General features: G+C 37.4%; 48 protein-coding genes, 1 other RNA gene and 6 pseudogenes (2 of these 55 cut by a window edge). 5 read left to right on the top strand and 50 right to left on the bottom strand.

The window, feature by feature from the left end:
* The 12 genes and pseudogenes from AT575_RS01530 to AT575_RS01475 all read right to left on the bottom strand — a co-directional run.
* Positions 1 to 563 carry the 5' portion of a bifunctional Cof-type HAD-IIB family hydrolase/peptidylprolyl isomerase gene (locus AT575_RS01530; protein ID WP_102776848.1) on the bottom strand. 838 nt of this gene lie to the left of the window's left edge, so 563 of the gene's 1,401 nt are visible here — the first part of the coding sequence; the start codon lies at positions 561 to 563; the stop codon falls past the left edge of the window.
* Positions 564 to 596: 33 nt separating this feature from the next.
* On the bottom strand, positions 597 to 1,238 hold the full coding sequence (locus AT575_RS01525) for a response regulator transcription factor (RefSeq protein WP_102776847.1): 642 nt from the start codon (positions 1,236 to 1,238) through the stop codon (positions 597 to 599).
* Entirely contained in the window at positions 1,231 to 2,235 is a 1,005-nt protein-coding gene (locus AT575_RS01520) for an envelope stress sensor histidine kinase LiaS (protein WP_102776846.1), read from the bottom strand. Before AT575_RS01520 ends, AT575_RS01525 begins: the two co-directional genes overlap by 8 nt.
* On the bottom strand, positions 2,232 to 2,927 hold the full coding sequence (liaF, locus tag AT575_RS01515) for a cell wall-active antibiotics response protein LiaF (protein ID WP_102776845.1): 696 nt from the start codon (positions 2,925 to 2,927) through the stop codon (positions 2,232 to 2,234). The genes AT575_RS01520 and liaF overlap by 4 nt, the downstream gene beginning before the upstream one ends.
* A 109-nt stretch (positions 2,928 to 3,036) precedes the next feature.
* On the bottom strand, positions 3,037 to 4,968 hold the full coding sequence (pknB, locus tag AT575_RS01510) for a Stk1 family PASTA domain-containing Ser/Thr kinase (protein ID WP_102776844.1): 1,932 nt from the start codon (positions 4,966 to 4,968) through the stop codon (positions 3,037 to 3,039).
* On the bottom strand, positions 4,965 to 5,705 hold the full coding sequence (locus tag AT575_RS01505; RefSeq protein ID WP_102776843.1) for a Stp1/IreP family PP2C-type Ser/Thr phosphatase: 741 nt from the start codon (positions 5,703 to 5,705) through the stop codon (positions 4,965 to 4,967). Before AT575_RS01505 ends, pknB begins: the two co-directional genes overlap by 4 nt.
* A 36-nt stretch (positions 5,706 to 5,741) precedes the next feature.
* Positions 5,742 to 7,064: a 16S rRNA (cytosine(967)-C(5))-methyltransferase RsmB gene (rsmB, locus tag AT575_RS01500; RefSeq protein ID WP_102776842.1), complete on the bottom strand. Its 1,323-nt coding sequence runs from the start codon at positions 7,062 to 7,064 to the stop codon at positions 5,742 to 5,744.
* The gene (gene fmt, locus AT575_RS01495; protein ID WP_102776841.1) at positions 7,054 to 7,989 is read right to left on the bottom strand and encodes a methionyl-tRNA formyltransferase; all 936 of its coding nucleotides are present in this window, start codon (positions 7,987 to 7,989) and stop codon (positions 7,054 to 7,056) included. The genes rsmB and fmt overlap by 11 nt, the downstream gene beginning before the upstream one ends.
* Positions 7,990 to 8,054: 65 nt before the next feature.
* Positions 8,055 to 10,448 (bottom strand): primosomal protein N', encoded by a 2,394-nt coding sequence (locus tag AT575_RS01490; RefSeq protein WP_102776840.1) that lies wholly within the window; start codon positions 10,446 to 10,448, stop codon positions 8,055 to 8,057.
* A gap of 69 nt (positions 10,449 to 10,517) precedes the next feature.
* Complete coding sequence (gene rpoZ / locus AT575_RS01485; RefSeq protein ID WP_046390986.1) at positions 10,518 to 10,835, bottom strand: DNA-directed RNA polymerase subunit omega; 318 nt, start codon at positions 10,833 to 10,835, stop codon at positions 10,518 to 10,520.
* Positions 10,836 to 10,856: 21 nt separating this feature from the next.
* Positions 10,857 to 11,483 carry a guanylate kinase gene (gmk, locus tag AT575_RS01480; protein ID WP_071793750.1) on the bottom strand — a complete coding sequence of 209 codons (627 nt, stop codon included), beginning with the start codon at positions 11,481 to 11,483 and terminating at the stop codon, positions 10,857 to 10,859.
* A 112-nt stretch (positions 11,484 to 11,595) separates the two neighbouring features.
* Positions 11,596 to 13,202: pseudogene (locus AT575_RS01475) on the bottom strand (ribonuclease Y).
* A gap of 155 nt (positions 13,203 to 13,357) precedes the next feature.
* Here AT575_RS01475 and AT575_RS01470 point away from each other — a divergent pair.
* Positions 13,358 to 13,840 (top strand): S-ribosylhomocysteine lyase, encoded by a 483-nt coding sequence (locus AT575_RS01470; RefSeq protein ID WP_102776839.1) that lies wholly within the window; start codon positions 13,358 to 13,360, stop codon positions 13,838 to 13,840.
* Positions 13,841 to 13,890: 50 nt separating this feature from the next.
* On the opposite strand, the gene AT575_RS01465 is transcribed toward AT575_RS01470, so the two are convergent.
* From AT575_RS01465 to AT575_RS01435, 7 genes are all read right to left on the bottom strand, one after another.
* The gene (locus tag AT575_RS01465) at positions 13,891 to 14,220 is read right to left on the bottom strand and encodes a hypothetical protein (RefSeq protein WP_102776838.1); all 330 of its coding nucleotides are present in this window, start codon (positions 14,218 to 14,220) and stop codon (positions 13,891 to 13,893) included.
* 27 nt (positions 14,221 to 14,247) lie between these two features.
* Complete coding sequence (locus AT575_RS01460) at positions 14,248 to 14,448, bottom strand: bacteriocin (RefSeq protein ID WP_102776837.1); 201 nt, start codon at positions 14,446 to 14,448, stop codon at positions 14,248 to 14,250.
* 226 nt (positions 14,449 to 14,674) lie between these two features.
* Positions 14,675 to 16,186 carry a cell division site-positioning protein MapZ family protein gene (locus AT575_RS01455; protein ID WP_102776836.1) on the bottom strand — a complete coding sequence of 504 codons (1,512 nt, stop codon included), beginning with the start codon at positions 16,184 to 16,186 and terminating at the stop codon, positions 14,675 to 14,677.
* 5 nt (positions 16,187 to 16,191) lie between these two features.
* Positions 16,192 to 17,352, bottom strand: a complete 1,161-nt coding sequence (locus AT575_RS01450; RefSeq protein WP_102776835.1) for a THUMP domain-containing class I SAM-dependent RNA methyltransferase — start codon at positions 17,350 to 17,352, stop codon at positions 16,192 to 16,194.
* Positions 17,353 to 17,415: 63 nt separating this feature from the next.
* Positions 17,416 to 17,778: RNase P RNA component class B (gene rnpB / locus AT575_RS01445), an RNA gene on the bottom strand.
* 14 nt (positions 17,779 to 17,792) lie between these two features.
* Positions 17,793 to 18,119, bottom strand: a complete 327-nt coding sequence (gpsB, locus tag AT575_RS01440; RefSeq protein WP_102776834.1) for a cell division regulator GpsB — start codon at positions 18,117 to 18,119, stop codon at positions 17,793 to 17,795.
* A 118-nt stretch (positions 18,120 to 18,237) separates the two neighbouring features.
* Positions 18,238 to 18,753, bottom strand: a complete 516-nt coding sequence (locus AT575_RS01435; RefSeq protein WP_102776833.1) for an SLOG family protein — start codon at positions 18,751 to 18,753, stop codon at positions 18,238 to 18,240.
* Positions 18,754 to 18,830: 77 nt separating this feature from the next.
* Here AT575_RS01435 and recU point away from each other — a divergent pair, with 77 nt between their 5' ends.
* Both recU and pbp1a read left to right on the top strand, forming a co-directional pair.
* On the top strand, positions 18,831 to 19,433 hold the full coding sequence (gene recU, locus AT575_RS01430; RefSeq protein ID WP_102776832.1) for a Holliday junction resolvase RecU: 603 nt from the start codon (positions 18,831 to 18,833) through the stop codon (positions 19,431 to 19,433).
* Positions 19,426 to 21,639 carry a penicillin-binding protein PBP1A gene (gene pbp1a, locus AT575_RS01425; protein ID WP_102776831.1) on the top strand — a complete coding sequence of 738 codons (2,214 nt, stop codon included), beginning with the start codon at positions 19,426 to 19,428 and terminating at the stop codon, positions 21,637 to 21,639. Before recU ends, pbp1a begins: the two co-directional genes overlap by 8 nt.
* A 40-nt stretch (positions 21,640 to 21,679) precedes the next feature.
* Here the strand turns inward: pbp1a and pepC are convergent.
* The 28 genes and pseudogenes from pepC to nagA all read right to left on the bottom strand — a co-directional run bounded on the left by pepC (position 21,680) and on the right by nagA (position 53,311).
* Positions 21,680 to 23,013 (bottom strand): annotated as a pseudogene (pepC, locus tag AT575_RS01420) (aminopeptidase C).
* A gap of 116 nt (positions 23,014 to 23,129) precedes the next feature.
* Positions 23,130 to 23,953 (bottom strand): annotated as a pseudogene (gene nadE, locus AT575_RS01415) (ammonia-dependent NAD(+) synthetase).
* The gene (locus AT575_RS01410) at positions 23,953 to 25,410 is read right to left on the bottom strand and encodes a nicotinate phosphoribosyltransferase (RefSeq protein WP_102776829.1); all 1,458 of its coding nucleotides are present in this window, start codon (positions 25,408 to 25,410) and stop codon (positions 23,953 to 23,955) included. The pseudogene nadE and the gene AT575_RS01410 overlap by 1 nt, the downstream one beginning before the upstream one ends.
* A 146-nt stretch (positions 25,411 to 25,556) precedes the next feature.
* Positions 25,557 to 26,939, bottom strand: a complete 1,383-nt coding sequence (locus tag AT575_RS01405; RefSeq protein ID WP_415746639.1) for an amino acid permease — start codon at positions 26,937 to 26,939, stop codon at positions 25,557 to 25,559.
* A 132-nt stretch (positions 26,940 to 27,071) separates the two neighbouring features.
* A complete protein-coding gene (trxB, locus tag AT575_RS01400; protein ID WP_102776827.1) occupies positions 27,072 to 27,986 on the bottom strand; it encodes a thioredoxin-disulfide reductase in 915 nt (304 codons plus the stop codon).
* 59 nt (positions 27,987 to 28,045) lie between these two features.
* Positions 28,046 to 28,270, bottom strand: coding sequence for a DUF4059 family protein (locus AT575_RS01395; protein WP_102776826.1), 225 nt, complete (start codon positions 28,268 to 28,270; stop codon positions 28,046 to 28,048).
* Positions 28,271 to 28,375: 105 nt separating this feature from the next.
* Positions 28,376 to 29,119: an amino acid ABC transporter ATP-binding protein gene (locus tag AT575_RS01390; RefSeq protein ID WP_102776825.1), complete on the bottom strand. Its 744-nt coding sequence runs from the start codon at positions 29,117 to 29,119 to the stop codon at positions 28,376 to 28,378.
* Positions 29,119 to 29,922 (bottom strand): amino acid ABC transporter permease, encoded by an 804-nt coding sequence (locus AT575_RS01385; protein WP_102776824.1) that lies wholly within the window; start codon positions 29,920 to 29,922, stop codon positions 29,119 to 29,121. The genes AT575_RS01390 and AT575_RS01385 overlap by 1 nt, the downstream gene beginning before the upstream one ends.
* Positions 29,923 to 30,065: 143 nt before the next feature.
* Complete coding sequence (locus AT575_RS01380; protein ID WP_245871418.1) at positions 30,066 to 30,833, bottom strand: transporter substrate-binding domain-containing protein; 768 nt, start codon at positions 30,831 to 30,833, stop codon at positions 30,066 to 30,068.
* A 197-nt stretch (positions 30,834 to 31,030) separates the two neighbouring features.
* The gene (locus AT575_RS01375) at positions 31,031 to 32,374 is read right to left on the bottom strand and encodes a DEAD/DEAH box helicase (protein WP_102776822.1); all 1,344 of its coding nucleotides are present in this window, start codon (positions 32,372 to 32,374) and stop codon (positions 31,031 to 31,033) included.
* Between the two features lie 142 nt (positions 32,375 to 32,516).
* Complete coding sequence (gene mraY / locus AT575_RS01370) at positions 32,517 to 33,524, bottom strand: phospho-N-acetylmuramoyl-pentapeptide-transferase (protein ID WP_102776821.1); 1,008 nt, start codon at positions 33,522 to 33,524, stop codon at positions 32,517 to 32,519.
* Between the two features lies 1 nt (position 33,525).
* A complete protein-coding gene (gene pbp2x, locus AT575_RS01365; protein ID WP_102776820.1) occupies positions 33,526 to 35,778 on the bottom strand; it encodes a penicillin-binding protein PBP2X in 2,253 nt (750 codons plus the stop codon).
* Positions 35,779 to 35,781: 3 nt separating this feature from the next.
* Complete coding sequence (ftsL, locus tag AT575_RS01360) at positions 35,782 to 36,105, bottom strand: cell division protein FtsL (protein ID WP_071793771.1); 324 nt, start codon at positions 36,103 to 36,105, stop codon at positions 35,782 to 35,784.
* 5 nt (positions 36,106 to 36,110) lie between these two features.
* Positions 36,111 to 37,061, bottom strand: coding sequence for a 16S rRNA (cytosine(1402)-N(4))-methyltransferase RsmH (rsmH, locus tag AT575_RS01355; RefSeq protein ID WP_102776819.1), 951 nt, complete (start codon positions 37,059 to 37,061; stop codon positions 36,111 to 36,113).
* A 79-nt stretch (positions 37,062 to 37,140) separates the two neighbouring features.
* Positions 37,141 to 38,391: a glutamate-5-semialdehyde dehydrogenase gene (locus AT575_RS01350; RefSeq protein WP_102776818.1), complete on the bottom strand. Its 1,251-nt coding sequence runs from the start codon at positions 38,389 to 38,391 to the stop codon at positions 37,141 to 37,143.
* 1 nt (position 38,392) lies between these two features.
* Complete coding sequence (gene proB / locus AT575_RS01345; RefSeq protein ID WP_102776817.1) at positions 38,393 to 39,205, bottom strand: glutamate 5-kinase; 813 nt, start codon at positions 39,203 to 39,205, stop codon at positions 38,393 to 38,395.
* Positions 39,206 to 39,276: 71 nt separating this feature from the next.
* Positions 39,277 to 40,909 (bottom strand): annotated as a pseudogene (locus AT575_RS01340) (ABC transporter permease).
* Positions 40,910 to 41,647: an ABC transporter ATP-binding protein gene (locus tag AT575_RS01335; RefSeq protein ID WP_102776816.1), complete on the bottom strand. Its 738-nt coding sequence runs from the start codon at positions 41,645 to 41,647 to the stop codon at positions 40,910 to 40,912.
* A gap of 20 nt (positions 41,648 to 41,667) precedes the next feature.
* Positions 41,668 to 41,919 (bottom strand): bacteriocin immunity protein, encoded by a 252-nt coding sequence (locus AT575_RS01330; RefSeq protein WP_102776815.1) that lies wholly within the window; start codon positions 41,917 to 41,919, stop codon positions 41,668 to 41,670.
* Between the two features lie 147 nt (positions 41,920 to 42,066).
* Positions 42,067 to 44,051: pseudogene (gene tkt / locus AT575_RS01325) on the bottom strand (transketolase).
* 160 nt (positions 44,052 to 44,211) lie between these two features.
* On the bottom strand, positions 44,212 to 44,856 hold the full coding sequence (fsa, locus tag AT575_RS01320; protein ID WP_102776814.1) for a fructose-6-phosphate aldolase: 645 nt from the start codon (positions 44,854 to 44,856) through the stop codon (positions 44,212 to 44,214).
* A 144-nt stretch (positions 44,857 to 45,000) separates the two neighbouring features.
* Positions 45,001 to 46,506, bottom strand: coding sequence for a glycerol kinase GlpK (glpK, locus tag AT575_RS01315; protein WP_102776813.1), 1,506 nt, complete (start codon positions 46,504 to 46,506; stop codon positions 45,001 to 45,003).
* A 129-nt stretch (positions 46,507 to 46,635) separates the two neighbouring features.
* Positions 46,636 to 46,893: a DUF896 family protein gene (locus AT575_RS01310; RefSeq protein WP_102776812.1), complete on the bottom strand. Its 258-nt coding sequence runs from the start codon at positions 46,891 to 46,893 to the stop codon at positions 46,636 to 46,638.
* Between the two features lie 31 nt (positions 46,894 to 46,924).
* Entirely contained in the window at positions 46,925 to 48,964 is a 2,040-nt protein-coding gene (gene glyS / locus AT575_RS01305) for a glycine--tRNA ligase subunit beta (protein ID WP_102776811.1), read from the bottom strand.
* Positions 48,964 to 49,880 (bottom strand): annotated as a pseudogene (gene glyQ, locus AT575_RS01300) (glycine--tRNA ligase subunit alpha). The gene glyS and the pseudogene glyQ overlap by 1 nt, the downstream one beginning before the upstream one ends.
* 653 nt (positions 49,881 to 50,533) lie before the next feature.
* Entirely contained in the window at positions 50,534 to 51,070 is a 537-nt protein-coding gene (locus tag AT575_RS01295) for an isoprenylcysteine carboxyl methyltransferase family protein (RefSeq protein WP_102776810.1), read from the bottom strand.
* Positions 51,071 to 51,182: 112 nt separating this feature from the next.
* The gene (locus AT575_RS01290) at positions 51,183 to 52,022 is read right to left on the bottom strand and encodes an aldo/keto reductase (RefSeq protein ID WP_102776856.1); all 840 of its coding nucleotides are present in this window, start codon (positions 52,020 to 52,022) and stop codon (positions 51,183 to 51,185) included.
* 140 nt (positions 52,023 to 52,162) lie between these two features.
* Complete coding sequence (nagA, locus tag AT575_RS01285; protein WP_102776809.1) at positions 52,163 to 53,311, bottom strand: N-acetylglucosamine-6-phosphate deacetylase; 1,149 nt, start codon at positions 53,309 to 53,311, stop codon at positions 52,163 to 52,165.
* A 176-nt stretch (positions 53,312 to 53,487) separates the two neighbouring features.
* Between nagA and AT575_RS01280 the strand changes: the two genes are divergently transcribed.
* Positions 53,488 to 54,180, top strand: a complete 693-nt coding sequence (locus AT575_RS01280; protein WP_102776808.1) for a fibrinogen-binding protein — start codon at positions 53,488 to 53,490, stop codon at positions 54,178 to 54,180.
* 153 nt (positions 54,181 to 54,333) lie between these two features.
* Here AT575_RS01280 and AT575_RS01275 read toward each other — a convergent pair whose 3' ends face one another.
* The gene (locus tag AT575_RS01275; RefSeq protein ID WP_102776807.1) at positions 54,334 to 55,179 is read right to left on the bottom strand and encodes a DegV family protein; all 846 of its coding nucleotides are present in this window, start codon (positions 55,177 to 55,179) and stop codon (positions 54,334 to 54,336) included.
* Positions 55,180 to 55,311: 132 nt separating this feature from the next.
* Here AT575_RS01275 and AT575_RS01270 point away from each other — a divergent pair, with 132 nt between their 5' ends.
* Positions 55,312 to 55,872: a TetR/AcrR family transcriptional regulator gene (locus AT575_RS01270; RefSeq protein WP_102776806.1), complete on the top strand. Its 561-nt coding sequence runs from the start codon at positions 55,312 to 55,314 to the stop codon at positions 55,870 to 55,872.
* A gap of 85 nt (positions 55,873 to 55,957) precedes the next feature.
* Here AT575_RS01270 and AT575_RS01265 read toward each other — a convergent pair whose 3' ends face one another.
* The gene (locus AT575_RS01265) at positions 55,958 to 56,773 is read right to left on the bottom strand and encodes a Cof-type HAD-IIB family hydrolase (protein WP_102776805.1); all 816 of its coding nucleotides are present in this window, start codon (positions 56,771 to 56,773) and stop codon (positions 55,958 to 55,960) included.
* A 127-nt stretch (positions 56,774 to 56,900) separates the two neighbouring features.
* Positions 56,901 to 57,671 carry the 3' portion of a 6-phospho-beta-galactosidase gene (lacG, locus tag AT575_RS01260; RefSeq protein ID WP_102776804.1) on the bottom strand. 633 nt of this gene lie beyond the right edge of the window, so only the last 771 of its 1,404 coding nucleotides appear in the window; its start codon lies beyond the right edge, outside the window — the gene reads right to left on this strand; its stop codon occupies positions 56,901 to 56,903.

The following is a 57,671-nucleotide window of genomic DNA, read 5'->3' as shown; positions in this document are numbered from 1 at the left end:
ACAACATCAGAAGAATTATCATGCCATCTAACCAGACGTAAATGTTCTGCTAAATCTTCTGGTAATTGTAAAACATCTCCTTGATCTTCAAAAGTCCACATTTGGTATACATCATGCTTCTCATTGAAATCAGGGTCTACTTCTAAGTCAGCATAAACATGGTCAATGGTATTGCTAACTAAGTCATTTCTTACTGATAATACCGCTTGGTGGCGTCCAGCCATTCCGTAGTGAATACCGACAGCGTCAGCCCATTCCTTATAACGTTTAACGAATTCATCCGGAATTGGTGCTTGGAAGATAATATTTTTATCATCGTCCTTTGCGTAAGCTCCATTCAACTTAACACAGTAGTCAGCATGCAAATTCTGCACATCTTCAGGAACACCATAGCGTGCCCGTCCAGAAGCAATCCCTGTCAGAATACCTTTAGCTTTCAATTCTTTAAAAACTTTTTGAATTGACTTAGGCATGTAACCCGTATCTTTAACTCGCAAAGTATCATCGATATCAAAGAAAACCATCTTGATTTTCTTAGCTTTATATTTTAATTTTGCGTCCATTATAATCCTCCGTTAACTCCTATCATTATACCACTAATTGTCGTCTTGTGGCACTAAGTGGTGCCGGAAAGCATAGACAACAGCCTGGGTACGATCATCAACTTCTAATTTTGCCAAAATATTAGAAACGTGAGTTTTAACGGTTTTTAAGGAAATAAAAAGTTCATCGGCAATGGTTTGGTTATCATAACCTTTGGCCAGCAAATAGAGAATATCGTATTCACGCGCCGTTAACTCTTCATGCAAATCAGGATGCTGGTCGTGGGCTTTGATTTTTTTGTCGACTTCCGTCTCAATGGCCAATTGGCCCTTAGACACTTTTCGTATAGCATTGAGGATTTCAGCAGCACTATTTGTTTTGAGCATGTAGCCCTTTGCACCAGCTTCGATCACGGGGTAAATTTTTTCATTATCTAAATAAGAAGTTAAGACCAGAATCTTGGCCTCTGGCCATTTCTGTAAAATTTCTAAAGTCGCTTCGACACCGCCTAGTTCAGGCATAACTAAGTCCATAACCACCACATCTGGTTTCAGTTCAAGAGCCATATCAACACCTTGACGGCCCGTTGCAGCTTCTGCGATGACACTGATGTCCTTTTGCATATTTAAAAAACTTTTCAAACCAAGTCGAACCATCTCATGGTCGTCGACTAATATTACTGTGATATTATCCATTTTTCTCCTCCGTCACCAAGGGTAGACGAATATCCATTGATACGCCCTTGCCACGTTCACTAATAAGATTTAAGGAACCAGCAAGATCATCAATCCGATCTTCAATATTTTTCAAACCGTAGCTGAGGTTTCGCACCTCATCCATATCAAAACCAACACCATTATCAACCATTTTTAGTTGGACTTCATTAGGTGTTTGATTGAGATAGAGTTCAATGCGACTAGCATTGGCATGTTTAAGGGTATTACTGATAAACTCTTGAGCAATCCTAAAAAGATTATCCTCAACAGCTTTAGGGAGACTCTTAATATTCTCTTTATAAACAATCTCAATATCACTTTTATCGGTTAATTCTTTGAGAATCATCCGGATACCTTCGGTTAAGGTACGGTTAGCTAATTCTGTCGGTCTTAAGTGTAATAAGAGAACCCGCAAGTCCTTCTGAGCATTTTGCAACATGGCTTCGACTGTTTGAATTTGCGTATTTAATTCTTCTTTTTCCAAATCATCTATACTCATGGAAATTCCCGAAAGAATCATGGAAGAGGCAAAGAGTTCCTGACTAACGGTATCGTGTAAGTCACGGGCAATCCGTTTCCGTTCCCTTTGAACAATCTTTTGACTATCTAAAATATAGGCACTTTCTTTCTTCTGCAAGCTATTGGTCATGTGAAACATCTTTTTAGATAAACGAATCAAATTTATATTGGTTTCTGATGTTTCTTCTAGTTTGATTGGGCGATTATCAATGATGCGACGGAGATTTTGGTTGATTGTGCGTTTACTGATATCATCAAGAGTAATCCAAAGCAAGAGTAACAGCAAGGTCACTGAAACAATTAACAAGAGGATTGAGAAAAATAGCTTTTCTGCCCGCCAAACATTGAGTCTGAGATAATCCAGATTTAAACCCAAATTATCCATAACGACAAAAACTATTGTCAAAATCGTAATGGTTGAATAGAGCCAAACTAATAAATAATAATGTCTTTTCATCGTCTGATCACCTCAACATTTCCAGCAATCGTATTGACGATTATTTTAACCTTTTTGATAGCATCTTGAGACTGGTCACAACCTAATTTGATGGACTCATTCCTCAGGTCATATTCTTCGGTTTTTAAAAATGAGATAGTCGCATAGATTGAAGCAACTTCAAGAGTGACCGCAACATCAATTGGAATCACAATTTTGGTATTACCAAAAACTTTGCGAATCATAATCATATTATCCTGCCCTGATACGATGACATGGGTTAAGTCAATGGTGTCATTTCCACTAACCCGAACAATATTGATATCATCAAAAGCATAGTAATCACTTTCATAAGTAGCCGCTCCCACCCATTGGTGTTTGGTCTGCTTAACAGCAATTCCTTCTTCCTTAAAGCGAATCAAAGCATATCGATTTTTCTTTTTGACTTGGGAAAAATGGTTGATAAAGACATAAATGATGCCGAAGAGGACCGCTAGAATAATATAGGGGTTGAGCATGAAAATGAGGAAAAGTAATAATAAACTTATCGTAAGGATAAAATTATTCCGACTATCTTGATTGTAAAAGCGCAGGGCCATCAAAATAATAACGACAATAAAAATAAAACTAGCCACATCATTGGCCAGAATGGTCATAATGCCCATGGCTAAAAGGATACATTCTACTAATAAAAAGAATTGAAATTTTTTCATTGTTCTCCTTCCACTACTAGTCATTTTATCAAAAAACATGGAGAATTTCATTAATAGCCTTTAAAGATGACAAAAGACTTGATAAATAACCTTATCAAGTCTTTTTTTGTTATTGTGCTTGCGTAGCAGCTGGGTCTGTATTTGAAGCAGTTCCAGAAGTTGCTGGCGTTGTCTCACTAGTACTTGTATCGCTTGTACCAGTACTAGAATCTGTCGTATCTGTTTTTTCTTCTGAAGACGATTCACTTGTTTGCGCAGAAGAACTTTCAGCCGTACTACTTGTCCCTGTATCACCACTGATATAAAGATTAACATCAGAATTATCAGTTAGGGAAAGTTGTCCATTCAGTAATGGGTCTTGGTAGGTTATGACAGTATTCGCAGATGGTTTTTCAATTAAGGCGGTTGTTCCATCAGCATTCAGTTGATAAACCTTAATACGGTCTCCGTCAACGCCACTTTCTTCCAAGAGCAGTTTAGCATCTTGATAGGACATACCTATTAACTGTGGCATTGCAATTGGATCAGTTGTCGCTACTGTTAAGGTAAATTTCTTCTTACCATTAGGGTTGAAGTGACCACCTTTAGCTACTGATTGACTGACAACAAGGTCTTGTTTGTCATAATCCGTTGTAATTTTACGCTTAACTTTAATTTGACTGCGGTTCAAACCATAATCATTCATTAGTTCATTTATAACACTTTGGTAATCCTTACCTTTATAGTTTTTAACTTTAAAGCCGGCACTGCCTTTTGAAACAAAGATATTGACTTTAGAACCTTCACGTTTGGCAGTTCCCGCCACTGGATCAGTTTCAACAACAGAACCCTCAGCAACTTCGTCACTTTGAATATCCGTCACTTGGCCCACTTTAAAGCCAAGCGTCTTCAATTCCGCTTTTGCAGTTTGCAAATCGCTTCCGCTTAAATTAGGAACCTTGACATTTGCAGGTCTCGTCAGGATAAGGAAAGTGAAAATAGCTACGCCTACAACAAAGAAGGCAAATAATATTTTGAATAATGTCCCTAAGAATCGACCACGTTTCTTTTCCTTTTTAGGAGCTTTACTAGCTTCAACAGCTGTTGGCCCACTTGCTTTATTAGTAGCAGGACTAGGATTTGGTTTTGGAGTCGTATTGGGAACAGGCGTTACTTTTGGTAATGGTTTGGTGTTTTCTCCATCATCAAAGACAAGTTTTTTCTCACGACTACGGTTATAAGAAAGTGCTGTCATCAAGTCCCTACTCATGTCAAAAGTCGTCGCATAACGATCACTTAATTTTTTAGCAGTCGCTTTAATAACAACATTTTCAAGAGCTTGTGGCACTTGTGGATTTTCATCTAAGATAGAAGGTAGAGGTTTTTGGAAATGCTGCAAAGCAATGGTTACGGCACTATCACCATCATATGGAATATGACCCGTTAACATTTCATAGAGCATAATCCCCATAGCATAAATATCACTTTGAATAGTCGCTTTTGAACCACGCGCCTGCTCAGGTGACAAATAATGAACACTACCTAACATCGAGTTGGTTTGTGTTAGGGAAGTTTCAGCAAAAGCCACGGCAATACCGAAGTCAGTTACCTTAACCACACCTGCCTTAGTTAAGAGGATATTTTGGGGTTTCAAGTCACGATGGACAATGCCTTTTTGGTGGGCTAAAGTCATCGCTGACAAGACTTCTTCCATAATCCGAACAACTTGATTATTGGTAAGTGGAGCATTGTCTTGAATGAATTTCTTAAGGTCTGCTCCGTCAACATATTCCATAACTAAGAATTGCTGTCCGTCTTCTTCGCCTATATCTCTAATGGCTACGATGTTTGGATGATTTAATTCTGCCATGGCTCTTGCTTCCCGTTGGAAACGGGCAACTGCTACCTGGTCAGTTTGATAATTGGTCCGCAATACTTTAATTGCAACATCTTCATTATCTAAAATTAAATCATTGGCTAAATAAACATCTGCCATGCCTCCACGGCCAATAGATTTCAATATGCGATAGCGACCAGCAAATAATTTGCCAATCTGTATCATTTCCCATCCTCACTTTCGTTATGAACCAAAGCGATTGTAATATTATCTAATCCCCCACGGAGGTTAGCTAATGAGACCAATTCTTGATTTTTTTCATCAAGACTGATATCTCTGGAAAGTATTTCTACAATTTCAGCATTTGTCACCATGTTGGTTAAACCATCAGAATTAATGACGAGATAGTCATCTTTTTCTAAGACTTTCAAACCTAAATCAGTTTCCACTGGAGAAGCTTGACCAATGGATTGGGTGATAATATTCTTTTGTGGATGACCTGTTGCTTCTTCTTCTGTAATCTGACCAGCTTTAACCAGCTCATTTACTAAAGAATGGTCACTGGTTAGCAAATGATATTCGCCATTTTTAACTAAACCAATACGGGAATCACCGACATGGGCAAAGATAGCATTGTTTTCTACTAAAACTACGGCCTCAACCGTCGTTCCCATACCTTTATAATCTTCCCCTTGACCCATCTGGTAAACACGTTTATTTTCGGATTCAATGGTTTCAAGCAACCATTCCTTGATCTGACTTAATTCCGTCAACTCAGTTTGAACCCACTCTTTGCCAAGATCTGTCACAGTCATTTCGCTAGCAATATTTCCGGCTCTGTGACCGCCCATACCATCAGCTAAAACGACCAGGGTAATCCCCTTTTTGTTATCAAATTTATTGATAAAATCTTGATTATTTGAGCGTTTTTGCCCAATATCTGTTATTAATGAAATCTTCATATGTCTTTTCTGACTAAGTCAGTCTCCTCCTAAATACTACAAGACTCTTCGGAATTGGCTGATAAAGAAACCGTCCGTCTGGTATTGTTCTGGTGTAATCAATAGACAACCATTTTTAACAATATCCGCTTGTGTATGTTTTAGTTCTACTTGTTCAAAATTAGAATGACTTTCAAGAAATTTTTCTACTACTTGAAAATTTTCTTCATCAAAAATAGTGCAAGTGCTATAGGTTATTATACCACCTTTGCGTATCGTTTGACAAACGCTAGCCAATATCTCCAACTGGACAGCCTGTAAGGATTCTAAATCTTGAATATCTTTTGTATATTTAATATCTGGTTTTCGTCTGATTAAACCAATACCTGAACAAGGGGCATCAACCAGGATTTTATCAAAAGTATCTTCTGCAAAATGGTTATGAACTTCTCTAGCATCTAAAGCTTTTGTTTCAATTTTATCAGAGACGCCTAAACGTTCTGCATTTTCCTCTACCAAAGCTAACTTATGCTCATGAATATCGAGAGCAACAACCTTACCACTCGTTAAATAAGAAGCCATGTGACAGGTTTTGCCTCCAGGTGCACTACAAGCATCCAGAATCAATTCATCACCTTGAATAGCCAAGGTCGGAGCGACTAACTGACTAGTCTCGTCTTGAATGGTGATTTGGCCATTCTGGAAGTACTGATTATTGGCAAAATAACCACTGTCTTTTGTTAGGGCTGTTGGCGCCACTGGCGATGGCAGAGCATCTAAGGCTTCTTTTATGGTATCAAATTCTTGTGGGTTGACCACTCGTACACTGGCTTTGCTATGGAGCGAAAGGCTCTCCATAATAGCAAGCGCCCGTTCGTTACCAAATTGTTCAATCAGTTTAGTGACCAACCAAGTTGGTATAGAGTAGGTAACTGAGAGGCGTTTACTTTTACGCTTGATGCTGTCAAAAGAAGGCAGTTCGCCATCTATCAATTGGCGAAGAATGGCGTTGACAAATTTCTCAGCTCCTCGCTTATTGCCACGGTTTTTGGCAATGGCAACAGCATCATTAACGATAGCATGACTAGGCACCTTGTCCAAATAGTGAATCTGGTATAGGCTAATCATCAATAAGTAATAAACCCATTTATCTAATTTATCGCGATCTTTAATAACATGTGACAGATACCATTCCAAGCTAATCTTTTTTGCAATAGTCCCATAGACTATTTCTGTAATCAAGCCCTTGTCCTTATCTTGAACAGAGCTGTTTGACAATTGATTATTAAGGGCAATGTTTGAATAGGCACCATTATCAAAAATATCTTCAATAGCTAGGAGTGCCTTACCTCTAGCTGATTTTTTCCAATTATTGGCCAAAGTAATCTCCTACTTGTAAGTCGCGTCCGACACCATTTAGAAAATCAGTGATGGACATTTTAGGTTTGCCGGCAGGTTGCACTGTTTGCAAGGAAATAGCACCTTGTCCAGTAGCAATGACCAATCTCTTCTTGGATTTTTCAATGATTTGACCTGCTTGTCCCTGACCATCAACAACTTGGACTTCATAAACTTTAAAGCGTTGGCCATGTAATAGGGTATGAGCAACAGGCCAAGGGTTCATACCACGAACTTGATTAAAGACTTGAAGAGCACTTTGACTTAAGTCTATTTTTTCTTGTTCTGAACTGATATTTGGTGAGAAGGTTGCCTGACGATGGTCTTGTGGAACTGGTTTTAAATCACCTGAGAGATAGGCTGGTAATACTCTTAATAAGAGGTCACGCCCGATGACAGCCAATTTTTCAAACATGGTTCCCACATTATCACTTTCCAATATCGGAGTGCTATCTTTGGCAACCATATCGCCAGCATCCATTTCTTTAACCATTTCCATAATGGTGACACCAGCTTCTTTTTCACCATTGATAATGGCGTAATGAATGGGTGCTCCACCTCGGTATTTTGGTAGTAAAGAAGCATGGACATTTAAAGCAAAATCAACAGCGTTTAAGAGTTTGCTTGGTAGGAATTGACCAAATGCTGCCGTGATAATACCATCTGCTCCTAAGGCCATAATCTCTTCTAACTCTTCTGAGCCTGATAATTTTTCAGGTTGGTAAATGGTCAAGCCGTGTTTAAGGGCCACTTCTTTGACGGGTGTCATTTTAATTTCTTTTTTGCGGCCAACGGCACGATCTGGTTGTGTTACGACTGCTAAGACCTCATAGTTGCCTTCAGCCAGAATGCCCTCTAAAACAGTTGCTGAAAATTGGGGAGTTCCCATAAATAGTATTTTTGTCATTTGAAACCTCGATATGTCTTTCTCACCATTATATCATATTTAAGGGCTTGCCCCTAAAATCCAGATTACATGAAGTTTTGCGGTTCATGGTCAATGACCATTTTTAATTCTCGCTGTTCCTTGTCTTGTGTCCAGTCTAAAATGGCATTCAAAGTGTCTTGCAAGTGCTCCTCAAAGCGATATTTAAGGATAATTTGATAATGAAAAAGGTTATGCGTCCTTGCAATCGGTTTTGGTGTTGGTCCTAAAATCTTAATTTGAGCTGATAGTCCCTCTTTGAGCATAGCCATGACTTCATAAGCTTTTCGAATTAAGATTTGTTCGTCTTTGTGAGACATGGTCAAACCAACTGTAAAATAATAAGGGGGATAAGCCATCCGTTGGCGCATCTTCATTTCATGGTTATAGAAAGCTTCATAGTCCTGCGCTTTGGCTAACTGGATAGCATAATGGTTAGGATTATAAGTTTGAATCAATACTTGTCCGGCTTTTTCTGCTCGACCTGCCCGACCTGCGACCTGTGTTAATAATTGAAAGGTCTTTTCTGAGGAGCGAAAATCTGGCAGGTTGAGGGAGGTATCGGCGTTAAGCACACCGACCAAAGTGACATTAGGAAAATCCAAACCTTTGGCAATCATCTGAGTTCCCAGTAAAATGTCAGCTTCCTGGCGCCCAAAGGTAGCTAAGAGTTTTTCATGACTGCCTTTTTTTCGAGTGGTATCGACATCCATTCTCAAAATGCGTGCTTCTGGGATTGCTTGCATTAATTCGTCATAAGCCTTCTGTGTCCCTGTTCCGTAATAGCGGATACTTGAACTCTGGCAATTTGGACAGCTCCGTGGAATAGCTTTTTGGTGTCCACAATAGTGACAATTCATGGTCTTTGTATCCATATGCAGGGTCAAAGAAATATCACAGTTAGGACAGTTATCAACATAACCACAATCGCGACACATGATAAAACTAGAATAGCCACGACGATTGAGCATGAGAACAACTTGTTCCTTTTTAGCCAATCTTTCCTGAATATGTTCAATCAAATAAGGGGTATAGTTGCTGAGCTCCTGTTGACCGATATAATCTCTAAAATCCAGAATTTGGACCTCAGGAATTTGTGCCTGTGGATTAGCTCTCTGACTAAGTTGGAGAAAATGATAAACATCTTTACTTGCTCTTGCACGACTTTCAATACTAGGGGTTGCCGAACCTAAAACCAAAACTGCTTTATGGTGTTTAGCTCGCAAAAGGGCCACATCTCGAGCATGATATCTTGGATTTGACTCTTGTTTATAAGTTGATTCATGCTCCTCATCAATGATGATAGCACCAATATTTTCCAAGGGGGCAAAAATAGCTGAACGGGCACCGACGACGACCTTAGCTTGACCATTTTTTATCTTTTGCCACTCATCAAATTTTTCCCCATCTGAAAGGCCTGAATGCATGATGGCGACAAGTTTCCCAAAACGCGAAATAAAGCGATTAGTCATCTGCGGTGTTAAGGAAATTTCTGGCACTAACACAATAGCTGTTTTCCCTTGTTTTAAGACTCTATCAATCAAGTGTAAATAAACTTCAGTCTTCCCTGAACCAGTGATTCCTTCCAAAAGAAAAGGCTTATTGTCTTGTCCGATAGCTGCACTTATGGTTTCCACGGACTTTTCTTGTTCAGGATTTAAGCTTAAAAAATGACTAGATTCAACAGCTTCAAAATAGGCATCGCTGCGGTTGACTTGAACCTCATAGGTTTTTAAGAATTGATGGTCAACAAAGTAAGCCACAACATCCCGAGAAAAGCGTTTTTGTAAATCTGCTAGTTTGCCATCTTCCGGATGCTCTTTTAAGTATGTTTTAAGTGCCTGACGTTTTTTAGCGCGGTTAGAAATATCATGTTTCTGCAAAGCTTCTAAATCGAGCTTATAATATTTTTCCGTTTTAATTTTTTTGCGATCATTGGCTAAATAGGAAATGGTAATTTTCCCTGATTTTATCAGCTTTAGACTTGCTTTTTCCTGCTGCTCAGTCAGCAGCGAAGCCAAGACACTTTCCTTTTCTCCGAAAATAAAGTTACGATCTGTTGCTGACAGGCTCTCTGTAGGAAACAATTCTTTATCATAATGAGAATTTAAAAGATTAGGAATCATGGCCTTGAGGAGACTGATTTTAAATGAAAAAACGGTTTGCCGCATAGCATCAGCTAACTGCAACTGTTCAGCATTTAGAACCGGTTGAACATCTAATAGACTGACAATTTCTTTTAAGTCAGCTTCTTCAATATCTTCCTCTTTGGAAAAACCGACAACAAATCCCTGAAGTAAGCGGCTGCCACGACCAAAGGGAACATGGACCCGTGAGCCAAGTTCTATCAACCCTTGTAAATCATTGGGAATTCGATAAGTAAATGGTTTGTCCGTTTGCATAAGCGGCACGTCAACGATAATCTGCGCTAATTGTGACATTCACTTGGCCTTTCTACATTTTTTTGCCATTCCGTATGAAAAAATGGAAAAAATCTAAGATTTTCAACCTTAGATTTTTTCTCCTTCTTCTTCTTTTTCTTTCGCAATTTGTTCTTTAATCTTGCGTTCTTCTTCTTCTTTAGCTAAGCGATCAGCTTCAATTTTAGCTCTAACTGCTGCTCTTTTTGCTGATGGATCTGGATGGATAACAACATTGCCAGATTCAATTTCTTCAAGTGCTTGTAAGGTTGATTTCACAGATTTAAAAGATTGTGTTGCTTTAGCTCCCGCTTCTAATTCATGTGCTCTTTTAGCTTGTAATATAACAAGTGAGTATTTTGAAGGAACTTTATCTAATAAGGTATCAATGGAAGGTTTTAACATCATGGCTTTATTCTCTTTTCTTTTCTAGCGTACAACTTTAGTTTCTTTGATCATTTTATCGTAGCGACCAATGACCCGTTCAACTCGAAAATGCTCAGTTTCAATAATGCGTTTAACACGCTCAGCTGCTAATGGAACAAAATCATTAACAACTGCATAATCATATTCACGCATTAAAGAAATTTCTTCTTTTGCTTTTTCAATCCGTTGGGCAATGACTTCTTGACTATCTGTTCCACGTCCAACTAAACGTTCTTGCAATTCAGCTAAATCCGGAGGTGTTAGGAAAATAAAGACGCCATCTGGTACTTTATTCTTAACTTGAAGAGCTCCTTGGACTTCAATTTCAAGGAAGACATCAATTCCTTTATCCAAGGTTTCATTAACATAGGTCAATGGAGTTCCATAATAGTTACCCACATATTCAGCATATTCTAGCATCTGGCCTTTTTTAATCAATTCTTCAAATTCTTCACGTGTGCGGAAGAAATAATCAACGCCATCAACTTCACCAGGTCTTTGCGGACGAGTTGTCATTGAAACCGAATATTCAAATTTATGATCGGGTGTCGAGAAAATCTCCTGTCTAACCGTCCCCTTACCTACACCAGATGGTCCTGAAAAGACGATTAACAAACCACGTTCAGACATTCTATTCTCCTTAATTATTGCTTTTTAATAGTTTAACAAAATAGGACCCTTTTTTCAAGATAATTCTCAGTTATCGGCCTATAAAAACAAAAAGAGGACGAATCCTCTTTTCTTATTTAGCGTAATCAATTGCTCGCATTTCGCGAATAACGGTTACTTTAATATTTCCTGGATAATCCAAGTTATTTTCAATCTTTTCTCTTACTTTATGAGATAAAATAACCACTTGATCATCTGAAATTTTTTCTGGTTGAACCATAATTCTAATTTCACGTCCTGCTTGTAAAGCAAAACTATTTTGAACACCATCAAAGCTTGTCGCAATTTCTTCTAAATCGCGCAGACGTTTAATGTAGTTTTCCATAGATTCATTTCGAGCACCAGGACGAGCTGAACTCAAGGCATCCGCAGCAGCAACAATGACTGCAATAACTGATTCTGGTTCGACATCCCCATGGTGACTTGCAATGGTATTAACAACAACAGGATGCTCTTTATATTTGCGAGCAAATTCCATACCGATTTCCACGTGACTACCTTCAACCTCACGGTCGATAGCTTTGCCCATATCGTGGAGGAAACCAGCACGACGAGCCAAGGCAACATTTTCCCCTAACTCACCAGCTAAAATACCAGCCAATTTACCTACTTCAACAGAGTGACGAAGGACATTTTGGCCATAAGAAGTTCTAAACTGTAAGCGACCCATGATTTTAATAAGGTCAGGATGCAGGTTAGGAGCTCCAATTCATAAGCAGCTGCTTCACCGTATTCACGGATGCGATTATCCATTTCAAGACGATTCTTTTCAACTAATTCCTCAATTCTTGCTGGATGAATACGACCATCGGAAATCAAAGATTCTAATGTCATTCGGGCAATCTCACGACGAATTGGATCAAATCCTGAAAGAACAACAACTTCTGGCGTATCATCGATAATGACATCAATACCAGTCAAGCTTTCAAGGGTTCTAATATTACGACCTTCACGACCAATAATCCGACCCTTCATATTGTCATCTGGTAAATGAACACTTGTAATCGTTTGTTCAGTGACATACTCACCAGCCATACGTTGCATTGCTTGAGCCAGTAAATCTTTAGCTGTCTTATCAGTTCTATCTTTGATATCACGTTCTGCTTCACGAATGCGTGTAGCAATTTCTTGAGACAGATTATTTTCTGTTTCCATCAAGATAACTTCACGCGCTTCAGCGATGGTCATCGCTCCCACACGTTGTAATTCAGCTTTTTTCTCTTCTTCTAACTTTTCAACTTCTGCTTGGCGCTCATCAATATGTTTTGATTTATCGGTCAGACTTTGTTCTTTACTATCAAGAACCTTTTCTTTACTTGATAAATTATCATCTTTTCGGTCAAGAGAAAAGGCACGCTCAGTAAGTCGTGTTTCTAACTGTTTTAACTCTTGTCTTTCAGATTTAAATTCTTGCTCAATTTCTTCACGATATTTTCTTGCCTCTTCTTTAGCTTCCAAAAGCAATTCTTTACGATTCGCTTTACTTTCACGTTCAGCTGATTTTCTAATATGGTCGGCTTCTGCTTCAGCCTTCCCTCTAATATTTACAGCATCTTGTTCAGCATTCAAAAGAGTCAAGTCCGCATTTTCTTTCGCCGTTTTTAATTTCATTGAAATTAATGCGTAACCTATTATCAAACCAATGAGGGCACAAACAATTAATACGATAATATTAACCATTTTTATACCTCAATTTTTATTAGTTTTCATTTATAGAAAGCCATATTTAATTTTATCATAAAAAGCGCTTTTATACAATTTAAATAAGACTGAAAACTTTATTAAGATGATAAAAAATATGGTATGATATTATAAAAATACTTTAGGAGAATACTATGAAAAAAGACGTCGTAGTTGAAAGTTTTGAACTGGACCACACCATCGTAAAAGCACCTTATGTACGCTTAATTTCTGAAGAAAAAGGACCAATAGGTGATATTATTACCAATTTTGATATACGTCTTGTTCAACCTAACACGAACTCAATTGAGACCGCCGGTCTACATACCATCGAACATTTACTAGCAAAACTGATTCGTCAACGGATTGATGGCATGATTGACTGTTCACCATTTGGTTGCAGGACCGGATTCCACTTAATCATGTGGGGACAACCAACAGCAAACGAAATTGCTAAAGTTATTAAATCTAGTTTGGAAGAAATTGCTGAAGGGATTAGTTGGGATGATGTTCCTGGAACAACCATTGAATCTTGTGGCAATTATAAGGACCATAGTTTATTTGCTGCCAAAGAATGGGCAAAATTAATCCTATCTCAAGGTATTTCTGATCAAGCTTTCGAACGAAATCTTGTTTAACAAACGAATAAAGAAGTTGGTGACACCAACTTCTTTTTTGCATCACAAATTTATGATTTATCGTCAGTTACTAGTCGGTAATTTTTGGCAAACTGTTTTTTCGAAACTATTTTGTAATTAGTTGCATCAATGTAGTCACCTAAATAGGCATTTTGATACATGTGATAACCGGCAAAACCGCCGCCAGCTGCTGAACCAACTAAGCCAATTTTGATATTTCTTTCAAGACTGGGATTAAAAGCAACCATTAATACCCGAACATGGTTATCAATCCATTGAAAATAATTTTTTTCAAAAGCAGACTTGACCCAGCCAGGTTCACTACCTTCTTTAGACACTTGCCAAACCTCAACCATTTGATTCTTACAGATTGCTTTCATACGATGCTCCCATCCATTGCAAATTTCTTAACATGCATTTGGTGTTCCACCTGTCCCATAAGGAGAGCATGATCTCGGCTTAGGTAACTTAACACCATTTAGTTGCTCTAAAGAAGGAGAATTTGTAAACCCACCAAAAAGACCTTGTAGAGCTGCTCCAATATTTCCACCTCCTATAATTACAGACAAATCTTTCTCATTCATTTTTTTAAACTTTGAGAATTGCATAATAGCTACTCCTTTCAAAAAAATATTTTGTGATTGCACATAAATATTAACAAATAATTGGATACTTTTTTTATTCTTCCCTAAAATGATAAAATAGTTCCTAAACGGTATCTCCTAACCAAGTTAAATGACATTTTTTGTTCAATTAGAAAAATTCACATCAGTATTACAAAAAAGGTATACAGTTTAAACTGTATACCTTCTCTTTTGTTATAAGTTTAAAATTTTAGTAATCTAGACCATCAGCATGGCCTTTGGCATTACCAACGAAGTAACCTGTTTTACAGTTAATTGAGAACAAGTAAGTTCCATCTGGCTTAAACAAGTTATAGTAGCCATTGCCGTTAACAATATTAACAGGTTCTAAATAATAGTTATTACCAGCAATATAACCGCGAGCTTGAGCTGTTCCGATAACTTTCTCTAGGATACCTGGATTAAAGAGCCAAGCTGGATTAGTAGAATCAGCAATGGCTGCGTCATTGTATGGAACGCGTGAAAGGTTTCTTTGGATACCATTGGCGTTGGTTAAGCCTGATCCAGAACCAGAAATTGTCGGAGCTTGAGCAGGAGCTGTTTGTGCTGGTGCTGTTTGACTCGCAGCAGCTCCACCTTGAGTAGCTGCTTGACCCGCATCTGCTTGTGCTGAATCAGTTGATTCTGCCGCTTTATTTTCAGCTTCTTTGGCAGCTTTTTCTTTTTCAGCCTTGGCTTTGTCATCAATTTGTTTACGACCATCAGCGATTGCTGATTGTAATAGTTTATCTAAAGAGGCATTGCCAGTTTTCAAAACATCAGCCTTAATATCATCAAAATTAGCACCAGACTTGATGGTTGCAGAAACTTTTTCACCATCTTTGATTGCTTCTGTAGCAAATTTTGCATTGACCGCCTTAACTGCGTCGATTTGTTTTTTCAAAAGATCAAATTTACTTTTAGCATCTTCATAATAAGATGTATTTTTTAATTTGTCTAAACTTTTAGCCAAATCTTCAATCTTGTCAAATTGACTATTTTTAAGTTTTGTCATCTCAGCATCTGTATAGAAGGCTTTCAAATCACTACTAAAGGCTTTGAGATTGGCCTTAGCCTTTTTAGTTGCATTCGTTTTTGAAGAGTCTTTTGTTGATTGCTGAGCAGATGAGGCAGTTTTATCTTTGTTGTTGTCTTGTCCTCTAAAGGCATTTACCGCGAAGAACAAGCCTGAAACTAGGACGAGCAGAGCTAGCAGAATTCCTACAAGCTTTTTCTTAGAGCCTTTTTGTTGGACTTCTTTATCATTAAAGTGATCCGGATTCTCAAAAGCATTTGTTTGAGTTGCTTTTACATTTGGCTCTGAAACAGCTGCTGCAATTGGAGATGACTCTTCTACAGCTGTTTGATTATTTGCTAATTCTTGACTAGCCGTTTTTTCATCGGCTTCTGCAAGCGTTTCAGCACCTTCCGAAGCAAGGATACCTGAAGCCGCAAGTTCTTCTCTTTGTTTTTTGATGAAGTTATCTAAAGTTGCCGTATCTAATGTGTCAGCTTCCATCACTTTAGTATCAAATTTTTGTGATGCTACTTGATCACGGTGTTGCTTAATATACTTATCAAGAACACTATCTTCTTCTGTAACACCAGCTTTAAGTTCAGAGTCTTTTCTGACTGCTTCACCAATAGTCATATTTTTCGCTTGGTCAATGTCCAGGCTTTGACCTTCTTCATTCATACCAACTGTATTTTTTTCGTCTGACACTTTCCTTACCTCTCAATTTGACTTCTTTTAATGCGCTGACCAAAAAATTGATAAAGTTCAACTTTCATAGTCCCATTGTATAGTTTACGCTTTTTATCTGCTTGTTGACCATATTTCTTTTCAAATCCTTCATCACTTGTCAAAATAAATTTGCTCCAAGTGCTTAATGAACTGAAGGTTTGACCCATTTCATTATACAAAATGTCAACTGCTTTGTCATCAAGCAACCGTTCACCATATGGTGGATTAGAAATGATAACACCATTCACTTTATCCGTTTTAAAATCTTGAAGGCGCATCTGTTTAAAGGTGATGACATCTGATAAACCTGCCTCTTCAGCATTTTGCTTAGCAATGTCAATCATCCGACCATCGATATCAAAGCCTGAAATATCAAGTTTTGCATCGTAATTGGCAGCTTCTTCAGCCTCATTTCGAACCGTTTCAATAATTGATTTATCAACCCATGACCAATCTTCAAAGGCAAAGTTGCGATTAAAACCTGGTGCGATATTCATACCGATTAAAGCAGCTTCAATACAAAATGTTCCTGAACCGCATGTTGGATCCACTAATGGTTTGTCTGGATACCAATTACTCAATTCCAAAATCGCAGCTGCCATGTTTTCTTTGATAGGTGCTCCACCTTTTTGAATCCGGTAGCCACGTTTAAAGAGACTAGTGCCACTTGTATCAATCATGATTGTCGCCACGTCTTTTAAGATAGAAACTTCAATTTTAAATTCAGAACCGATTTCTTGCAAAGGGACTCCCTCTGGTCGGTGATAAATTTTTTGTAATTTCTTAACGACTGCTTTTTTGGTGATTGCTTGAACACTTGGTTCATTGTGTAGTTTCGAACGAACACATTTAGCTTTGGAGATTGGGAACTTAGCACCTAATGGTAAATAGTTTTCCCAATCTAAACCATTGACCCCTTGAAATAATTCTTCAAAGGTTCTCGCTGGAAATTGTCCAACAATAATTTTGATGCGATCAGCTGCACGTAACCAAAGGTTACTCTTTGCAATAGCTGCCATATCACCTTCAAAGTAAACTTTTCCGTTATCAACCTTACAATCAAAGCCTAGGGCTTTAATTTCTTTGCCAACAACTGATTCAAAGCCTGCAGCAACTGTTGCAACCAATTTAAAATGTTCTTTCATAATAATCTTTCTCTTTAATGAAAATAAAAGCTAGCAAGTGCTAGCTTAACCTAATATGCAATTTTCTATAAGCCATGTTTTGTTCCAGAAATGACTAGGTATCACTTCTTTCGATAATCATCTGTCTACTGTAAACAGTCAGAATAGCTAGTTCGTTTCCCTTCTATTCCATGCCCCGACCAAAGTTTGGGTTGCTAGCTTGAGGGGTTTACCGCGTTCCATTTCCTACGTTTCCATAAAAACTGCGTCACTGTGGCACTTTCAGAGATACTGGAGCATATCTTAGACTTAGCTCTTTCTCCCGCCGTGATGTCAAAAGACATCCCTAGCTTATTTTTTCGCCTAGCACAAACACTACTGGCATCACAGCCAGTGCTAGCATGGACTTTCCTCATAGCCTTTAAAGCTACGCGATTATCCAAAAATTGCACGTCCAAAAATTATTCGCTGATTTGTTTTCCAAATACTTCTTTTTCTAAACGACTAATTCTTTTCAAAATATCAAAATTAGTTGCCGTCTGAGTCACTCTTGTAGGTTGCACCATAGCATGGCGTTCTTCTGCAAAACCAGCTCCTCTAGCATGGGAACTTTCTTTTTTCAAAGAATCGATCTCTGCCTTCAAATGTTCAATCTCAGCAATATAGGATTCGTAATCTTTGATGACATTATCTAAAAATTCGTCAACTTCCTTTTTATCGAATCCACGCATACTAGTTTTAAATTCTTGTTCAAAAATGTCCTTAGGACTATAAATAATACTTGTCATTCTCTTTTCTCCGACCGGTAGTTCTATCTGATATCTATTTTCTGATATCATAATTTATGATACCCAAAAAAAGAATAAAAAGCAAGTCTAAAAGACAGTTACAATTATTAAGTTCCCGTTACTCTTCCATTATTTCATTAAGACGTTCAAAGGTTAAAAACTGCAATGAATAGTCAGGTAATTCCTTCAACCGATCGACCAAATAACGAAGCTTACTTTCATATTCACTGTCATAAAATAGATAGGCTCCGTTTGTATTAGCTATCAGAAATTCTTGATATTGTCTAAATTGACCAGCATTCTCATATGTAGGAAAACAATATTTGATAAAATCAACTTGTTTAAATGCCTGTAATTTTTCTTGGTTCTGCTCATTCCATTGTATTCCATGTGTTTCAAAATCAAAAATAGTCGCTATCTGTATTGGATATTCAACTTTCAAGTCATTTAGAACATCAAGCACCCACGCTTCAAACCCTAAGGAACCTGTCAAAATAAACCAATTATTCCCCTCTTCAATCAAGCGCAATAAGTCTTTGTGGATTGCTTTTTTAATAATCGATACTCTTGGATCATTATCTTTAAAAATACCCAGTTCAAAACTCTTGTATCCTGTAACCAGAATCGCAGTCATATTGTGTTTTCCTTTCTAAAAATATGTTATAATAAAAATGCTTAAATTTTTCATTAAGTAAAGTCAGTAGGAGAACTATGGTTAATTATCCTCATCAACTTAAAGGAAAACGAATAAGCCCTGTTCAAAAAGAAAAAAAGAAACCAAAGACTGACTTTGCAAATCGTGGGATGTCATTCGAGTCAGCTATCAACGCTACCAATGATTACTATCTATCTCGAAAGATTGCAGTCATTCATAAAAAACCGACACCTATTCAAATCGTAAAAGTTGATTATCCACGACGAAGTCGTGCAAAAATTGTAGAAGCTTATTTTCGACAAGCATCAACTACAGATTATTCTGGTGTTTATAAAGGGTTCTATCTTGATTTTGAAGCCAAGGAAACTCGGCAAAAAACAGCTATGCCTATGAAAAATTTTCATTCGCATCAGATAGAACATATGGCTTCCGTTTTAGAACAAAAGGGAATTTGTTTTGTCCTTTTACACTTTAGTACTTTAAAAGAAACTTATTATCTTCCAGCAAAAGCCTTAATTGACTTCTATCAAATTGATAAAGGTAGTAAATCAATGCCACTTGATTATATCAGAAAAAATGGCTATCAGATAATAATTGGAGCTTTTCCTCAAGTACCTTATTTAGATATTATAGAACAAAATTTTTTAGGCGGTGATTAGTATCAAAAATCCATTCATTCGTAAAATTCTAAAATACGCTTTAGCAGCTATTCTTAGTCTTACCATCCTTGCTATCGTCATTGGTGGCTTATTATTTGCTTTTTACATTTCCACAGCGCCAAAGCTTAGTGAAACTGCCCTTAAATCTACCAATTCCAGTCTTGTTTATGATGCACATAACAAACTAATTGCCGATTTAGGTTCTGAAAAACGGGAAAATGTAACAGCAGATAGTATTCCACTTAATCTAGTTAATGCGATTACATCTATCGAGGATAAACGTTTCTTTAATCACCGTGGTGTCGATTTATATCGTATTCTTGGTGCAGCCTTCCACAACTTGACAAGTTCAAGTACACAAGGTGGATCAACACTTGACCAACAGTTAATTAAGCTAGCCTACTTCTCAACTGCTGAGAGAGATCAGACTTTAAAGCGTAAAGCTCAAGAAGTCTGGTTAGCACTCCAGATGGAACGTAAATATACAAAGCAAGAAATATTAACTTTCTATATTAATAAGGTCTATATGGGTAATGGTAATTATGGTATGCTTACCGCTTCTAAATCATACTATGGTAAAGATCTTAAAGATTTATCTTTTGCTCAACTCGCTTTGCTTGCTGGTATTCCACAAGCACCAACGCAATATGATCCATATATAAACCCTGATTCAGCCACGACTCGTCGTAATTTGGTCTTACGTCAAATGCTTTCAGAAAAAAATCTAACTAAGGCTGAGTACGATGAAGCAATTGCTACTCCAGTAACAGATGGCTTAAAACCTTTGAAAAAAACATCAAGTTATCCAAAATATATGGATAACTACTTAAAACAAGTCATCAGTCAAGTTAAATCCGAAACCAATAAAGATATTTTTACTTCAGGATTAAAAGTTTATACAAACATCCTGCCTGAAGCACAAAAACGACTTTATGATATTTATAACAGTGAAGATTATGTTTATTATCCAGATGATAAATTCCAAGTAGCTTCAACTATCATTGATGTCACAAATGGTCATGTCATTGCTCAACTTGGAAGTCGTCATCAGGATGAAAATGTTTCATTTGGGACAAACCAAGCAGTCCTAACAGACCGCGACTGGGGTTCAACAATGAAACCAATTTCTGCCTATGCTCCTGCTATTGAAAGTGGTGCTTATAACTCAACGGCCCAATCGACAAATGACTCTGTTTATTACTGGCCTGGTACAGATACACAACTTTATAACTGGGACCGTAAATATAACGGTTGGATGACCATTCAAACAGCCATTATGCAATCACGTAATGTTCCCGCAGTTCGTGCACTCGATGCAGCAGGGCTTGACTATGCTAAAACATTCTTAAATGACATTGGCATTGACTATCCGGAAATGAACTACTCAAATGCTATCTCAAGTAACAATAGCAGTTCTGAGCAAAAATACGGAGCAAGTAGTGAGAAAATGGCTGCCGCTTATGCATCATTTGCGAACGGTGGACACTACTATAAACCGCAATACGTTAATAAAATTGTATTTAATGATGGGACTTCAAAGGTCATCGAAGAAAAAGGCAAACGTGCAATGAAAGAAACTACAGCCTATATGATGACAGACATGTTAAAAACTGTTTTAACTTATGGTACTGGTACTGAAGCTCGAATTCCTGGTGTGATCCAAGCAGGGAAAACTGGTACTTCAAACTATACTGATGAGGAACTAGCAAAAATCAGTGCAGAAACTGGATTATATCCTGATTACGTTGGAACAATGGCTCCAGACGAAAACTTCGTAGGTTATACTAGTAAATATGCAATGGCTGTTTGGACTGGTTATCGTAGTCGCTTAACTCCTGTATATGGGGATGGTTTAAATGTTGCAACTCGCGTTTATCGTAGTATGATGACATACTTGACAGAAGGCTATAGCGAAGATTGGATTATGCCGAGTGGACTATACCGTAGTGGTGGAATGCTTTACCTCTATGGTGGTACTTATACAACTAATAATAATGGTAATAGTTCCGTTTATAACAATATATACGGCGGCAATTCCTCAAGTAATAATGCCAATACCAATCAAGGAAACACTTCAGAAAGTTCAACGACATCAGATTCAACTTCTGCTAGCGATACTACGGGTTCTCCTTCAACATCTACTCCAACGACCCCAGGGAACGGTAACGGAAATGGTGTTGGTCAGAATAATGGTAATGGAAACTAATCAAACAAAAAATAATTCGGAAAATTTCCGAATTATTTTTTTATTTTGCTAAAGCTCCCATCGGATCCCATGGTGCTAGGACGATTGGCTCAGCTTCATAAGCTGCCAGCTCTTCAGCAGTCAGTAAATTCTTGCGAACAACAATTTGATAGGTGTACTCATCCATCCATGCATCGGAAGCCACAAAGTACCCCTTATCTCCAACATCCTCACCCCATGAATTTTCAACCTTCCATTTAAGAGCTCGGCCATTTTCATCCAAATCCACACCGGTCAAGACCATGGCGTGTGTCATTAAACTTTCGCTATAATCTAATCGACTAGCTTTGTCTTGGCTCAATACAATGTCCATACTTGATTCGAAATCATAAGTATTGATTGCTAGGATACCCTTTTTACGATCAGAGACTTGACCCACATCCGAACCGAACCAAACTGATTCACCTTCTTGCATTTGTTTGATTGCTAACTCTTTAAAGCGATCCATTTCTAAATTAAGGTAACGGACATCTCGACTTCCAACGACATTACCAACATCTCAACAGTATAAGATTGCCCGAAAGGCTTATCCTGGGTTGGAGCATTAATAATAGAAACATAGTCCGACAAGTTCAAACCGACATATTTTTGATAAAACTCTTGGGGTGTAATGGCTCTTTCACGGTGAAATTGATTATCCTTATCACGGTATGCGAAATCAAATTCTTTAGGCGGTAGTCCTAGGTTAATAGCCAAGAAATTAAAGACTTCCTCTAACAAAGCCTCTTTCTTGGCTTGCACCGTTTGAGTATCAGCTCCAGACTGAATGCATTCACGGAGAATCTGAGCATCTTGTCTCAATAATTTATTAAGAATACTGTTTAATTCTCTGCTGTTGCTTGAAGAAACAGATTCAGGATAAACTGATTTCGGAACAACACCGTATTTATCAAAAAGAGCGACAACCATATCCCATTGGCCACCATCTTGTTGAGGAACATCCAAAAGGAATTTTACCTTTCGACTGGTCAAATCTTGGTCTGCAGTTGCTATAATTTGTTCCATAAACCAGTTTGCTTTTTCATATTTATCCCAGAAGAAAGTATGGGATTGAGATAATTCAAAATTGTCTAACTTGAAGTCTGAAATTAATTGATGACGAAAAGTGTTAAGTGCCGCAAACATCCAACAACGACCAGAAGCCTTTTGATTAGTAACCTTGTCCTTTGTAACATCTACAGAAAAAACAAAATCATTCTCCACAGCACTTTGGCGTGTCTCCAGTGATTTGAGCAATCCATTATGGCTCACTGCATTCTCTATTGCCTTAAACTTAGGATTATTCTCATAATTGGCAATTAATTTATCGGTAAACGATTGGGTAATTTGTGACATAATATCCTCCATTTTTTTACTTACCTTCTATTATAGAACTATTTCAACTTTCTTCAAGTCAAAAAACGCTAGGATACCTAGCGTTTTTAATTGTTATTAATAAAAAACTAAAATCTTTATTTCCAAAAATCATCAAAAATAGTAATTGGCAAATGGCGTTTATGAAGTCCTTTATACCACCAAGCTCAATTTTAGCCTGTGCTTCAGCTGATATAATTTTTCCTTCAAGGTAGTCATCAATATCATTATAGGTAACACCCAAGGCAACTTCGTCTGCAATACCAGGTTTATTTTCCTCTAAATCAGCAGTTGGAACTTTTTCATAGAGTCTCGCATCTGCACCTAAAGCTTTTAAGAGTTGACGCCCTTGTCGTTTGTTCAATCTAAAGAGCGGTAAAATATCAGCGCCTCCATCACCAAATTTAGTGAAGAAAGCTGTAATATTTTCAGCAGCATGATCAGTACCAATAACTGCCCCACTGCTTTGACCGGCAACAGCATACTGACTAATCATTCTCTGACGTGCTTTAATATTGCCCTTATTAAAATCTGAAATAGTAATTCCTGCCTCTTCTAAAGCACGAACTTGACCATCTACGGCTTGCTTAATATTTATGGTTAGGTTCTGATCGGGTTGGATAAAGGCCAAAGCTAATTGAGCATCTGCCTCATCAACTTGAACACCATATGGAAGTCTTATTGCAATAAATTGATAATCTTCTTGCCCAGTCTCTTCTCTCATCTCTTCTATTGCCATCTGAGCTAAGCGACCAGCTAAAGTAGAATCCTGACCTCCTGAAATCCCAAGTACCAATGTTTTTAAAAAGGAATGCTTCTTTAAGTAGGACTTTAGGAAATCAACCGATTTTCTGATTTCTTCATCAGGATTAATAGTAGCTTTAACTCCAAGCTGTTTTATAATTTCCTTCTGTAATGTCATTAGAGCTCACCTTCCCCATACGTTTTGTGGCGAATACTTGAAATGAGGTTCATTTTATTATCCCAAACATCTTTAGCAAGATCGACCGGATAATCTTGTGGATTCAAGACACGCTTATATTCATCCCAAAGTTTATCAAATTCTTTTCGAGCATATGCTTGAATCGTTTGTAAATCCGGTAAGTCGTAAATAAGCTCTCCATCTTTAAAAACATCAACTAACAATGGTACCGCTTCGAAATTTTTAACAACTTTTTTGATGTAAGTATAAGTTGGGTGGAACATTTCAATTTGATCAAGACTATTAACATCGACATCTGTAAAGGTAATATAATCCCCTTCAGATTTGCCTTTTTCTAGACTAGTAATCCGCCAAACTTGTTTTTTGCCTGGAGTTGAAACTTTTTCAGCGTTATTAGATAACTTTATGGTGTCTTCCATTTGACCTACTTCATTTTCAATGGAGACCATTTTATAAACTGCACCAAGAGCTGGTTGATCATAGGCAGTAATTAATTTTGTACCAACCCCCCAAACATCAATCTTAGCTTTTTGCATCTTCAAATTGAGAATCGTATTTTCATCTAAGTCGTTTGAAGCATAAATTTTGGCATTAGGGAATCCTGCTTCATCAAGCTGTTGGCGAACTTTTTTTGAAAGGTAGGCTAAATCTCCTGAGTCTAAACGAACACCAAGAAAATTAATACTATCGCCTAACTCTTTGGCAACCTTAATAGCGTTAGGAACTCCGACTTTCAAAGTATCATAGGTATCCACTAAGAAAACACAATCCTTATGAGTTGCTGCATATGCTTTGAAAGCTTCGTAGTCATTACCATAGGCTTGAACCAAGGCATGAGCATGTGTTCCCGATACTGGGATACCAAAAACTTTACCGGCACGAACATTACTTGTAGCATTAGCGCCGCCAATAACTGCTGCGCGAGTGCCCCAAAAAGCAGCATCTACTTCTTGAGCCCGACGTGTACCAAATTCCAAAAGTGGTTCATCTTCAATGACAGAGCGGATACGAGCTGCTTTAGTCGCAATCAAGGTCTGGAAATTAACAATATTTAATAGAGCAGTTTCAACTAATTGGCATTGTCCTAATGGTCCTTCCACTTGAACAATCGGTTCATTTGCGAAAACTAAATCCCCTTCTTTTGCTGAACGGACAGTAAGTTCTAATTTTAGATTTTTTAGATAATCTAAGAACTCCCCTTTATAACCCAAGTCAGCCAAGTAAGCTAAGTCACTCTCGGAAAAGGTTAAGTTTTCCAAATATTCAACAAGTCGTTGTAAACCTGCAAAAATAGCGTAACCATTCTCGAAAGGCTGTTTGCGGAAATAGACTTCAAATACAGCTTTCTTATTATGAATACCTTGGTCAAAATAGACTTGCATCATATTAATTTGATATAAATCGGTATGTAGGGTTAAACTGTCATCTTTATACATAATTTTGTCCTCTATTGATTATTGTTACTATTATAACATACTTTTGCACTTGAATAATTATCCGAAAACTGGAAATTTCAAAGGTAACATTAAACTGATCTTATAAATAAGTGACAAGGTTGAGATGAAATATCCCAACCTTATTTTTATTTTGTCTTAAATTTAAAATGACAATAGAGGCCAAAAACAATAATCCAAATTGTTGCTCCCACTGCTCCAATAAAAGTAGATTCTTGAAGGAATAAGGAGATAAAAACGAGTGCAAAGAAGACTAATGTAATTGGCGTCGCCACCTTATACATAGGCATTAGGAAACCATCAGCCATAAAGTCATCGGACTGGCGGTATTTCCAATGGGCAACCATCGTAAGAGCATAAATAGCAATATAAACTCCTGAAGAGGAAGCAGCAATCAAAGCAAAGGCATCAGAAACACCAGGTAAAACATTAATGATAGCTGAAATACCTACAACAAAAGCAGAGGCAATGATTGCGCGACTTGGTACGCCTTGTCTAGATAAATGATTTAACTTCAAGGAATTTGTAAAGTTATTAGCATTTTCACAGGCCAATTGATACAAATGCCGTCCTGAAGAATAAAGAACTGAGTTTAATGCTGATGCTGAAGAAGTCAAGACGACAAAGTTAATAAGTGCTGCCGCCCATTTGATTCCAACAAGTTGGAAAACCATAACAAATGGAGATTTATCCACAGGTAAATCCTTCCAAGGAACGATTGCCATAATAGAAATAAGTGAACCGACATAAAAAATAACAATTCGAATTGGAATTTCTTGGATTGCTTTTGGTAAAACTTTTCTTGGATTAGCTGTTTCAGAGGTTGTAATCCCAACAAATTCAATGGCTTGGTAAGCAAAGAATACCATCTGGAAGCCCATGAAGAACTTTAAAGTTCCATGAGGGAAGAATGAAAAATGATCTGAAATATTGGTTAAACTTGCTTGTCCATGTGGTGTTTCAAATCCTGTCATAATCATGAAGGCTGCTGTCGCAATTAAAGCGATAATCGCAACAATTTTTATCATGGCAAACCAGAATTCAGTCTCACCGAAGATTTTTACAGCTATTAAGTTGACAGAAGCTAAAATCACTAAAGCTACTAATTGAATTATCCAAGACTGCCAATGAGGGAACCAGTACTGAACATAGGAACCAAGCGCTGTAATATCAGCCATCCCAATGAAAATCAGTGAAACCCAATAGGATAGGCCAGAGAAATAGCCCCAACCTGGTCCAATATACTTTGTAATAAAATTGATAAAAGTATGTTGATCAGGATCATAATAAAGCATTTCTCCAATAGCTCGCATCATCATAAACATGAAAATACCAGTGATAAGATACACGAGGATAATTGATGGTCCAGTTAAGGAAATTGCCCTTCCAGATCCCATAAATAAACCTGTCCCAATAGTACCAGCAATGGCAATTAATTGGACATGACGATTTTGTAAGCCCCTTACCATACCATTTTTTGTTTCATGATTTTCATTTGTCTGTTTTGACATCATACACTCCGATCTTAAAAAATATAATTATTATACCCTATTTTCAGAATATTTACAACATTTGCTTTCCTAAATTTTGAAGAAGAAAATAAAAAAGAACTGGACACCCATCACTGTGTCCAGTATAATCTTTTATTTCATATTTTCAATATAATGATAAACGCCCTGACCAGCTATGGCACCGTCACCGACAGCTGTGGTAATTTGGCGAAGATTTTTTTGACGAACATCACCAATTGCGAAGATACCAGGGACAGCAGTTTTCATGTGATCATCCGTTTCTACCCAACCTTCATTGTCACAGATATCAAGTTCAGAAACCATAGATGTGACAGGCAACATTCCTACATAAATAAAGACGCCACCAAAATTATGGTTGGTTATTTCTTGAGTTTTAACATTTTTTATGAGGACATTTGAAACCTTAATATTGTCGCCCTGAATTTCTTCAACAACTGAATCCCAAATAAAAGAAATTTTCTCGTTAGCAAAGGCACGGTCCTGTAAAATTTTCTGAGCTCTCAGTTGATCACGGCGGTGAACAATTGTAACAGATTTAGCAAATTGTGTAAGGTAGATAGCTTCTTCCACTGCAGAATCCCCTCCACCAACTACTAATAAGTCTTGTTCTCGGAAAAAAGCACCATCGCAAACTGCACAATAAGAAACTCCTCGACTTGTAAAAGTTTCCTCACCTGGAACATTTAATAAGCGGTATTTGGCACCAGTCGCTAAAATAACTGTTTTGGCATCAAAAGAGCTATCTTCAGTGAAAATCCGTTTGTAAGCCCCAAAATCTTCAACATTTTGAACAATACCATAAATATGCTCTACTTCGAATTTTTCTAAAGGCTCAAACATCTTCATCGATAACTCTGGGCCGGAAATATGGTCATACCCTGGATAGTTTTCGATTTCAGAAGTATTATTCATTTGACCACCAGGAGCCCCTTGTTCAATCATCCCAACCTTAAGGTTACTTCGGGCTGCATATAAAGCAGCCGTCATACCTGCAGGACCTGAACCAATTATGATTGTATCGTACATTGATTTCTCCTTATTATTTCTGTCAACATTTTACCAATCTGAGGATTATTTAGCAATTTTTATGATTTCAAAACTAAAAGGACTGCCATGACCGCAAAAGAGAGAACTGGTACTAAAAGAATAGCAATCATTAAAATATCGTAGAGAAAGGCCTGTTTTTCAATTGCTGTCTTGTCTTTTTTAGAACGAGCACGAAGAAAGATCCATAGTAAACAAATTGCTAAAACTAATATGAACGCAATTAAAAGTCCTTGTAAGTATAAACTAAATAATTCTAAAACCATTAAACTTCCGACCTATCCTATTCCAATGCTCAAACTTATTAATAATCTTTCACAAGAAAAAGTCCAGGCTAACCTAGACCATTCTATTATAGCAAAAGTCTCACATTAAACATAGGATTTGGAAAACTTGTTGAAAAATTCTTTGGTTCTTTCCTCTTTAGGATGATTAAATATTTCTTCAGGACTGCCCTCTTCTAGAATTTTCCCATTATCTAAAAAGAGTACCCGGTCTGCCACCTGAGCGACAAAATCCATATCATGACTAACTAAAACCATGGTTTGACCCGCTTTTGCTGCCTGAACAATAGCTTTTTCAACTTCAGCCACTAGCTCAGGATCTAAAGCGGAAGTTGGCTCATCCAAAAGTAAAACCTCTGGCTTCATGGCTAATGCTCTAGCCAAAGCAACCCGTTGTTTTTGACCGCCTGATAAGTGTCTTGGATAATGATTTTCTCGGTCCGATAATCCCACTTTTCCAAGTTCTTCTCGGGCAATCGCTGTCGCTTCTTTGTCTGAGAGTTTTTTGACAATGATTAAACCTTCTTTGACGTTATCCAAGGCTGTTCGCCTCTCGAACAAGTTAAATTGTTGGAAAACCATAGCTAATTTACGCCGTAGAATTAATACGTCCTCATTTTTGATTTTTTCAAAATCAAAAGCAAAATCATCAATCTCAATTCTACCTTTATCTGGCTTTTCCAGGTAGTTCATACTGCGCAAAAATGTCGATTTCCCGGCACCAGAAGCACCTACCAAAGCAATAACTTGACCTTTTTCAATTTCTAAACTAAGGTCATCTAAGACTTTTTGCCCTGAAAAATATTTACTCAAATGGCTTATTTTTATCATTAGCGTAAATCCCCCACTACTCTATCAGTAGACCTTATTGGTTCTGCAATAGCCATTCTTTTCTCAATATAGTTACCTAATTGTTCAATCAAGAAACTAATAAACCAATAAACTAAAGCTACCGAAATATAACGTTCAAAATAGCGATAATCCGCCCCACCCAAAATTTGAGCTTGAGCAAACATCTCAACAATACCAGCATTAAAGGCTAAAGATGTCCCTTTGGTTAAACCAATCAAGCCATTAATTAAGGTTGGCGTTGCAATGACTGCTGCGTTTGGAATAATAACTCTTTGATAAACTTGACTAGGAGTCATTCCCAAACTTCGAGCAGCCTCAATCTCTCCTTGATTAACAGACAAAATAGCTGCCCGAATTGTTTCACTTGTATAGGCAGCTTCATTAAAGGCAAAGGCTGTTATAGCAAAAACTGCAGCTGGAATGGCATTGATGTTCCAATGGAGCCCATAAGTGATATTCAAGTATTTTAAGAAAAGGGGAATACCATAATATGTCAACATCAATTGAACTAATATTGGTGTTCCTCTTAAAAAGCTAACAAAGACAGCTTGAATTGGATATAGCACTTTGACGCGGTTAATTTTAACAATGGCAAAAACAAGGGCCAATAAAAGACCAAAAATAGCGCCTACAACCGTTAAACCAAGGGTGATTGGCAATCTTTGGATAATATCTGGCAGTGCATCAAAAACAGCCTTCCAGCTAAAAAGCTTACCTTCTGGAATAAGTTTTATCAGTTGATCAAACCAAGACCATGAACTTGCTAATGTAATATATGGCATAACTTCCCCTTTTACTCCTATCAATATCATTTAAGTTTAGCACGGCAAAGAAGACCTGTAAAATAGAAAGAACTAATGAAGGCAATAGAGAAAGCCTATCACATTGTAATAGACTTATTTCTATTTTAGCCTCATTAATAAGACTAATAGTTGAGTTCTGATACAAAATCGCCTTCAAAGAATTTCTGACTTTGTTTTTTCAATTCCCCAGATTTTTTCAATTTTACCAAACCTTTATTGACAAACTTTTGTAATTCTTTACCTTTAGAATCATCCGCAAAAATAAAGTATTCCAATCCATCTTTGTCATCACCGATTTCTTCTTTTAAAGTTGAGATTTTCAAATCAAACCCCTGATCTTTTATTGCTGTTTTTAATGAAATAGCATCATAGAAAAGAAAATCTAATTGGTCACTTTCTAGCATTTGTAATCTTTGAGTAAAGGGTGTTGATCCTGAAGCATAAGAAAGATCAATTGGTTTTTGATTTGGATGTTTTTTATTCCATTTTTCCAAAACTTGCATGTAAATAGCACCGGACATACCTTGAGTCTTTTTACCAGCTAAGTCTTTTAGAAACTTATAATCTTTATTCCCTTTTGTCGCAATGGCATAATTTGATTTAGAAAGTGGCTTAGAAAAAAGATATTTCTCTGCCCGTTCTTCACTATATCCATAATCATTGGCAGCTATCTGGTAACGACCAGCATCAATACCAGATAAAATTGATGGGAAAGCTACTGTTTCAAATTTTAATTGGTATTTTTTAGAATTTTTAAAAATTTTCTTTAGTAGTTCAATATCATAACCAGTCAAGTTTTTACCATCTTGGTAAGTAAAAGGCTTAGTTGCCGCATCTGTTGCTACAGTAATAACCTCTTTTTCTTGTGCTTGGCTCTTACTTGTCATCATAAAAGCTAAGGCTAACCCAGCCAAGAGAAAGAAAGCTTTATTAAGAATTTTTTTATATTTAATCATTTTAATACTCCTTGTTAATAGTACAGATAGTTTAACAAAAGTATAGTTCTTTGAAAAATAGCAAATTTCTATCACGACCTTTAGGAATACCTATAGCAAAAAGCACCAATCCTAAGATTGATGCTTGCTTGTTAAAAGGATTGTTTTTTAGCCTTACGTTCAGCACGACCACGTGCTTTACCTTCTGCACGACGTTCTTTACGACGCTTCTCATCAACCACCCATTGGATTTTTTTCTTATAGCCTGGTTTGACTTTTTTCTTTTTCTTTTTAACCAAACCAATCATCTCAGTATCAAGTTTCTGATAAGATTTTTCACGGTTATTACGGCGGTCTCGATCATAAGTATCTTGGAATTCACCGTTTTTGAGAACCTTAGGAACAAAAGCGATACCTAATTTTTCCAACTCTTTAATGTCTGAGTCGTCACTTGGTTGGTATAGGGTAATCGCTGTGCCCGAAAGACCGTTACGACCAGTTCTGCCCACCCGGTGCACAAAGAATGACAAGTCTTGTGGGATAGCATCATTGATGACATGGCTGACACCTTCAATATCAATTCCACGAGCTGCCAAATCCGTCGCAACAATATATTCGAAATCAAGCTTCTTCACTTGATTCATAATCCGTTTACGCTCACGCGGCGGAACGCCTCCATGAATTTTCGCTACTTTAAGCCCATTAGCAACCATATAACCGTGTAATTCATCGGCTCGTTCTTTGGTATTAACAAAAATCATGGCCAGATAAGGTTGCATGGTTTTTAAAATGTCAAAAATCTGTGCATTTTTATCACGCCCTTTAGTAGAAACAAGCCAGTTATCAATATTATCGGCAATTACCGTCTCCATTTTAATTTGTTCAATTAAAGGATTACTTAAATATTTTTTCAAGAATGGCTGTAACTTTTGGGGAATTGTTGCTGAAAAGACCAAAATTTGAACAGCTTTTGGTAAGGCAGATGCAATCTTATCAACAGTATCTAAGAATCCCATATCCATAGTCATATCAGCTTCATCCACGACAAAAGTTGTTGCTTTATGGATAGCTAAGTCGCCTGATTTAACCAAGTCGTAGATACGACCAGGTGTCCCAACAACAATATGGGGTTGAGAAACTTTTAATTTTTCAATTTGACGGAGCTTATCCGTTCCACCAACATAATTGGCAAGACGAATTTCTTTTTCCGAATAACTTGCTAATTGCTTAGCTGCATCAAAAATTTGTGTTGCTAATTCACGACTTGGAGCAGTAATCAGAACTTGAACATCTTTACTTTCTTCGTCCAACTTTTCAAAAATTGGCAATAGGAAGGTATGTGTTTTTCCCGATCCTGTTTTGGATTCTCCGACTAAATCTCTGCCTGAATTGACAATTGGAATCAATTTTTTTTGGACTTCAGTGGGCTCAGTAAAGTTAATTTCTTCTAACGCTTTCTGAATATAGTTTTTAAAATTATAATCTTTAAATGACATAGTAACCTCTTTTTCTTTCTCATTATAACATGATTGTTTCGGACAAGCAAAAGGAGAGAGACTTCGATTGACCCAGTCAATTTGCATAACGGTAATAGTTTTGAAAGAGGCTAGGATTCGGTCCTAGCCTCTTCTTTTTATTTTATAAATAGAGGAATGCAAGAACAAAAAGACTTGCCAGAGCCCCTATGCTCCACATGAAAGCATCAACTTTCCATTCTGACCAGCGATTGCCTTTGCCAGAAAGGCCACCTAGTTCAAGGTGATGATGAAAAGGCGTCATTCTAAAAATACGTCGTCCTTCACCAAATTTTTTCTTAGTGTATTTAAAATAAGAAACTTGCATCATAACGGAACTTGTTTCCAGTACATAGACTAGCCCTACAAGCAATAAGGTCCATTCTTGTCGCAAAGCTATGGAAATAGCTGCTAGCATGGCACCTAAGGCTAAACTGCCAACATCACCCATAAAGACCTTTGCAGGCTTGCGATTAAAGAAAAAGAAACCAATCAGAGCACCAATCATGATGGCAATTAGAAGTAAAACATCAAATTGTTTTTGGATATAAGCAATGATGCCGTAAGTTGATAAACTTATTGCGACTGATATGGAAGCAAGGCCATCAATACCATCTGTCAAGTTTACGGCATTTGAGAAGCCAACAATCCAAAATAGTACAAAGAAAAGATAGAGGAAACCAATGTGGAAATGGTAACCTAAAATGTTAACGGAATCAATGTTACTTGGAGCGACATGTAGAAAATAGAAAATTAAACCGCCAACAATTTGTAAGAACATTTTTTGTCTAGCTGTTAAACCCTCGTTGATTTGCTTAAAGATTTTCAAAAAATCATCAAAGAAACCAATGAATCCATAGATTAGAATGACCGCTAAAATACCAGTAATTAAACCTAGATGACTCCATTCTTTAAACATGAGTAGGCCAAAGAAAAGTGACAGTAAACTGGCAACTAGAAGAAAGATAGTTCCACCCATTGTAGGTGTGCCCGCTTTTTCTAAATGTTGTTTAACATCTTCATGCATTTGTTGTCCACCAATTTTTTTCATTTGGTAGAACTTTATAAAAAATGGCATGGCTGTAGCAGTTAATATCAAAGATATTATGGCTGCTGTAATCGTTAAAAACATGTTAATCTCCTAGTTTTACTTTAATTTTTGATATTTTCTTAAGTGATTCTCCAGGTTCGATGGATTGGCTAATCACTCTTCCTTTTTTCGAACCTTTATATTGTACCTCAATACCTGACCATTTTGCAAACTTTTTAACATTTTCTTTGGTCCAGTCATGCATATCGGGCATTAACTCTAAGTGACTTGTTAATAAGAGTATTTGTTCATTATTAGGTAAGTTAGTATTCTTAGCTTTTGACATCTTAACAATTTTGTCACCGTTTCCGAGAACGATTGGTTGAACTAAATTGCGACGTAATTCATCAGCTGTCGGTCCTGGTTTTTGACCAATAAAATCCGGTAGATAATATGGTGTTGATTTATTTGCTGATTCCTGACTTGGCTTTAATAATGTATCTTGCATTAAATAAGCTTCTTCAAGAACAGGATTAATAACATCCGCCCAGAACATACCACTCCAATGTTCAGGTTGTTGGATAGTCACATACATGATGAAATCTGGATTATCAGAAGGAACCATTGCGACTACAGAGAAGACATAATTGGTTTTACCACCTTCAATATAGCCACTACCATCCTCTTTGGCAATTTGGGCTGTTCCTGATTTAACTGATACTGGCATGCTTCCGACTTTAATAATTGGTCCAGTTGATTGTGAATATAAGGTACCAAAAACTGGGTCAGTCCCTACGTTAACCATATATTCACGGGTTTCACTAGCTGCTTTCTTTGAAACAGGTTTCCCAACAACTTCTTTTTTAGCCGTACGATAGGTCGCACTATTTGGATCATAAATCTGGTTGATGAATTGCGGTTCTAGCATTGAACCATTATTAGCGATTGCCAAAAATGCTCTTAACATTTGAATTTGAGTCACACTGATCCCTTGTCCAAAAGCACTCATGGCTTGAGTAACAATATTGTCCGATGGGAAAATACCCGATTCCTCATCACCAGTACCAAAACGTGTTGGATAACCAAACTTAAATTTAGTTAAATAGTCCAACCAGGTCTTATTACCCATTTTTTGTTCTAATTTAGTCATCCCAACATTACTAGAATAGGAGAAACCTTGGGCATAAGTCATATATTGACCAGTCGAAATACCTTCATTAATAGACCAGTCTTGGATAGTTGCATCAGCTATTTTTATGCCATTTGCATTACTATAGACATCATTGGGTTTGAAGACACCATTGTCAATAGCAGCTGCCAGGGTCATGACCTTCATTGTCGATCCTGGTTCGAAGTTATTCTGATAAAGGGCACTCTTCCAATTGTACTTCTTATTATTTAAACCTTCAAGGGTATCTGCATTGTATGTCGGTCTTTGTGAGGTTGCTAGAATTTCACCAGTTTTAGCATTAACTAAGGTAGCACTGGCTAAGACACCTTTTGTTTCACTTTGAAAAGCATCCATTCTTGTTTCTAAGAATGTTTGAATTGGTTCTGATAAAGTTGTATAGACGTCTTTTCCATCAACAGCTTTCTTAACCGTTTTTCCTGTTCCTAAAAGTGTATTACCATTCTTATCTTTTTCATAGATAATGGTTCCATCTTTACCAGAAAGGATATCATTAAGTGCAGCTTCCAAACCTGTCTTACCAATTAGGCTCTTACTACCATCTTTATTTTCTGTTAAAGCTGCTAAGCCAATTAATTCTGAAGCAAAAGTTCCATTTGGATACATCCGACCTGGACTTGTAGAGAAAGCAACCCCTTTGATTCCAGCCTTTTCCATCTCTTTTCTAATGGTTGTCATTTTACTAAAAGAGATTCCTGATCCAGATGTTCCAAAGGAAACTTGGAAGAGACCTTTTTGTTTTAACTGACTTAGGACATTTTTCTTTTTCATGCCTAATTCTTTTGTCAAAATATCAGCAACTTTGTCAAACTGTTTAGGCTGAACATAGAGTTTTTCTCCTGTCGCTGAGACAAATGACTTGTCCAAGACAGCATAAATACTATAAGTTGTTGAGTCTACTGCTATAGCAACGCCATTTCGGTCATAGATAGTCCCACGCTTAGCCTGAACGGTAACCGTTTCTTGATAAACTTGTTTGGCACCTTGACTTAAATCAACGCCAAATTTGCGGTCAGTTCCAATAATAATTACAAAATTAATAATAAAAACGAAAAACAAGAAAATGCTCAAAATCATCATGTTTTGACCAACATGTTCACGATTTTTTACAGGTGTTTTTCGCCCTTGGATGACGTAATCTAAAAATAGTTTTTGTAGTCTTTTCATAGCTTAGTCAACCTTCTTAATATTATCGGTACGATTGGACAGACCAGCTTTTTTAGCGATATCAACAATGCGATCACGACGTGAAAGTTCATTAACTTCCTGTTTAGCATTGTTTAATTCAGTCTTCTTATCAGAAATTTGACTATTTAAGGTAGTAATATCTTGTTGCAATTGTAATTTACGACTTTGCAAGTAGATGATACTAACAGCCATGGTAATTGCTGTAATAATCAGTGCACTATAAAAAGCTTTCTCAATTCTGGAGAAAGTTCTGATTTGCTTTTGTAAAGCACTGGTTACTGCTTGCGTTCTTTTTTCATTATTCATAACATTTACATCCGAATTTTTCTGGCCACCCGTAATTTAGCTGAGTGAGCACGGTTGTTCTCAGCTAATTCTTCTTGACTTGGTAAAATAGGCTTCCGCGAAACAAGTTCAAATTTAGGTTTCATTTCTTCAGGAATAATAGGAATTCCTTTTGGAATATCAACAGTACTTGCTTCTTTAAAGAGTTGTTTTGTCAAGCGGTCTTCAAGAGAATGGAATGTGATTACTGAGATGCGACCATCTACTGCCAATAAATCCATTGCAGCTTGGATTGACTCATCCGCCGCACCTAATTCATCATTAACTTCAATCCGAATGGCTTGAAAGATTTGCTTGGCTGGATGCCCTTTTTTCTTCAATTCCTTAGCTGGTTTAGCTGACTTAATAATTTCTGCTAGCTCTGTTGTTGTTTCAATCGGTTTAATCGCTCTTGCTTGTTCTATTTTTCGAGCAATCTGCTTAGAAAATTTATCTTCACCATAACGGAAAAAGATACGAACTAAGTCATTGAAACTATAATCATTGACAACCTCATAAGCTGTTAAGGAAGCATCAGAGTCCATACGCATATCCAAAGGCGCATCTTGACGATAGGAAAAACCGCGTTCTCTTTCATCTAATTGAGGACTTGAAACACCTAAATCATATAGAATGCCATCAATGGTTTCCACTCCATGTGCAGCCATTTCTTCCTTGAGATAGCGGAAATTATTCTTAATAAAGGTAACCATCCCTCTCTTAATAAAGGGCTCCAAAAAAATCTGGGCATTATCAATTGCTTTTTGATCTTGATCAAAACAATACAAATGTCCATCTTCATTTAACTGTGATAAAAGGTAGGCTGAATGTCCCGCACCACCTAGTGTTGCATCGACATAAACCCCGTCAGGTTTGATTTGGAGCATGTCAACTGTTTCATGCAAGAGGACAGTGACATGATGAAATTCTTTAGTCATATCTTTAATTCTAACACAATTTAGACATTTAGAAAACAAAAAGAAAGACAGGTCCTAAGAGTCCCTATCCTTCTCTATTCTATTGACGAATATTGCCGTTTCCTTTGATATAATATTTACTACTTGTTAAAGCTTCTAAGCCCATTGGTCCTCTTGCATGCATTTTTTGCGTTGAAATCCCTATTTCGGCACCAAGTCCAAAAACAAAACCATCAGTAAAGCGGGTTGAAGCATTGACATAAACTGCTGCAGCATCAACTTGATCTTGGAAACATTCAGCTGCCGATAAATCTTTGGTAATAATTGCTTCCGAGTGATGACTACTATAACGATTAATCCAGTCAATTGCATCTTCTAAGGAATCAACTATTTTAACCGACATAATATAGTCCAAAAATTCCATGCCGAAATCTTCTTCACTAGCAAGAGTCGCATTTTTAAATAAAGCTAAAGCTTCTTCCTCAGTACGGAATTCAACTGCGTGCACCTTTGAAATCTCTTCTTCCAATTGTGGAATAAAAGTTTTGGCAACATCGCGGTGAATAACTAAACTCTCAGCAGCATTGCAAACACTAGGCCTTTGTGTTTTGGCATTAATCACTATATTAGTCGCCATCTCCAAATCAGCCGAAGCATCTACATAGATATGAACATTGCCGACCCCTGTCTCAATGACCGGCACCTTCGCTTTTTCTTTAACGGTTTGAATAAGCCGAGCACCACCACGTGGAATCAAGACATCTACGTAGGCAGTAGCCGCCATCAATTCTTCAGCTAAGTCGTGTGAAGGATCCTCCAATAATTGAATGGCGTCAGGTGTGATTGCCATAGCTTCTAGACTCTGTCTTGCAACCTTTACTAAGGCCATATTAGAGTTTAAGGCATCTCGACCACCTCTCAGAATGATGGCATTATTGGTTTTAAAAGCCAAACTAAAAGCATCAATAGCAACATTAGGACGGCTTTCGAAAATCATGGCAATCACCCCAAGAGGAACTCTTTTTTGAAGAATTTTTAAGCCATCTAAATTGGTGTAACCCTTAAGAACTTGACCAATAGGATCTTGTAATTCAGCTACCTGTCTAACTCCTTCCGCAATTCCCTTAATGCGTTCTTCAGTTAAAAGAAGGCGATCCAGCATAATATCTGAAATTCCGTGCTCTTTAGCCTTAGCCATATCTTTTTGGTTTTCAGCCATAATTATTGCACTCTGTTCAACCAAGTCGTTGGCTAAGCGCATTAAAAAGCTATTCTTTTGGCTAGTTGATAATTTTAGTAATTCTGAGCTAGCTTTTTTAGCTTGGCTCCCCAATTGATCAATTATTGTCATCTTACTCTCCCTTTTCTTGAACAAACCAGGTACCGATTTCTCTACCTTCAAGCAATCTTAGAATATCCCGCGGGTTTTGTCCATTCATTAACACCATCTGGCCACCATTCTCAAAAACCATTTGAGCCGATTGCACCTTACTCAACATCCCACCTGTGCCAAACTTGCTGCCAGCACCACCGGCTGAAAGGATAATCTCTTCAGTAATATCGGTAACAATATGGCGAAGTTGGGCATCTTCATAAATAGTTGGATTTTTATCAAAAAGTCCATCTATATCTGAAAGCATGATTAATAAATCTGCCTTTGTAATCTTTGCTACTACCGCTGAAAGTCGGTCATTATCACCAAATTTAGTGGCATGATCCATTTCATCCACACTAACAGCGTCATTTTCATTAACGATTGGCAAAATCCCCAATGTCAAGAGACTTTCAAAAGCATTGGTTACATTTAAAAGACTTTCTGGAAAAATGACGACATCACGGGTTAAGAGAATCTGAGAGACGTTTTTTTGGTAGTGGGAAAAAATTTGAGAGTAGAGACTCATCATGGCAACTTGTCCCACACTTGACACGGCTTGCTGTTTAGCTAAGTCGCTGGGGCGTTTATCCATTTTTAAGATATCCAATCCAAAGCCCATGGCACCAGAAGATACGAGAACAACTTCTTTACCATTGTTCATAAGGCTAGCAATAACAAAGGCTAGCTGATCGATTTTTTCTAAATTAATTTTGCCATTATTTTGTACCAATGAACTGGTTCCAATTTTAATGACAATGCGTTTTACATTTTCAAATTGTCTTTTCATCATAAGAAAATTATAGCATAAAAAGAGCCCCGAAGGACCCTTTCCTGACTTCATCTGTTAGTTAATTGACATTTTTACTTAGCAAGCAATTGGTCCAACTGATTCCAAAAACGTTTTTTAAGAAGAAATTGTCCAAAAGCCATTAATAAAAGTAAAATCATCAGGGTGAAAGTATTTATCATTATTGCTTGTTTGGTCAAAATTGATAAGAAAACAAGTCCTGCAATCAGAGGAAATCCAAGAAAAACTGATCCAAATATAAAGGCAAAAACCAACCATTGACTTCCCCCTCTAGTAAAGAGTTGAGTGATGTTTTGCCAATCTAGACTCAAATTTTTGATATCACGCATATACATATATTGACCTTGAATGACTGCCTGAAGAACAAATCCTAGGAGGAAGAATAGAATTATCATCCACTTAAGACCAAGAAACAGACCTAATATTAGATAAGCAACTAAAGGTAGCGACAATTGTAAAAGCATAAGTATTTCAAATTTTTCTTTGATAAAAGCACCAATCTGAATCGGCAGACTTCTTAAGTAAGTGAAATTTTCTCTTTCTAAAGACAGACCAACACCGACAAATGTTGAGCTACTTGTCCCAATAACTGCCAGAACCATCCCAGTCAGAAAAGCGACACCAAAATAGTCATTTGTTAAAAAACCTGATATACCTCTTTAGCCTTTAATAATGGCACTAACATACTAACCACAAAAATCATGGGCATCAAGAAAGTTTGTATCAGCAAAGTAGCATCTTGTAAGGTTGATAGATGATGTTTGACCATCAACTGTTTCAAAGTTTTTGGTTTACCCGAAACTGTCTTTTTCATTTTGCTTTTTTGAGAATGGCTGTGCTCACTAGAATACAAAGCTTCTTGATAGTATTTGGGCATGATCCCAGTGACGATTCCATAAGCCATCAAAACAATTAGTGCTAAGGGTAACCAGAAGTGAAAGACTGCATTCATTCCCAAAGGGGCAAAAGCCAGATCATAAAATCCTCTAAAATAAGGAATAGGCATCCTGTCAACCAATTGCGCTTGCTGATCCATACGACTACTATTAGTGAAGTTTAAAAAGAAAACGAGAGCAATGGCTCCAAAACTTGATAAAGATAGTAAAATCGTCGAAATCAATTTACGATGAGGTGAACGGACAATTATCTTTCCTATCCAAGCATTCACATATAAGGCAATGACATTAGAACTGAAAAGAATGATGATAAAGGCTATTAAAGCCAAAGGTATGGCTATTAAGGGACCGTGCATTTGCCAGTATGCAATTAAAAATAAAGTTAAGAGGGGCATTAAAAATATGGAACCCATACCTAATGAAGAAATGACTTTGGCCAGATAAAGTTCACTAGCTTTAATGGGCAAATGAACATAAAGTTTCACATCATTACTCTCATAAAAGATTGTGTATAAAGCTGTAAAAGCTGTTAAAGTCGACATGACAAAGAATAAAGCAATATAGAAAGAAAAGTATCCAGGATAACGGCTAAAATCAATTCCTAAAAACATAAAAACATAGATTATTAGAAACATGACAACCATCAGGCTTGTTGCTTAATCATTGCTTGTGCCGCACTAAAATGTTTCTTTGGTCTTTTCTCTTGCTTTTTCTTTAAAGCAGTTAGTGCTTGGGGATTTGAATAAAGAATATTAATTTTGGTAAGTTCCCAAATAGTTGACCACTTCATTTAGAGGACCTCCTCATTTGTGTGGCGTCCTGCTAATTCCAAGTAAATGGTTTCTAAATCTTTATCCGGATAGTCAGCCTTTAATTGCTCCAAAGTCCCCACAAAAATCAGTTTTCCTTGTTTAAGGATTCCAATGCGATCACAAAGTTGCTCCGCAACAGAGAGGACATGGGTAGAAAACAAGACAATGTTACCAGAATCAGCATGTTCCCGCATCATTTTTTTCAAATCAAAAGCAGCTTGTGGGTCTAAACCAGTCAAAGGTTCGTCCAGAATCCAAATGTCCGGATCAGAAATTAAAGCACCAATAACAATCACTTTTTGTCGCATCCCATGTGAAAAGGAAGCAATGGTGTTATCTAATTCCGTTTCTATATCAAAGAGTTGGCTTAAAGCCTGCATGCGTTCTTCTGTTGCTTGGTCAGAAACTCCATAAATTTTAGCTAAAAATTGCCAATATTCACGAGCTGTCAAATTTAAAAATAAATCTGGTGAATCAGGGACGTAACCAATTTTCTTTTTTATCAAATCGCGATTTTCAGACAACAGCTGATTATCGACGGTCACCTGGCCATAACTGGCTTCGATGATTGAAGTTAAGATACTAATTGTTGTTGTCTTACCCGCACCATTATGACCAATTAAGCCAAAAATTTCGCCATCTTTAATCTCTAAATTAAGGTCACTTAGGGCCTCTTTTTCGCCATATAATTTTGAAACATGTTCAAATCTAATCATGATTGCTCCTTTATTTAAACCTAAACTTCAATATAGACTTTTAAAGCATCCTTTAAAGCATAGAGGGATTTTGGTAAATCTTTGTTATCTTGAATTAAATAGGTATCAACTTGATTGTTTAACTCACTGGCTATCACAATAGGATTTTGATTCTTAATCAACTTGTTTGAAGCTGTTAAGAGGGTCTGAGCCATTGTCTTATTTTCCCGAATATCCGGGCAATCATAAGCTTTGATAATTTGATTATATAAATCTTGTCTTTGCTTTTCCATAATAACCTCTTTGTACCTTTAACTTAATACAACTATTTCATTAATCGTATAGTATTTTGACATTAAAGTCAAGAAATTATCATCTTTTTATCATTTTTTCTAAATGAAAAGGCTCTACTCTATGAGTAGAACCTTTTGTCTAATATATTACAAAGATTTATAGAGGTTTACAGCATTTTCAGTGGTGAATCCATATTCTTCAAAAATACGATTTCCTGGTGCTGATGCGCCCCATGTGTCGATGGTCAATGTTTTACCTGCAAAGCCAACATATTTAGCCCAACCATAGCTTGATGCAGCTTCAATTGCTAAGCGTTTGGTTACAGCTGCTGGTAAGATGGATTCTTGATAAGCGGCATCTTGCGCATCAAAGATATTTTGGGATGGCATAGACACGACGCGGACGTGAGTTCCTTCTTCTGCTAGCGCTGCTTGGGTATCTAATGCTAATTTCACTTCAGAACCTGTTGCAATAATAATACCGTCTAAATCACCTTTGGCATCTGATAGAATATAAGCCCCTTTGTTTAAGCCTTCTTCTGCCAAGTCTGCAGTTCCTTCAAGGCTGGTAAGTTTTGGCGTGTAAGAACTAACATGGTTGGTTTATCTGTTTCGGCCAAGGCACGTTTCCAGGCAGCATTAGTTTCATTTCCGTCTGCTGGACGAATAACGTTGAGGTTAGGCATTGAACGCACACTTGCTAATTGTTCAATTGGTTCATGTGTTGGACCATCTTCACCAACTGCAATAGAGTCATGCGTCATGACATACATTGTTGGTAAGTTTTGGAGCGCAGCCATACGAACTGCTGGTAATAGGTAGTTTGAGAAGACGAAGAAAGTTCCGCCGTAAACGCGTGTACCGCCGTGTAAAGCAATACCATTCATGGCTGCTGCCATGGCAAATTCACGAACACCAAACCAAATATTACGGCCTTCATATTGACCAGGTTGGAAGTCTTTTTCAGCTTTAACCATGGTGTTATTTGAGCATGATAAGTCGGCTGAACCGCCCCAGAATGATGCTACTTGCTCAGAAATTTGTTGGATAGCTTCTTGGCTGGTTACACGACTAGCTTTAGAAGTTCCTAACTCATGAGCTTTCAAGTCAACTGAAATAGCTTCATTAGCAAAAGCTTTTTTGTAAGCTGCCGCTAATTCTGGATATTCAGCTTCATAAGCAGCAAACAAGTCATTCCAAGCATTTTCAGCTTTTTCACCACGTGCTTGAAGCTCTTCTGCAAAACGGCTAGCTACTTCACTTGGTACTTCAAAATCTGCTGCTGTCCATTGGTAAGCTTTCTTAGCAAAGGCAATACCTTCTGCTCCAAGAGGTGCTCCGTGAACTGCTGAAGTTCCTTGTTTTTCTGCACCGAAACCAATAATGGTTTTAACTTCGATGATGGTTGGTTTGTTACTTTCAGCTTTTGCTTCTCCAACTGCTTTAGCAATTGCTTCTAAATCATTGCCATCTTCAACAAGAATGTGTTGCCATCCATAAGCTTCGAAACGACCTTTAACAGATTCTGTAAATGCCATTGATGTTGGTCCATCCAATGAAATATCATTTGAATCATAGAAGAGAACCAGTTTGCCAAGTTTTAAATGACCAGCTAAACTAGCTGCTTCTTGGCTGACACCTTCCATTAAGTCACCATCACCGTTTAAGGCATAAGTGTAATGATCAACGATGTCAAATCCTGGTTTGTTAAATTTAGCGGCTAAGTGCGCTTCAGCCATTGCCATACCTACTGCATTAGCAATCCCTTGCCCTAATGGACCAGTTGTTGCTTCTACCCCATCTGTATGGTTAACTTCTGGATGTCCTGGTGTTTTAGAACCCCATTGACGGAAGTTTTTAAGGTCATCAATACTAACATTATAACCAGCTAAATGTAATAAGCTGTATAACATTGCAGAACCATGTCCTGCAGATAAAATAAATCTATCACGGTTTGTCCAGTTACGGCCTGTTTTAGGGTTAATGTTCATCACTTTGTTCCAAAGAACATAAGCCATTGGGGCTGCACCCATTGGAAGTCCTGGATGTCCGGAATTAGCCGCTTGAATCGCATCCATTGATAAGGTACGAATGGTGTTTACTGCCAACTGGTCAACTGCATCGAATGTCATAAGTTAAAAGCCTTTCTGTGTCTAACATCTATTTTTAAAAACGTTTTCCGTTCTCTATTGTATCATATTTCACACATATTTTTCCGTGAAATTCTTCATATTCTAAAAGTAATAAGTAAAAAGAAACCTAGCATGAGTCCTTACTAGGTTTCCAATTGGCTTATTTTTTAAAGGAAGCCCAATCTTTCATAAATTGATCGATTCCATTGTCTGTCAATGGGTGTTTGACCATTTTGGCAAAGACAGCGTCAGGAATTGTTGCAATATCTGAGCCAAGCTTAGCAACAGCTTCAACGTGAGCTGCATTACGAATGCTGGCAGAAATAATTTCTGTTTCATATCCGAAGATATCAATAATTTCACGTAAATCTTCAATCAGTTGATAAGGGTCAGAACCAATATCTTCTAAACGACCGATAAATGGACTGATATAAGTTGCCCCTGCTTTCATTGCCATTAAACCTTGAGAGACAGTGAAAACCAGTGTTACGTTTGTTTTAATGCCTTCTTTAGATAGGATATTAGTCGCTTTTAAACCATCCATTGTCATTGGGATTTTGATGACAATATTTTTATGCCACTTAGCAATTTCACGCGCTTCTGTTACCATTTCTTCAGTTGTTATACCAGTAACTTCGGCAGAAATTGGACCGTCAACAATCTCACAAATTTCTTTGATGACTGTTTCAAAATCACGTCCTTCTTTAGAAATAATAGTTGGATTAGTGGTAACACCATCAACCAAACCCAGTTCATTAATGGCTTTAATCGCATCAACGTTAGCAGTGTCTAAGAAAAATTTCATTTTGTCCTCCAGATATGATTAATTAAGATAGTATCTAAATATAGTATAAAACAAGAACTTGACTCTCAAAAGTCCAATAATTACACAAGTAAATGGCCAAAAATAGACAGGCCATTTAACTGATATGAAAATCACTCTTTAAACTTAGTCTTCTTGTGCAAAAACTTGTGTTGCACGGACAGCTTTTTTCCAACCTTTATAAAGTTTTTCTTTTTTGGCAACTTCCATTTGTGGTTGGAAGGATTCTCCAATAGCATTCAAAGCTTTTAGAGAATCAAGGTTTTCCCAGTAGCCGACTGCTAAACCAGCTAGGAAGGCTGCACCTAGGGCTGTTGTTTCTAAATTTTTAGCTCGAGCGATAGTAATTCCTAAAATATCAGCTTGAAATTGCATCAAGTAGTTATTCATAGCTGCTCCGCCATCAACCCGCAATTCTTGAATCGGAATACCGGAGTCCATATCCATGGTATCAATAACATCGCGAACTTGATAAGCAATTGATTGTAGTGTTGCTTTGACGAAATCTTCTTTACTGGTTCCACGGGTTAATCCAAAAACAGATCCACGGGCATTTGAATCCCAGTATGGCGCACCCAATCCTGTAAAGGCAGGTACTACGTAGACTTCATCATCACTTTGTGAGGCTAATGCAAGCTCTTCTGATTCTGGTGATTTTTCAACCATCCGCATGCCATCACGTAACCACTGAATAGCCGATCCAGCAATAAAGATAGACCCTTCTAAGGCATAATAGACTTTTCCGTTGATACCATAACCAATTGTAGTTAATAAGTTGTTTTGTGACATACGGACTTCTTGGCCGGTATTCATAATAATAAATGAACCTGTACCATAAGTATTTTTTACCATCCCTGGTTCAAAAGCCAATTGTCCAAAAAGTGCTGCTTGTTGGTCACCTGCCATACCGGCAATTGGCACCTCTCCACCATAAAAATGAAAGGCTGCTGTTTTACCGTAAATTTCAGAATTAGATTTCACTTCAGGCAACATTGCTTTAGGAATGTTCAATAATGCTAAAATCTCATCATCCCATTTTAATTCTTTGATATTGTATAGCATTGTTCTAGCTGCATTTGAATAGTCTGTAACATGAGCAGCTCCGTCAGTTAACTTCCAAACTAACCAAGTGTCAATTGTTCCAAAAAGGAGTTCTCCTCGTTCTGCTCTTTCTTGAGCTCCAGGAACATGATCTAAAATCCAACGTACTTTTGTGGCTGAGAAGTAAGCATCAATAACGAGTCCCGTTTTTTCGTGGAAAAGATTAGTATATCCATCAGCTTTTAATTTTTCCGCTAAATCAGCTGTTTGGCGTGATTGCCAAACAATGGCATGATAGATTGGCAATCCTGTTTTTTTATCCCAAACTACAGTTGTTTCCCTTTGATTGGTAATCCCAATGGCTTCGATTTGATCTGGTTTAATGCCTGACTCAATAAAAGCACCAGCAATGACTGATTGAACAGAATTCCAAATCTGATTAGCATCATGTTCAACCCACCCATCATGAGGGAAGAGTTGAGGAAACTCTTTCTGATTGCTAATCATTTGTTGGCCTTGTTTGTTAAAGATGATGGCCCGAGAACTTGTTGTTCCTTGGTCGATTGCCATAATATACTTTTCTTCTGTCATAAGTTCCTCCTAAAAGTAAGCGGTTTCTTTCTATCTTATTATACCAAAAATTATATATATGTATAAAAAATAGTAATTATTTTAAGATTTATAAAAAAACTGTCTTCCTTTAGGAAGACAGTTTGCATATTAGGATTCAGGATCATCTAGAGAACGGCCGTGGAGACCTTTTTCTCTCTGAACTTGGCGTAATTTTTCAGGAGTCAGGTCATTGCCTTCCTCATCTACGATTTTGATTCCCTCGATATGATGACGAACAGAACGACGATAGCCTTCAATATATTCTTGACGCAATTCAGCTTGTTCAACTTTTTCTGGTCCTGTTAAACCAACAGTTTTTTTCTTTCTAGCTAGTTCATTGATGCGTTCAATCTTTTTAGGATCCATGAGCTACCTCTCTTTTCTCTATGATTAAGTATTATTTTGTATTGAGTAGATTAAATTGAGCAACAGTATTTGCTTTTGTCATTAACTCACTTAATATAGCCAAACGATTGTTTTTAAGCGCCCGATCTTCAGCCATAACCATGGTATTGTCAAAGAAAGCGACAATCTTATCTGTCAAGGCGAAGAGTTGTTCCAGTTTATCTTTTGCTGAACCTGATAAAGTCAATTCCGAAACAGCTTGATACAAGTCTTTTTCTTCTTGATTTTCAAACAAGGTTTGATTAATCGCACTAACTTCTTCTACTTTAGCTGCTAGGTTAAAGACCCGTGATAAGTTCTCAACTGCTGTTTTATAGTCGCTAGTCTTAGATGCTTCTGCTAAAGCCTCTGCCGTTGCTAACATTTCTGGCACTTGGAAGTTTGAACTTGCTAAGACTGCATCTCTGATATCTTTAGGAATAGCTTTACCCATCATTTTTTCGACACGCGCAGCAATGAAGTCCATGACTTGACTTTGATTATCATATGTCAAACTATCAAAGCTTAGAGCGAAGCAATTCTCAATCAACTCATCCATCGGAATATTCCATCCGAAAGCTTCTAGAATGCGGACGATCCCTTGAGTAGCACGACGAAGAGCATAAGGGTCATTTGAACCACTTGGAATGAGACCTACTGAGAAGAATGATAAGAGAGTATCCAACTTATCAGCAAGAGCAAGTACAGCCCCTTCTTTTGTCTCTGGCAGTTGCCCATCAGCAGAGCTTGGTAAATAATGTTCCCGAATGGCAGTTGCGACAGCAGCATCCTCACCAGCAAGGAGAGCGTATTTTTCCCCCATTAATCCTTGCAGTTCATCAAACTCGCCAACCATACCTGTTAGTAGATCAAATTTGTAAATTTGGCTAGCGCGTTCAACAGCTTTTGCTTCTTCTGAACTTAATGCTGCTTTCTCAGCAAGGTATTTAGCAATGACACCTGTTCTTTCCATATGTTCAGCTAGGGAACCAATTTTTTCATGGAAGGTCACATGTTCTAATTTAGCAACAAGATCAGCGATTTGTAATTTTTGGTCTTCACGCCAGAAGAATTCACCATCTTCTAAACGAGCAACCAGAACTTTTTCATTCCCTTTGATAACATTTTCCAAATGTTCTGCATTACCATTACGAACGGAAATAAAGTTTGGCAATAATTTACCAGCTTGATCACGAACAACAAAATAACGTTGGTGATTTTTCATTGACGTTACCAATACTTCTTCTGGGACTGAAAGGTATTTGGCATCAAATGAGCCCATGAAGGCTGTTGGATATTCAACTAAGTTGAGAACTTCATTTAATAAGCTATCATCGATATCAACTTGAATACCATGCTTGCTTTCTAGGTCTTTAATTTGACTAAGAATCATTTCTTGACGTTCTTGCGGGTCAGCAATAACTGCTTGTGCTCTTAAATCTGCTTCATAAGAGTCTGCATTCTGAATACTTGTTTCTTGACCTAGGAAACGATGACCACGAGAAATGCGATCGGATTTAATATCTAAAAATGGCATTTCTAACAAGTGATCGTCTAATAAAACAGTTAAGGTGTGTACTGGACGAATAAATTCAAAGCTATTTTCTGCCCAATGCATTGATACTGGGAAGGTAAGGCTTGCTAGAAGTTGAGGAATAGCCAAGAGAACTTCCTCAGCTTTTTTTCCTTCTTCGTGTTTAGTAACGTAGACGTATTCTTCACCTTTAATTTCTCTAAAGGTAATATCATCTGTTGTAAGTCCTTTACCTCGTACAAAACCTTGAGCAGCTTTAGAGAAGTTACCATCAGCGTCAAGGGCAATTTTTTTAGAAGGTCCTTTGAAATCAACTGTTAAATCCTCTTGTTGGTCAGCAAGTCCTTTAACACGGAAGGCTAAACGACGAGGGGTTGAGAAGGTTTGAATGCTATCAAAACTCAAACGGTTTTCTTCTAAGAAAGCTTGGATTTTTTGTCCTAATTGTTCTTCACTAGCTGTTACAACATAAGCCGGTAATTCTTCTAGTCCTAATTCTACTAATAACGTTTTGACCATTATTCAGCTTCCTCCTTTAGTAATTCTGCGCGACGGACCTCATCAAGTAATGGGTAACCCAATTTACGGCGTTCAGCAACAAATGTTTTAGCGACCACACGGGCTAGATTTCTGATTCGAGCAATGTAGCCTGCCCGTTCGGTAACTGATACTGCACCTCTGGCATCAAGCAAATTAAAGGTATGTGAACATTTAAGAACATAATCATAAGCAGGGTGAACTAAGCCTTCTTCAAGAGCACGCGCTGCTTCTTTTTCGAATTTTTCAAAGTTTTCAAGCAACATCTCTTGGTCAGAAATTTCAAATGAATATTTTGAATGCTCATATTCTGGTTGAAGGAAAATTTCGCCATACTTAACGCCAGGAGCCCATTCGATATCATAAACTGAATCGACTTCTTGAATATAGGAAGCTAGACGTTCAAGGCCGTAAGTTACTTCGGCAGTAACTGGCTAGTCGCCAGTCCACCTACTTGTTGGAAATACGTAAACTGTGTGATTTCCATACCATCAAGCCAAACTTCCCAACCAAGACCGGCAGAACCAGTAGAAGGGTTTTCCCAGTTATCCTCAACGAATCGAATATCATGTTCCAAAGGATTTATCCCTAATTTTTCAAGAGATTCCAAATAAAGTTCTTGAATATTAGAAGGAGATGGTTTCATAACCACTTGAAATTGGTGGTGTTGATAAAGGCGGTTAGGGTTCTCACCGTAACGACCATCTGCAGGACGACGAGAAGGCTCAACATAAGCCGCATTCCATGGCTCAGGTCCAATAGCACGTAAAAAAGTATAAGGACTCATAGTCCCAGCACCCTTTTCGTTATCGTAGGCTTGCATTAACATACAACCCTTATCATTCCAATATTGTTGTAAAGTCAAAATAATTTCTTGAAAAGTTAATTTTTTAGACATTTTTATCCTCCGATGATTTGTTGTTTCTTGCGACGGGAGTCATCGCTAGCCGATAATGCTAGAGATGACGAGCTAGTGCATGGCCTAGCTTAAGTCCATAGACTTAAGCGTGTGGCAGTTGAGATAAATGGAGTACTGCCACTGGCCAGGTGAAAGGTTAAATTTTTAGACATCATATTCCTCCATTTTTTTTATTAATAATAGTGCGACATGAGCCCTTTTTAGCTGATGATGCTGATAAGGGTGAATTAGTGCATGGCATAGCTTAAGTCCATAGACTTAAGTGTGTGGCAGTTAAACAATCGAAGGTACTTCCACTGGCCAGGTGAAAAGGTTAATTTTTTAGACATTGTAATCCTTCAATTTAATTCCTTGTCTAAACTTTTAGGGATAGCAAAAAGAACCACTTCCACTCCCCTATGTCAAAGACATAGGGGCGTCGAAACGCGGTTCCACCCTAATTTATTACTTCATTTATCATTATTTTTGAGGTGAATCAAATGATTCAACCAAGAAAGCGCCAAACTTATATCACTTCTGCCTAGCTTTCACCACCCTAGAACTCGCTTTAATTTCATTTCTATAAGCATTCTTTCTTATGCCATATTGTATCATAGACCAACTATTTTGTCTAATAAATATGCAAGAAGAATCTAGCTCCTGCTATCGACTAACTTTCCCGTTGGTATAATAATTTCTTTAATCAGACGGTTCTCTTCATGAATGCGAATATTAATCACTAAGAGATAAAAAGGAAAGAGTAGCCAGGCTGTAATTTTGGCGTGACAAAGTAAAACAATTCCAATTAATTCCGGGCAAATATTAAGAAAATAATTGGGGTGCTTGATATAGCGAAAAAGCCAGTGATCAACATATTGGTGATTGTTGGCAATCATCAGTTTTACGGTCCATATACCTTTCAGTAGTTGAGTTACTTTATGGAGAACTACTAGTGAAAAAAGCATTAAGACTAAACCTAAAAGACTCCATAAATCAAATGTTGTCCTCTTTAAAAATGCCTCTAAACTAGCAAATACATAGATCATCACATGTAGTAAAGTCAGAAACTGACTATTGAGTTTCCCGAATTCACGTCCACCATTTGCTATTATTGCTTTTTCATTTTCAATGGATAACTTCAAGAAAGCTAGACGAATGATAAACATTCCTAGCATAATGACTAAAATCATTTTCAACCTCTAAATCTAATTATATTAATTTTTACATAAAAAGATTATAGTTAAATGATAAAATCTTGTCAATATGAAAAAGCCTGGTTTGTCAACCAAGCTTTTAAACCGATTAGAAATCTTTGGTATCCGGATCAGGGACAGGGGTAAGACCTTGTATATTTTTAATTTTTTCTGCGTCTTCAGCAGAGAGTTCAATGTCAAAGAAATCAAGATTTGCTTTGATACGTTCTTCATGAACTGATTTAGGTAAAGGAAGGAATCCTTGGTATACAGACCAAGCAAGGGCAACTTGGGCAACCGTCTTACCATACTTTTCAGCTAGAGCTAACATGGTTTCATTTTCAAAGATATCACCTTGTCCAAGTGGGCTCCATGCTTCAATGACAATATCATGTTTTTTACAATAGTCGACAACTTCTGTTTGGTAACAACCTGGTGCCAGTCTGATTTGGTTAACTGCAGGTTTAATTTTTGCTGTTTTTGCTAAGGCTTCCAAATGGTGTACCATAAAGTTGCTGACACCGATGGTTTTAATTAAACCAGCTTCAACAGCTTCTTCCATATAACGCCATGCTTCAGCATTGGCTTCTTCCCAACGATCACGGAGAGCTTTGGGATTTGGCCAGTGGATGAGGTACAAATCAATATAGTCAAGACCAAGTCGTTTTAGTGATGCTGCTAAAGCTTCTTTAGCTCCCTCATAACTATGTGCATCATTCCACAATTTAGTGGTGACAAATAATTGATCCCTTGCAATGCCAGAGTCTTTAATCGCTCGACCAACACTTTCCTCATTTTTGTAAACAGCGGCAGTGTCAATATGACGATAGCCAGCTTTAATTGCAACTAAGGTTGATTGATAAGCTTCTTCTCCATCTGCTGCTTTAAAGGTACCAAAACCGACAATTGGAATAGTTAAACCATTATTCATCACTAAATCTTTGTTCATCATTTTACCTCCTTATAAAAAGCGAAGCATCACATTAATCATTATAATGGATGCAAATGTCCTATCTCTATTCTAACATAATCAAGTATGAGGCAAAAAGAAAAAGATTAAGACGTTCAACATCTCAACCTTTTTTGATATTAGGCTTGATAAACTTTATTACCATCCAAATATGTTGCAACTAATTCCAAATCTTTGTCTAAAACAATGAAATCAGCTGCATAATCTTCTTTAATTTGACCGCAAACATTATCAATTCCTACTGACTTAGCTGCAACAAGAGAAGACATTAGAATAGCTTCTTCTGGACTTGCAATTCCCCAAGCAACAACATTTTTTATACCGTCTTTTAACTTAAGAATGGAACCAGCTAAATGACCAGATGATTTCAAACGCGCTGTTCCGTTTTCAACGATAACAGGAAACTCACCCAACAAGTAATCCCCATCCGGTGAACCACCTGCTCGCATACAATCCGTAATCATAGCGACATGATCATGACCTTTTTGCTGCATCAAAATATCACAGGCAACAGGCGAAACATGGTGTCCGTCACAAATCAACTCAGCGTAGGTGTCGGGAATATTATAAACAGCACCAACCATTCCAGGTTCTCGATGCGTCAAGCCTCTCATACCATTATAGGCATGAACCCAGACACTTGCTCCTGCGTCTACGATTTTTTTAGCTTCCTCGTAGGTTCCGTTAGAATGCCCGAGGGCCACAGTAACACCTTGTTCTGTCAAAGTAGATACAAACTCTGCAACACCTTCACGTTCAGGTGCCAGGGCAATTTTTTTAATCAGACCATTTGCTGCTTTTTGCCAAGCAGCAAATTCATCAAGACGGGGGTTCTTCATGTAAATTGGGTTTTGAGCACCTTTATATTCTTCCGTAAAATAAGGCCCCTCAAAATAAATCCCCTGAATTTTTGCCCCTTTAACATCCTTAGCCACAGAAGCAATGGTTGCAGAAACTTTTTTTAACTGTTCAAAAGATGAGGTCAATGTTGTTGGTAAAAATGAGGTTACACCAGTTGACAAAAGTCCTTGACTCATGCGGTGAATACCTTCAGCAGAATTGTCCATAACATCTGCACCAGCAAAGCCATGAATATGTGTATCAACTAGTCCAGGAGCAATTTGATAACCACTGTAATCAATGATATCTGCCCCTTTTGGTTCTGTCTCAGACCATTGCCCAAACTTACCATCTTCAATTTTTAGATATCCGGCTTTTTTGACTGATCTGGGTAAAAAAAAACAATCAGCTTTAAGATAACTTGTCATTCTAATCCTCCCTTTGTACTAACTGCTATTATACGCCTTATTTTTCCTTTTGTAAATGGTATATACCACTTTTGGTTTCTTATTCATTTTTATCAATTTTAATGCTCAGAAATCTTTAATTTATCTTCTAATAAGTGTATAATGGTTACTGTAGCACTTTTATAAAAGGAGATTTCATGAAGCATGTAAAAACTGAAAGACTTTTTCTCATCCTAAGTCTTTTAATGATCGTAGTCGCTTCTGGCATTTATTTTACCTTTGCTAGAAATTATATGGGTAAACCCTTGTCTAATGTCAACCAAAAGCAAACAAGCCAAGTAAAGAAAACAAATTATCTCAGTAAAGCAATTGAAGCCGTTCGCTTAGCTGAAGAAAAACCAAGTAGTGAATCAATCGATACTGCACAAAAACTTTTGGATAAAGTTAAAAAGTCAGAAACGAAATTGAGTTTACAAGATCGTCTTGATAAATTGAAAAAAAATCTTTCCATCGAAAAAGAAGCCTTGAAAAAACTTGAAGAAGCCGAAAAAAATCCTAGTGCAGAAACAAAGGAAGCGGCTCAAAAAGCCATTGATAAAGTTAAAGATGAAAAGAAAAAAGCTGACTATCAAAGTCGACTTGATGCCATAACTTTACCTGAGGAAACTGCTGAGACTGCTGAGACTGAAGCCCAAACAGACACCGCAACAGTAACCCCTGATGCAGGAGCAACATATACTGAACAAGCACCTGCTGAAGCTTATGTTCCCCAAGCACCTGCTGTTGAGCCAACAACGCCACCTGCAGTAAGTGACCCTGGAACGGCTATCCCTTCTACCCCAAGTGATAATGCTGGTGGTAGTACTGATGGTGGAGCAACAACAAATTAATCATTAAAAAACCGCTTTTATTGAAAAGCGGTCTTTCTGATGACTTTATTAACTGACTTACACCTTTCAAATTTACATCTCGAAAAAATTGCTAGTTTCAGACAAATCTAATACAAAAAGAGCTCGAACAGCAAAGTTCTAGCTCTTTTATTTTTATGCTTTTTCGTATCCTAAAAGAATACCTTCTTCTTCAGCGTAGAAACTACATAAACCTGAAGTTGGACAAGTTTCAATAATTGCTTGAGGGAATTTTTCTTGGACTTTTTCAGTGATTTGTTGGCAAATTTTTTCATTATTACGTTGAGCAATAAAGATTTTACCACCTTGATAGCCAGCTTTTTCTAGTTCGTCGACTACAGAAAGAACGGCTTTCTTCTGTCCTCTTGCTTTCTGTAATAGTTCTAGACGACCCTCATCACTGGCACAACCAACCATTCGAATATTTAACAAGCCTACTACGGTTCCAATTAACTTATTAAGACGTCCGTTTTTAACAAGGTTATCAACCTTGGCAAGAACAAATAATAAGCCTGATTTTTGAGTGTAGCTTGTAATAGCATCAACAACTTCTTGAAAGTCAAGACCTTGATTAATTAAACGCTCTAATTCCAAAACAATCAAGTCCATCTCTCCACCGGCAGAAAGCGAATCAATGACATGAACATTTGCATTTGGATTTTCCTCTAAAAGCATTTCTTTTGCTAAACGCGCACTATTATGACTTCCTGATAAGGTTCCAGTAATCGTAATAGCAATAACATTTTCAGCGCCATGATAGGCTTGGAAAAAGGCATCTGGGCTTGGACAAGAAGATGTTGTAGCCTTACTTGTTTGATACATGGCCGTCATCATTTGGTCTACGTCTAAGTCAAGACTATCTGTATAGACCTCATCACCAACACGTAAGGTTAGAGGTACTCGTTCATAAGTAAGCATTTCAGATGATAATTTTAGTTCTAATAAATCACACCCCGAATCTGCTACAATTTTCCATTTCATTCCTATTCTCCTCCAAAGATAATTTATCCAATCCATTTGACAAATCAGTATATTTCTCCTAAAATTATATCATTAATGACTAGGAAAAAGCTATAAAATAAAGTCCGATGGAACATTTTGAGGGGATTTGTGATGACTGAAAAACGGATTTCAAAAAAATCGCTTAATAATTTAAGACAATTTAATAAAGAAATGCGGGACCTCTGTCGCCAGTCTATTGAAACAGCCCTGATTGAGCTATTAGAAGATAAGCCCCTTGATCAAATTTCAATTTCTCAATTAGTTGCTAAAGCTGGTGTTTCACGTAATGCCTTCTATCGCAATTACCGGTCAAAAGAAGATATCTTAAAACAGCGTCTTGACCAGGTTATACGACGTATTTTTAAAGAATTAAAATTGTTCGATTTGACAAGCCAAGCTAACCAAGCTTGGTACTACCTCTTCAATGAAGCCAAAAAAGAAGAGCAATTATTACGCCTGATTTTCAAAAATCAGCTCCAATTTTTAATTACGCAGATAGTCACTAAAAGACTAAAAGCCTATCAACGCTGGAAATTACATCATCAATCACATTACACCCGCTTATTTTGGAGTAATGCCATCGTTTCAGTTTTAGTCGACTGGATAAAAGATGGCATGCCAAAAAGTGCCGAAGAAATGGCAGACATGGGGCTTCCATTTTTATCTCAGTAAAAACTAGCCTTACAAAAAAATAATCCTTCTTTCAAGAAGCCAATGTCTAAAAACATTGGCCTAAGCAAAGAAGGACTTTTTTTTCTTATTGGTGTAAGGCAAATTGACGAATAGCGTGGGCGACACCTGCTTGATCACAGGTCTTAGTCACACGATCTGCCAAGACCTTGATTGACTCACTAGCATTTCCCATAGCAACGCCAAGCCCAGCAAAGGCAATCATCTCACTATCGTTTGGCGCATCGCCAATAGCCATGATTTCTTCAGGTTCAAATCCTAAATCTGCAGCCAACTCCTGTAAAGCGCTAGCCTTAGTGATGCCTTTTGGTAATGCTTCCAAGATGTAATCCTGACTTCTAACCAAGCTATAGTGTTCACTTATTTCCGACCGGAAAGACCCTTCAAAAGAATCCATGGCCCCTGCTTGCCCCATGTACATAGCTTGTAGGACCAATTCCTGACTCTTCTTAAGCTCATCAAGAGTGACCGTCTCAACCTGAGTAAAGACTAAATCACCATCCGCCTGTACCAGAGCAGGCACTTCCGGCTCCATAACATAATAATGATTAGGCGTCGTTAAGGTCAAATAAACGTCGGGATTATTAGCAGATTTTTCATAGAGATGTTCCACTTCATCAAAGGAAAGACTATGAGCATGCAAAACTTGCCAATCAGCAGATGAGTGGAGACTACAACCATTATTTAAAATGAGAAATTCATCTTCCTGGAAATCAAGTTGCTCAAAATAAGGCTTGGTGCCAGACAAAGGACGACCTGTACAAAGCACAATCTTAATCCCCGCTTCTGTCGCCTCTTTTATGGCTTTTTTGTTTTCAAGTGGAATTACCTTCTGACTATTTAATAAAGTCCCATCTAAATCGATAGCAATAAGTTTTATCATCATATTCTTCCTTTCTGATGCAAACAGTTCCTAATAATAGTTTAGCAGAATTTCTAAAAAAGGAGAAATGACACAAAATCCCCACCCCTCGAATTGAGGAGTGAGGATTTTGATTAATAAATAATAATTAAAGAATATTTTTACTAGTCGCTACATCTTTAAACCAAAATGCACTCTTTTTAGGATACCTAATTTGAGTGTCAAAATCGACATAAAAAAGTCCATATCTTTTCTCATATCCATTTGACCATGAGAATACATCCATAAGTGACCAAATGAAATATCCTTTAACATTTGCCCCATCCTCAATTGCATCAGAAACAGCTTCTAAATGTTTTTTGACATAATCAATTCTTTCGTCATCATTAACTGTATTATTCTCAAATTTATCTTTATATCCTAGACCATTCTCAGTAATATAAATTTTATGATAGTTAGGATAATCATTTTGTATTCTCAAAATTTGATCATATAATCCCTTAGGATAAATAATCCAATCCCAATCTGAGCGAGGAACATCAATATCTAATGTCCTACGGCCAACACCTTTAATTTGATGTTTCGAACTACCTTTTTCACCTCTACTATTATGAATAATCTCAGTTTCTCCATCATAACTTTCTAGCCAATCACTCATGTAGTAATTAATTCCAAGAAAATCATTTAGATTTTTTGAGTAATCTAATACTTCAAAATCCTCAGGTCTTAAATCTAATTCTCCACCATTAACTGAAAGAATATAGTTGACGGCTTCCATTGTAAATTCTGAGTATCTACCTAGATAGGTAGCATCTAATAAGAATTTATTATCAATGACATCATCCAACTGAGCAGCTCTTACATCAGCCTCATTCGAAGAATCCTTAGGATACTTTGTTGGAAGACTATGAACTATTCC

It is taken from the genome of Streptococcus penaeicida (assembly GCF_002887775.1).
In the GTDB taxonomy this organism is placed as follows: Bacteria; Bacillota; Bacilli; order Lactobacillales; family Streptococcaceae; genus Streptococcus; species Streptococcus penaeicida.
This window is presented reverse-complemented; position numbering and strand designations above follow the sequence as displayed.

Bases quoted from the DNA above. Each gene is read 5' to 3' on its own strand.
- pbp2x (WP_102776820.1), bottom strand. From the start codon at position 35,778: ATGAAAAGACTACAAAAACTATTTTTAGATTACGTCATCCAAGGGCGA.
- ftsL (WP_071793771.1), bottom strand. From the start codon at position 36,105: ATGAATAATGAAAAAAGAACGCAAGCAGTAACCAGTGCTTTACAAAAG.
- AT575_RS01405 (WP_415746639.1), bottom strand. From the start codon at position 26,939: ATGTCAAAACAGACAAATGAAAATCATGAAACAAAAAATGGTATGGTA.
- AT575_RS01290 (WP_102776856.1), bottom strand. From the start codon at position 52,022: ATGAACAAAGATTTAGTGATGAATAATGGTTTAACTATTCCAATTGTC.
- AT575_RS01270 (WP_102776806.1), top strand. From the start codon at position 55,312: ATGACTGAAAAACGGATTTCAAAAAAATCGCTTAATAATTTAAGACAA.
- pknB (WP_102776844.1), bottom strand. From the start codon at position 4,968: ATGATACAGATTGGCAAATTATTTGCTGGTCGCTATCGCATATTGAAA.
- AT575_RS01395 (WP_102776826.1), bottom strand. From the start codon at position 28,270: ATGGTTTTAGAATTATTTAGTTTATACTTACAAGGACTTTTAATTGCG.
- AT575_RS01330 (WP_102776815.1), bottom strand. From the start codon at position 41,919: ATGGAAAAGCAAAGACAAGATTTATATAATCAAATTATCAAAGCTTAT.
- AT575_RS01375 (WP_102776822.1), bottom strand. From the start codon at position 32,374: ATGTCATTTAAAGATTATAATTTTAAAAACTATATTCAGAAAGCGTTA.
- AT575_RS01520 (WP_102776846.1), bottom strand. From the start codon at position 2,235: ATGAAAAGACATTATTATTTATTAGTTTGGCTCTATTCAACCATTACG.
- AT575_RS01295 (WP_102776810.1), bottom strand. From the start codon at position 51,070: ATGATTTTAGTCATTATGCTAGGAATGTTTATCATTCGTCTAGCTTTC.
- AT575_RS01490 (WP_102776840.1), bottom strand. From the start codon at position 10,448: ATGTCACAATTAGCGCAGATTATCGTTGACGTGCCGCTTATGCAAACG.
- AT575_RS01435 (WP_102776833.1), bottom strand. From the start codon at position 18,753: ATGACTGCGATTCTGGTTACAGGATACAAGAGTTTTGAACTGGGTATT.
- AT575_RS01265 (WP_102776805.1), bottom strand. From the start codon at position 56,773: ATGATAAAACTTATTGCTATCGATTTAGATGGGACTTTATTAAATAGT.
- proB (WP_102776817.1), bottom strand. From the start codon at position 39,205: ATGATGAAAAGACAATTTGAAAATGTAAAACGCATTGTCATTAAAATT.
- AT575_RS01525 (WP_102776847.1), bottom strand. From the start codon at position 1,238: ATGGATAATATCACAGTAATATTAGTCGACGACCATGAGATGGTTCGA.
- recU (WP_102776832.1), top strand. From the start codon at position 18,831: ATGGTTAATTATCCTCATCAACTTAAAGGAAAACGAATAAGCCCTGTT.
- fsa (WP_102776814.1), bottom strand. From the start codon at position 44,856: ATGAAATTTTTCTTAGACACTGCTAACGTTGATGCGATTAAAGCCATT.
- glyS (WP_102776811.1), bottom strand. From the start codon at position 48,964: ATGGTCAAAACGTTATTAGTAGAATTAGGACTAGAAGAATTACCGGCT.
- AT575_RS01335 (WP_102776816.1), bottom strand. From the start codon at position 41,647: ATGATTAGATTTGAACATGTTTCAAAATTATATGGCGAAAAAGAGGCC.
- mraY (WP_102776821.1), bottom strand. From the start codon at position 33,524: ATGTTTTTAACGATTACAGCAGCCATAATATCTTTGATATTAACTGCT.
- AT575_RS01275 (WP_102776807.1), bottom strand. From the start codon at position 55,179: ATGAAATGGAAAATTGTAGCAGATTCGGGGTGTGATTTATTAGAACTA.
- AT575_RS01410 (WP_102776829.1), bottom strand. From the start codon at position 25,410: ATGTATAAAGATGACAGTTTAACCCTACATACCGATTTATATCAAATT.
- AT575_RS01470 (WP_102776839.1), top strand. From the start codon at position 13,358: ATGAAAAAAGACGTCGTAGTTGAAAGTTTTGAACTGGACCACACCATC.
- gmk (WP_071793750.1), bottom strand. From the start codon at position 11,483: ATGTCTGAACGTGGTTTGTTAATCGTCTTTTCAGGACCATCTGGTGTA.
- AT575_RS01460 (WP_102776837.1), bottom strand. From the start codon at position 14,448: ATGCAATTCTCAAAGTTTAAAAAAATGAATGAGAAAGATTTGTCTGTA.
- AT575_RS01350 (WP_102776818.1), bottom strand. From the start codon at position 38,391: ATGACAATAATTGATCAATTGGGGAGCCAAGCTAAAAAAGCTAGCTCA.
- AT575_RS01280 (WP_102776808.1), top strand. From the start codon at position 53,488: ATGAAGCATGTAAAAACTGAAAGACTTTTTCTCATCCTAAGTCTTTTA.
- AT575_RS01380 (WP_245871418.1), bottom strand. From the start codon at position 30,833: ATGATGACAAGTAAGAGCCAAGCACAAGAAAAAGAGGTTATTACTGTA.
- rsmH (WP_102776819.1), bottom strand. From the start codon at position 37,061: ATGACTAAAGAATTTCATCATGTCACTGTCCTCTTGCATGAAACAGTT.
- fmt (WP_102776841.1), bottom strand. From the start codon at position 7,989: ATGACAAAAATACTATTTATGGGAACTCCCCAATTTTCAGCAACTGTT.
- gpsB (WP_102776834.1), bottom strand. From the start codon at position 18,119: ATGACAAGTATTATTTATAGTCCTAAGGACATTTTTGAACAAGAATTT.
- AT575_RS01390 (WP_102776825.1), bottom strand. From the start codon at position 29,119: ATGATAAAAATAAGCCATTTGAGTAAATATTTTTCAGGGCAAAAAGTC.
- AT575_RS01310 (WP_102776812.1), bottom strand. From the start codon at position 46,893: ATGGATCCTAAAAAGATTGAACGCATCAATGAACTAGCTAGAAAGAAA.
- trxB (WP_102776827.1), bottom strand. From the start codon at position 27,986: ATGTACGATACAATCATAATTGGTTCAGGTCCTGCAGGTATGACGGCT.
- glpK (WP_102776813.1), bottom strand. From the start codon at position 46,506: ATGACAGAAGAAAAGTATATTATGGCAATCGACCAAGGAACAACAAGT.
- AT575_RS01450 (WP_102776835.1), bottom strand. From the start codon at position 17,352: ATGAAAGAACATTTTAAATTGGTTGCAACAGTTGCTGCAGGCTTTGAA.
- rpoZ (WP_046390986.1), bottom strand. From the start codon at position 10,835: ATGATGTTAAAACCTTCCATTGATACCTTATTAGATAAAGTTCCTTCA.
- liaF (WP_102776845.1), bottom strand. From the start codon at position 2,927: ATGAAAAAATTTCAATTCTTTTTATTAGTAGAATGTATCCTTTTAGCC.
- AT575_RS01465 (WP_102776838.1), bottom strand. From the start codon at position 14,220: ATGAAAGCAATCTGTAAGAATCAAATGGTTGAGGTTTGGCAAGTGTCT.
- AT575_RS01505 (WP_102776843.1), bottom strand. From the start codon at position 5,705: ATGAAGATTTCATTAATAACAGATATTGGGCAAAAACGCTCAAATAAT.
- AT575_RS01385 (WP_102776824.1), bottom strand. From the start codon at position 29,922: ATGCCATATATTACATTAGCAAGTTCATGGTCTTGGTTTGATCAACTG.
- nagA (WP_102776809.1), bottom strand. From the start codon at position 53,311: ATGACAAGTTATCTTAAAGCTGATTGTTTTTTTTTACCCAGATCAGTC.